Origin of the sequence: Streptomyces sp. 7-21 (genome assembly GCF_016741785.1) — a bacterium.
In the GTDB taxonomy this organism is placed as follows: domain Bacteria; phylum Actinomycetota; class Actinomycetes; order Streptomycetales; family Streptomycetaceae; genus Streptomyces.
The window spans coordinates 1-55,896 of record NZ_JAERRL010000022.1 but is presented as its reverse complement, the minus strand read 5'-3'; the positions used below and the strand labels follow the sequence as shown (position 1 = coordinate 55,896).

At 73.3% G+C, this 55,896-nt stretch carries 55 protein-coding genes and 1 pseudogene (1 of these 56 only partly in view); 35 read left to right on the top strand and 21 right to left on the bottom strand.

Annotated features, from left to right (window positions below):
• The 3 genes from JK356_RS21255 to JK356_RS21245 all read left to right on the top strand — a co-directional run.
• Positions 1–1,332 carry the 3' portion of a sugar ABC transporter substrate-binding protein gene (locus tag JK356_RS21255; protein ID WP_201870309.1) on the top strand. Its footprint begins 12 nt before the window's first position, so only the last 1,332 of its 1,344 coding nucleotides appear in the window; its start codon lies beyond the left edge, outside the window; the stop codon is at positions 1,330–1,332.
• A gap of 127 nt (positions 1,333–1,459) precedes the next feature.
• Positions 1,460–2,797 carry a polysaccharide lyase family 1 protein gene (locus tag JK356_RS21250; protein ID WP_201870308.1) on the top strand — a complete coding sequence of 446 codons (1,338 nt, stop codon included), beginning with the start codon at positions 1,460–1,462 and terminating at the stop codon, positions 2,795–2,797.
• Positions 2,798–2,911: 114 nt separating this feature from the next.
• Entirely contained in the window at positions 2,912–4,051 is a 1,140-nt protein-coding gene (locus tag JK356_RS21245) for a serine hydrolase domain-containing protein (protein WP_201870307.1), read from the top strand.
• Between the two features lie 4 nt (positions 4,052–4,055).
• Here JK356_RS21245 and JK356_RS21240 read toward each other — a convergent pair whose 3' ends face one another.
• Positions 4,056–4,868, bottom strand: coding sequence for an NAD(P)-dependent oxidoreductase (locus JK356_RS21240; protein WP_201870306.1), 813 nt, complete (start codon positions 4,866–4,868; stop codon positions 4,056–4,058).
• 181 nt (positions 4,869–5,049) lie between these two features.
• Between JK356_RS21240 and JK356_RS21235 the strand changes: the two genes are divergently transcribed.
• The 3 genes from JK356_RS21235 to JK356_RS21225 all read left to right on the top strand — a co-directional run bounded on the left by JK356_RS21235 (position 5,050) and on the right by JK356_RS21225 (position 8,778).
• Positions 5,050–6,024, top strand: a complete 975-nt coding sequence (locus JK356_RS21235) for a 5-dehydro-4-deoxyglucarate dehydratase (RefSeq protein ID WP_201870305.1) — start codon at positions 5,050–5,052, stop codon at positions 6,022–6,024.
• A complete protein-coding gene (locus JK356_RS21230; RefSeq protein WP_201870304.1) occupies positions 6,024–7,250 on the top strand; it encodes a hypothetical protein in 1,227 nt (408 codons plus the stop codon). The genes JK356_RS21235 and JK356_RS21230 overlap by 1 nt, the downstream gene beginning before the upstream one ends.
• A gap of 130 nt (positions 7,251–7,380) precedes the next feature.
• On the top strand, positions 7,381–8,778 hold the full coding sequence (locus tag JK356_RS21225) for an NCS2 family permease (RefSeq protein ID WP_201870303.1): 1,398 nt from the start codon (positions 7,381–7,383) through the stop codon (positions 8,776–8,778).
• A gap of 25 nt (positions 8,779–8,803) precedes the next feature.
• Here the strand turns inward: JK356_RS21225 and JK356_RS21220 are convergent, their stop codons facing one another.
• Positions 8,804–9,589, bottom strand: a complete 786-nt coding sequence (locus tag JK356_RS21220; protein WP_201870302.1) for an IclR family transcriptional regulator — start codon at positions 9,587–9,589, stop codon at positions 8,804–8,806.
• Between the two features lie 137 nt (positions 9,590–9,726).
• Between JK356_RS21220 and JK356_RS21215 the strand changes: the two genes are divergently transcribed.
• Entirely contained in the window at positions 9,727–11,244 is a 1,518-nt protein-coding gene (locus JK356_RS21215) for an aldehyde dehydrogenase (NADP(+)) (protein WP_201870319.1), read from the top strand.
• 280 nt (positions 11,245–11,524) lie between these two features.
• Positions 11,525–12,643, top strand: a complete 1,119-nt coding sequence (locus JK356_RS21210) for a glycosyl hydrolase 53 family protein (protein ID WP_201870301.1) — start codon at positions 11,525–11,527, stop codon at positions 12,641–12,643.
• A 106-nt stretch (positions 12,644–12,749) separates the two neighbouring features.
• On the opposite strand, the gene thpD is transcribed toward JK356_RS21210, so the two are convergent.
• The 5 genes and pseudogenes from thpD to JK356_RS21185 all read right to left on the bottom strand — a co-directional run bounded on the left by thpD (position 12,750) and on the right by JK356_RS21185 (position 17,501).
• Positions 12,750–13,655 (bottom strand): ectoine hydroxylase, encoded by a 906-nt coding sequence (gene thpD, locus JK356_RS21205; protein WP_201870300.1) that lies wholly within the window; start codon positions 13,653–13,655, stop codon positions 12,750–12,752.
• Between the two features lie 114 nt (positions 13,656–13,769).
• On the bottom strand, positions 13,770–14,174 hold the full coding sequence (locus tag JK356_RS21200; RefSeq protein ID WP_201870299.1) for an ectoine synthase: 405 nt from the start codon (positions 14,172–14,174) through the stop codon (positions 13,770–13,772).
• Between the two features lie 108 nt (positions 14,175–14,282).
• Positions 14,283–15,551, bottom strand: coding sequence for a diaminobutyrate--2-oxoglutarate transaminase (gene ectB, locus JK356_RS21195; protein ID WP_201870298.1), 1,269 nt, complete (start codon positions 15,549–15,551; stop codon positions 14,283–14,285).
• 57 nt (positions 15,552–15,608) lie between these two features.
• Entirely contained in the window at positions 15,609–16,202 is a 594-nt protein-coding gene (gene ectA / locus JK356_RS21190; protein ID WP_201870297.1) for a diaminobutyrate acetyltransferase, read from the bottom strand.
• Positions 16,203–16,894: 692 nt separating this feature from the next.
• Positions 16,895–17,501: pseudogene (locus JK356_RS21185) on the bottom strand (sigma factor-like helix-turn-helix DNA-binding protein).
• 67 nt (positions 17,502–17,568) lie between these two features.
• On the opposite strand from JK356_RS21185, the gene JK356_RS21180 reads away from it, so the two are divergent.
• On the top strand, positions 17,569–18,669 hold the full coding sequence (locus tag JK356_RS21180) for an amidohydrolase family protein (protein ID WP_201870296.1): 1,101 nt from the start codon (positions 17,569–17,571) through the stop codon (positions 18,667–18,669).
• 21 nt (positions 18,670–18,690) lie between these two features.
• Here JK356_RS21180 and JK356_RS21175 read toward each other — a convergent pair whose 3' ends face one another.
• Entirely contained in the window at positions 18,691–20,226 is a 1,536-nt protein-coding gene (locus tag JK356_RS21175) for a cobyric acid synthase (RefSeq protein WP_201870295.1), read from the bottom strand.
• Between the two features lie 158 nt (positions 20,227–20,384).
• Between JK356_RS21175 and JK356_RS21170 the strand changes: the two genes are divergently transcribed.
• The 5 genes from JK356_RS21170 (at position 20,385) to JK356_RS21150 (ending at position 26,351) form a co-directional block, all read left to right on the top strand.
• Positions 20,385–21,542 carry an alpha/beta hydrolase gene (locus JK356_RS21170; RefSeq protein ID WP_201870294.1) on the top strand — a complete coding sequence of 386 codons (1,158 nt, stop codon included), beginning with the start codon at positions 20,385–20,387 and terminating at the stop codon, positions 21,540–21,542.
• 101 nt (positions 21,543–21,643) lie between these two features.
• Complete coding sequence (locus JK356_RS21165) at positions 21,644–23,083, top strand: hypothetical protein (protein WP_201870293.1); 1,440 nt, start codon at positions 21,644–21,646, stop codon at positions 23,081–23,083.
• 227 nt (positions 23,084–23,310) lie between these two features.
• Complete coding sequence (locus JK356_RS21160) at positions 23,311–24,909, top strand: ABC-F family ATP-binding cassette domain-containing protein (protein WP_201870292.1); 1,599 nt, start codon at positions 23,311–23,313, stop codon at positions 24,907–24,909.
• Positions 24,910–25,227: 318 nt separating this feature from the next.
• Positions 25,228–25,476: a helix-turn-helix domain-containing protein gene (locus JK356_RS21155; RefSeq protein WP_201870291.1), complete on the top strand. Its 249-nt coding sequence runs from the start codon at positions 25,228–25,230 to the stop codon at positions 25,474–25,476.
• Positions 25,477–25,571: 95 nt separating this feature from the next.
• The gene (locus tag JK356_RS21150; RefSeq protein ID WP_201870290.1) at positions 25,572–26,351 is read left to right on the top strand and encodes an enoyl-CoA hydratase/isomerase family protein; all 780 of its coding nucleotides are present in this window, start codon (positions 25,572–25,574) and stop codon (positions 26,349–26,351) included.
• A gap of 12 nt (positions 26,352–26,363) precedes the next feature.
• Here JK356_RS21150 and JK356_RS21145 read toward each other — a convergent pair whose 3' ends face one another.
• The gene (locus JK356_RS21145) at positions 26,364–27,113 is read right to left on the bottom strand and encodes a hypothetical protein (RefSeq protein ID WP_201870289.1); all 750 of its coding nucleotides are present in this window, start codon (positions 27,111–27,113) and stop codon (positions 26,364–26,366) included.
• Between the two features lie 179 nt (positions 27,114–27,292).
• On the opposite strand from JK356_RS21145, the gene JK356_RS21140 reads away from it, so the two are divergent.
• From JK356_RS21140 to amaP, 5 genes are all read left to right on the top strand, one after another.
• Positions 27,293–27,757 (top strand): Asp23/Gls24 family envelope stress response protein, encoded by a 465-nt coding sequence (locus JK356_RS21140; RefSeq protein ID WP_201870288.1) that lies wholly within the window; start codon positions 27,293–27,295, stop codon positions 27,755–27,757.
• 49 nt (positions 27,758–27,806) lie between these two features.
• Positions 27,807–27,998 carry a hypothetical protein gene (locus tag JK356_RS21135; protein WP_201870287.1) on the top strand — a complete coding sequence of 64 codons (192 nt, stop codon included), beginning with the start codon at positions 27,807–27,809 and terminating at the stop codon, positions 27,996–27,998.
• Positions 27,999–28,001: 3 nt separating this feature from the next.
• The gene (locus tag JK356_RS21130; protein WP_201870286.1) at positions 28,002–28,406 is read left to right on the top strand and encodes a hypothetical protein; all 405 of its coding nucleotides are present in this window, start codon (positions 28,002–28,004) and stop codon (positions 28,404–28,406) included.
• A 7-nt stretch (positions 28,407–28,413) separates the two neighbouring features.
• Positions 28,414–29,070: a DUF6286 domain-containing protein gene (locus JK356_RS21125; protein ID WP_201870285.1), complete on the top strand. Its 657-nt coding sequence runs from the start codon at positions 28,414–28,416 to the stop codon at positions 29,068–29,070.
• A gap of 83 nt (positions 29,071–29,153) precedes the next feature.
• Positions 29,154–29,744 carry an alkaline shock response membrane anchor protein AmaP gene (amaP, locus tag JK356_RS21120; RefSeq protein WP_201870284.1) on the top strand — a complete coding sequence of 197 codons (591 nt, stop codon included), beginning with the start codon at positions 29,154–29,156 and terminating at the stop codon, positions 29,742–29,744.
• On the opposite strand, the gene JK356_RS21115 is transcribed toward amaP, so the two are convergent.
• Positions 29,737–30,624 carry an SURF1 family protein gene (locus JK356_RS21115; protein WP_201870283.1) on the bottom strand — a complete coding sequence of 296 codons (888 nt, stop codon included), beginning with the start codon at positions 30,622–30,624 and terminating at the stop codon, positions 29,737–29,739. The genes amaP and JK356_RS21115 overlap by 8 nt on opposite strands.
• Positions 30,625–30,648: 24 nt before the next feature.
• A complete protein-coding gene (locus JK356_RS21110; protein WP_201870282.1) occupies positions 30,649–31,644 on the bottom strand; it encodes a DEDDh family exonuclease in 996 nt (331 codons plus the stop codon).
• 173 nt (positions 31,645–31,817) lie between these two features.
• Between JK356_RS21110 and moaA the strand changes: the two genes are divergently transcribed.
• Positions 31,818–32,807 carry a GTP 3',8-cyclase MoaA gene (gene moaA / locus JK356_RS21105; RefSeq protein WP_201870281.1) on the top strand — a complete coding sequence of 330 codons (990 nt, stop codon included), beginning with the start codon at positions 31,818–31,820 and terminating at the stop codon, positions 32,805–32,807.
• On the opposite strand, the gene JK356_RS21100 is transcribed toward moaA, so the two are convergent.
• The 5 genes from JK356_RS21100 to JK356_RS21080 form a co-directional block, all read right to left on the bottom strand.
• A complete protein-coding gene (locus JK356_RS21100) occupies positions 32,790–33,065 on the bottom strand; it encodes a hypothetical protein (protein WP_236671700.1) in 276 nt (91 codons plus the stop codon). The two genes, moaA and JK356_RS21100, sit on opposite strands and share 18 nt — an antisense overlap.
• 238 nt (positions 33,066–33,303) lie before the next feature.
• Positions 33,304–33,681, bottom strand: a complete 378-nt coding sequence (locus tag JK356_RS21095; RefSeq protein WP_201870318.1) for a DUF3099 domain-containing protein — start codon at positions 33,679–33,681, stop codon at positions 33,304–33,306.
• A 61-nt stretch (positions 33,682–33,742) separates the two neighbouring features.
• Positions 33,743–35,176: a tyrosine--tRNA ligase gene (tyrS, locus tag JK356_RS21090; RefSeq protein ID WP_201870279.1), complete on the bottom strand. Its 1,434-nt coding sequence runs from the start codon at positions 35,174–35,176 to the stop codon at positions 33,743–33,745.
• 128 nt (positions 35,177–35,304) lie between these two features.
• The gene (locus JK356_RS21085) at positions 35,305–36,711 is read right to left on the bottom strand and encodes a TldD/PmbA family protein (RefSeq protein ID WP_201870278.1); all 1,407 of its coding nucleotides are present in this window, start codon (positions 36,709–36,711) and stop codon (positions 35,305–35,307) included.
• The gene (locus JK356_RS21080; RefSeq protein WP_201870277.1) at positions 36,708–38,231 is read right to left on the bottom strand and encodes a TldD/PmbA family protein; all 1,524 of its coding nucleotides are present in this window, start codon (positions 38,229–38,231) and stop codon (positions 36,708–36,710) included. Before JK356_RS21080 ends, JK356_RS21085 begins: the two co-directional genes overlap by 4 nt.
• 252 nt (positions 38,232–38,483) lie before the next feature.
• On the opposite strand from JK356_RS21080, the gene fabG reads away from it, so the two are divergent.
• Both fabG and fabI read left to right on the top strand, forming a co-directional pair.
• On the top strand, positions 38,484–39,203 hold the full coding sequence (fabG, locus tag JK356_RS21075) for a 3-oxoacyl-[acyl-carrier-protein] reductase (RefSeq protein ID WP_201870276.1): 720 nt from the start codon (positions 38,484–38,486) through the stop codon (positions 39,201–39,203).
• Between the two features lie 2 nt (positions 39,204–39,205).
• Positions 39,206–39,985, top strand: coding sequence for an enoyl-ACP reductase FabI (fabI, locus tag JK356_RS21070; RefSeq protein ID WP_201870275.1), 780 nt, complete (start codon positions 39,206–39,208; stop codon positions 39,983–39,985).
• Between the two features lie 53 nt (positions 39,986–40,038).
• On the opposite strand, the gene JK356_RS21065 is transcribed toward fabI, so the two are convergent.
• Positions 40,039–40,704, bottom strand: coding sequence for a FadR/GntR family transcriptional regulator (locus JK356_RS21065; protein WP_201870317.1), 666 nt, complete (start codon positions 40,702–40,704; stop codon positions 40,039–40,041).
• Between the two features lie 59 nt (positions 40,705–40,763).
• Between JK356_RS21065 and JK356_RS21060 the strand changes: the two genes are divergently transcribed.
• The 4 genes from JK356_RS21060 (at position 40,764) to JK356_RS21050 (ending at position 43,204) form a co-directional block, all read left to right on the top strand.
• On the top strand, positions 40,764–42,074 hold the full coding sequence (locus JK356_RS21060) for a CynX/NimT family MFS transporter (RefSeq protein WP_374100693.1): 1,311 nt from the start codon (positions 40,764–40,766) through the stop codon (positions 42,072–42,074).
• Positions 42,075–42,089: 15 nt separating this feature from the next.
• Complete coding sequence (locus tag JK356_RS22265; RefSeq protein ID WP_269137178.1) at positions 42,090–42,206, top strand: SGM_5486 family transporter-associated protein; 117 nt, start codon at positions 42,090–42,092, stop codon at positions 42,204–42,206.
• 173 nt (positions 42,207–42,379) lie between these two features.
• A complete protein-coding gene (locus tag JK356_RS21055) occupies positions 42,380–42,565 on the top strand; it encodes a hypothetical protein (protein ID WP_236671697.1) in 186 nt (61 codons plus the stop codon).
• A 117-nt stretch (positions 42,566–42,682) separates the two neighbouring features.
• Complete coding sequence (locus tag JK356_RS21050; protein ID WP_201870272.1) at positions 42,683–43,204, top strand: histidine phosphatase family protein; 522 nt, start codon at positions 42,683–42,685, stop codon at positions 43,202–43,204.
• A 10-nt stretch (positions 43,205–43,214) separates the two neighbouring features.
• On the opposite strand, the gene serB is transcribed toward JK356_RS21050, so the two are convergent.
• Positions 43,215–44,465, bottom strand: a complete 1,251-nt coding sequence (gene serB / locus JK356_RS21045) for a phosphoserine phosphatase SerB (protein WP_201870316.1) — start codon at positions 44,463–44,465, stop codon at positions 43,215–43,217.
• Between the two features lie 233 nt (positions 44,466–44,698).
• On the opposite strand from serB, the gene JK356_RS21040 reads away from it, so the two are divergent.
• Complete coding sequence (locus JK356_RS21040) at positions 44,699–47,146, top strand: FHA domain-containing protein (RefSeq protein WP_201870271.1); 2,448 nt, start codon at positions 44,699–44,701, stop codon at positions 47,144–47,146.
• A 130-nt stretch (positions 47,147–47,276) separates the two neighbouring features.
• Here JK356_RS21040 and JK356_RS21035 read toward each other — a convergent pair whose 3' ends face one another.
• Positions 47,277–47,696, bottom strand: a complete 420-nt coding sequence (locus JK356_RS21035) for a transglycosylase SLT domain-containing protein (RefSeq protein WP_201870270.1) — start codon at positions 47,694–47,696, stop codon at positions 47,277–47,279.
• 412 nt (positions 47,697–48,108) lie between these two features.
• On the opposite strand from JK356_RS21035, the gene JK356_RS21030 reads away from it, so the two are divergent.
• The 4 genes from JK356_RS21030 to JK356_RS21015 all read left to right on the top strand — a co-directional run bounded on the left by JK356_RS21030 (position 48,109) and on the right by JK356_RS21015 (position 50,677).
• Complete coding sequence (locus JK356_RS21030; protein WP_201870315.1) at positions 48,109–49,209, top strand: GAF domain-containing sensor histidine kinase; 1,101 nt, start codon at positions 48,109–48,111, stop codon at positions 49,207–49,209.
• On the top strand, positions 49,202–49,843 hold the full coding sequence (locus tag JK356_RS21025; RefSeq protein ID WP_201870269.1) for a response regulator transcription factor: 642 nt from the start codon (positions 49,202–49,204) through the stop codon (positions 49,841–49,843). Before JK356_RS21030 ends, JK356_RS21025 begins: the two co-directional genes overlap by 8 nt.
• A 175-nt stretch (positions 49,844–50,018) precedes the next feature.
• Positions 50,019–50,258 (top strand): chaplin, encoded by a 240-nt coding sequence (locus tag JK356_RS21020; protein WP_201870314.1) that lies wholly within the window; start codon positions 50,019–50,021, stop codon positions 50,256–50,258.
• A gap of 173 nt (positions 50,259–50,431) precedes the next feature.
• Positions 50,432–50,677, top strand: a complete 246-nt coding sequence (locus tag JK356_RS21015) for a chaplin (protein ID WP_201870268.1) — start codon at positions 50,432–50,434, stop codon at positions 50,675–50,677.
• 79 nt (positions 50,678–50,756) lie between these two features.
• Here JK356_RS21015 and JK356_RS21010 read toward each other — a convergent pair whose 3' ends face one another.
• Positions 50,757–51,563, bottom strand: a complete 807-nt coding sequence (locus JK356_RS21010; protein WP_201870267.1) for a hypothetical protein — start codon at positions 51,561–51,563, stop codon at positions 50,757–50,759.
• 116 nt (positions 51,564–51,679) lie between these two features.
• Here JK356_RS21010 and JK356_RS21005 point away from each other — a divergent pair, with 116 nt between their 5' ends.
• From JK356_RS21005 to JK356_RS20995, 3 genes are all read left to right on the top strand, one after another.
• Positions 51,680–52,471 carry an ABC transporter ATP-binding protein gene (locus JK356_RS21005; RefSeq protein WP_201870266.1) on the top strand — a complete coding sequence of 264 codons (792 nt, stop codon included), beginning with the start codon at positions 51,680–51,682 and terminating at the stop codon, positions 52,469–52,471.
• Positions 52,472–52,557: 86 nt separating this feature from the next.
• On the top strand, positions 52,558–52,977 hold the full coding sequence (locus tag JK356_RS21000; protein ID WP_307815822.1) for an NfeD family protein: 420 nt from the start codon (positions 52,558–52,560) through the stop codon (positions 52,975–52,977).
• A gap of 54 nt (positions 52,978–53,031) precedes the next feature.
• Positions 53,032–53,997, top strand: a complete 966-nt coding sequence (locus tag JK356_RS20995; RefSeq protein WP_201870265.1) for an SPFH domain-containing protein — start codon at positions 53,032–53,034, stop codon at positions 53,995–53,997.
• A 49-nt stretch (positions 53,998–54,046) separates the two neighbouring features.
• Here JK356_RS20995 and JK356_RS20990 read toward each other — a convergent pair whose 3' ends face one another.
• Positions 54,047–54,583 carry a YbhB/YbcL family Raf kinase inhibitor-like protein gene (locus tag JK356_RS20990; RefSeq protein ID WP_201870264.1) on the bottom strand — a complete coding sequence of 179 codons (537 nt, stop codon included), beginning with the start codon at positions 54,581–54,583 and terminating at the stop codon, positions 54,047–54,049.
• Positions 54,584–54,730: 147 nt separating this feature from the next.
• Between JK356_RS20990 and JK356_RS20985 the strand changes: the two genes are divergently transcribed.
• The gene (locus tag JK356_RS20985; protein WP_201870263.1) at positions 54,731–55,378 is read left to right on the top strand and encodes a DNA-3-methyladenine glycosylase; all 648 of its coding nucleotides are present in this window, start codon (positions 54,731–54,733) and stop codon (positions 55,376–55,378) included.
• Positions 55,379–55,896 lie beyond the last annotated feature (518 nt).

Here is a 55,896-nt window from a genome sequence, read left to right as displayed (position 1 = left end):
AGAAAGCTGATACGCGGCACGGCCGTGGCCGCGGCGGCGCTGACACTCGCCGCTACGGCCACGGCCTGCGGCGACAACGGCACCTCGGGTGGCGCCGAGGGAGACGGCACCGGCACCATCGAGTTCTGGGACAACAACGGCGGTGTCCGCACCGAGGTCTGGGAGCAGATCATCGCGGACTTCGAGGCCGAACATCCCGACATCACCGTCGAGTACACGGGCGTGCCGATCGACCAGGTGCAGTCCAAGTACGACGCCGCCATCCAGGCGGGCGGGGACAGCCTGCCGGACGTCGGCATGGTGAGCACCTCCTACCTGGCCAACCTCGTTGCCCAGGGCGCCCTGGACCCGGTCAACGACCGGCTCGCCGACAGCCCGCTCCAGGAGCAGCTGCTGCCGGCGTTCACCGAGAGCGTCCGGGCCACGACGGGAGGCGGCGAGGAGCTGTTCTCCGTGCCGACCTCCGCCAACCAGGGCATCCTGTGGTACCGGACCGACCTGTTCCGCCAGGCCGGCCTGGAGCCCCCGACGACCTGGGACAACTTCTTCACCGCGGCCGAGGAGCTGACCGATCGCCGCAACAACGCGTTCGGCTTCACCATCCGGGGCGGTGAGGGCTCGGTGGCCCAGGCCCTGGACGCGATGTACGCGCAGTCCGGCATCAGCAGCTTCTGGAACGAGGAGGGCACCGAGACCACGGTCAACGACCCGGCCAATGCGGAGGCGCTGGAGCGGTACGTCGAGCTGTACGGCACGGTCACGCCCGAAGCCGACCTGAACGCCGACTTCACCACCATGGTCGCGACGTTCACCGGCGGCAACGTCGGCATGATGCAGCACAACCTCGGCTCCTACCCGGACCACGTCGAGGCGTTCGGCGCGGAGAACGTCGACGGCCTGCCGATGCCCGCCTCCGACGAGAGCGGCAGCCACACGTTCGTCTCCAACCCGGTCGACGGCCTGGGGCTGTTCTCCGCCAGCGACAACAAGCAGGCGGCCTGGGAGTTCATCGAGTTCGCCGCCTCGCACGAGGCGAACAGCGCCTGGAACGAGTCCGCCGGGCAGATTCCGGCCAACCGGCAGGCCCTGGAGGACGCGTGGCTGGAGGACTTCCCCGCCACGCAGGCCGCCGTGGAGGCCCTGAACGATGAGAACACCACGATCGTCCAGCTGCCCTACTACCTGCCGGACTGGAACAAGATCAGCAAGGCGGACACCGAGCCCAACTTCCAGCGGGTGCTGCTCGGTGAGATGTCGGCGCAGGAGTTCCTGGACGACCTGGCGCAGCGGCTGAACGAAGCCCAGGCCGAGTGGCAGGAGCAGATGGGCTGACAGCCCGGTCCTGTCCCTGCGAGCGGCGGGCCGGCCGCCCGACCCCCACCTTCCGCGGCCGGCCCGCCATGTCCATTTCGTTCTCTCACCGCACCCGCACCGACCACCTCGCGAAGGAGCCGCACGCATGCACCAGCACAGACGAAGCCGTACCGGCCGGAGCCTGGCCGTCCTGGCCGGAGGCGCCGCACTGGCCGTGGGCCTGCTGCCGCAGCAGGGCCTCGCCGCTCCCGCCGGCCCCGGGCACCCGAACAGCGACCCGGCCCGTGCCGTCCTGCCCGCCGGCGACGGCTGGGCCTCGGCCGACGGAGGTGTCACCGGCGGTTCGGCGGCCGACGACGACCACGTCTACACCGTCAGCACCCGGGCGGAACTCGCCGCGGCCCTTGCGGCGAGCGGCGACACCCCTTCGATCATCCGGATCGAGGGAACCATCGACGGCAACACCGACGACCAGGGGAACCCGCTCACCTGCGAGGACTACGCCACCGACGGCTACACGCTCGAGGGCTACCTGGCGGCCTACGACCCGGCCACGTGGGAGCACGACGAGGTCTTCGGACCGATGGAGGACGCCCGGCTGGCCTCGGTGGCCAACCAGCGCGAGCGCGTCCAGCTGGAGGTGGGCTCTCACACCACCCTCATCGGCGCCGGCGACGACGCCCGCCTGCTGGGCGTCTCGCTGCGGGTCACCGGTGACAACGTGATCGTGCGCAACCTCACCTTCGAGGACGCCTACGACTGCTTTCCGCAGTGGGACCCCAGCGGGGAGTGGAACTCCGAGTACGACAACCTCGAACTCAACGGCGCGACGCACGTGTGGGTGGACCACAACACCTTCACCGACGGCGACCGCCCGGACAGCGAGCAGCCCCACTACTTCGGCTACCTGTATCAGCAGCACGACGGGCTGCTGGACATCGTCAGGGGCGCCGACCTGGTGACCGTGACCTGGAACGTCTTCGCCGACCACAGCAAGAGCCTGCTCATCGGCAACAGCGACGGCGCCGGGGACACCGACGCCGGCAGGCTGCGGACGACCCTCCACCACAACCTGTTCCACAACCTCGAGGAGCGCGCTCCCCGGGTGCGGTTCGGGCAGGTGGACGCGTACAACAACCACTACCGGCAGGACCCGGGCGTCTCCTACGGCTACAGCTTCGGGATCGGCTACGACTCCGCGCTGGTCGCCGAGTACAACGCCTTCTCCCTGCCGCCGGGGACGGACCCGGCCGAGACGATCCACCGCTGGACGCCGGGCACGGGCATGACCGAGAACGGCAACTACGTCAACGGCCGCCCGGCCGACCTGCTCGGCGCGTACAACGCGGCCAACCCCGACGCGCCCCTGGGCGATGACGCCGGCTGGACCCCCGAGCTGCGCCCCCGTGTCGACAACCCGCGCGCCGTGCCTAGGCTCGTGGCCGCACACGCGGGCGCGGGCCAGCTGCCGCGCGTTCGCTGACGCGCGCCGTGCGCCCGGGGGCGGCACGGGGCACTGCCCCGGCCGCGCCCCCGGGCGCACGGCGGCGCGGAGCCGGGACCAGCCAGGCCGGAGCCGACCAGAGGCGAGGAGAAGATGACGACCGGGGCGAAGGATCTCGTACACGGGGCGGTGGCGCCCGGATTCGAGCCGCTGCGCGAGGAGTTCGAGGCGGTGCTGCGCGAGGAGCCGGACCACGCGGCGCAGCTGGCCGTCTACAGCCGCGGCGGGCCGGTCGCCGACCTGTGGGGCGGTCCCGGGATGGAAGAGGACTCCCTGATCGGCGTCTTCTCCGCGACCAAGGGCGCCGCGTACCTGACGGTGGCGCTGCTGGTGCAGCGCGGCGTGCTCGTGCTCGACCGCGAAGTGGCCGCGTACTGGCCGGAGTTCGCCGCCGAGGGGAAGGGCGCTGTGACGCTGCGGGAGCTGCTGACCCACCGGGCGGGCGTGATCGGCACCCCCCGGGGCTTCAGCCCCGCCGAGGTGGCCGACGACGCCGAACTGGCCCGCCAGCTGGCACCGCAGCGCCCCTTCTGGCGGCCCGGCGCCGCCTTCGGCTACCACTCGCTGACGATCGGTGCCCTCGCCGGCGAGGTGGTGCGGCGGGCGACCGGGGTGCCGCTGCAGCAGCTGTACGAGCGCGAGCTGCGGGAGCCCACCGGGGCGGAGTTCTACCTCGGGCTGCCCGAGGAGCTCGAGCCCCGCGTCGTCAGCGTGCTGCCGCCGCGTCCCCAGCCCGGCGCCGGGCAGGAGGCCGGGGACGCGCCCGACAGCCTCGCGGGCATCGCGGCGAACCTGCACGCCGCCGAGCCGACCTCGCTGGTGGGGCTGCCCAACTCCCGGGCGGTACGCGCCGGCGGGCAGGCGTCGGTGGGCGGCGTGGCCAGTGCCCGGGGCCTGGCCCGGCTGTACGCGGGCGCGGTGTTCGGCGTGGCCGGGCAGCCGCCGCTGCTGCGTCCGGCCGTGGTCGCGGAGTTCGCCCAGCCGCACGCCGTGGGCACGGACCTGGTGCTCGGGACGGAACGGGCCTACGGCATCGGCTTCATGACGGGCTACCGGTTCCTGGGCGCCGGGGCGTTCGGGCACGACGGCGCGGGGGGCGCGATGGCTTTCGCCGACCCGCGCGCCGGCCTTGCGTTCGGCTACGTGCGCCGGCGTGTCCCCACGCCCAACGGCGCGGGACCCGACGCCGAGCGCCTGGCCCGCGCCGCCCGGGCCTGCGCGCTGGGCCGCTGACCGCTCAGCGGTTCTCCCAGCGGGGAGGGGAGGTGACGAAGGCGCCGCCGAGGTGAGCCTGGTCGGGCTTGGACGGGTCGAGCTCGCCGTGCTCGGCGATCAGCTTGGCGGCGAACACCTCGGAGTCGTCCTGGGGTTCGTACCCCAGGGCGCGCGCTGAGGTCAGGTCCCACACCTGGCGCGTGTTGGCGGAGGAGCCGTAGACGATGCTGTGGCCGACGTCCGGGGCGGTGAGCGCGGCGTGGAAGAGGCGCGCACCGTCCGCAGGGCTCATCCAGATCGACAGCATCCGCACCGAGGTCGGCTCGGGGAAGCAGGAGCCGATGCGGACCGAGACCGTCTCGATGCCGTGCTTGTCCCAGTACAGCTGGGCCAGGTCCTCGCCGAAGCACTTGGACAGGCCGTAGAAGGTGTCGGGCCGGTGCGGCACGTCCACGGGGACTGGCGGGTCGCCCGGGGCCGGCCAGCGGGTGTAGCCGACGGCGTGGTTGCTGGAGGCGAACACCACGCGCCCGACGCCTTCTTCGCGGACGGCCTCGTACAGGTGGTAGGTGCCCTGGATGTTGGCGCTGAGGATCGCTTCGAAGGAGGCCTCGAGCGAGATGCCGGCGAGGTGGATGACGGCGTCGACGCCCCGGACCGCCTCGCGCAGGGCTTCCCGGTCCGCCAGGTCGGCGACGATCGCCTCCGGCTCGTCCTCGATCGGCACGGCGTCCAGCAGGCGCAACTCGTAGCCGTAGGAGGGAAGCAGACCCCGCATCAGGGTTCCGACGATCCCGGCGGCTCCGGTCAGCAGAATGGTGCGGGGCGCGGGCATTCGCTCTCCGTTCGTCCGTACTGATCAAGATCAGCATTCATATACACAGACACGCTAGGCAGCGGTCTGTATGCCGTCAATGGCCGCTTGACCGTTGATGCCGCCTCATCTAGCGTGATCCTGCGCGTTCAGAAATATAGACGCGAGTCAGTATCCTGTACGGGGAGCCTAGGGAGTCGGAATGCCCCACGCCTCGCCAGCCTCACTCGCCGAGCGCCTCGACGGCCTGCTCTTCTTCCCCGTCACCGCCTTCGGGCCCGACGGTTCGCCGAACCTCGACGCCTACCGGGCGCACGTCGGGGCCGGGATCGACGCGGGGGCGGGCGCCGTCTTCGCCTGCTGCGGCACCGGGGAGTTCCATGCCCTGGCCACCGACGAGTACCGGCGCCTGGTCGCGGCCGCCGCCGAGACCGCCGCGGGCCGCGTTCCCGTGATCGCGGGCACCGGCTACGGCACCGCCCGCGCCGCCGAACTGGCCCGCGTCGCCGAGGAAGCGGGCGCCGACGGCCTGCTGGCCATGCCGCCCTACCTCGTCACCGCGCCGCAGCGCGGCCTGATCGAGCACTACACCCGGCTCGCCGCCGCCACCCGCCTGGAGGTCATCGTCTACCAGCGCGACAACGCCGTCTTCACGCCCGGCACCGTCGCCGAACTCGCCCGCGTGCCCGGCATCACCGGCCTGAAGGACGGCTACGGCGACCTCGACCTGATGCAGCGGATCGTCTCCGCCGTCCGCACCGATGCCCCCGGCCAGCCGTTCCGCTACTTCAACGGGCTCCCCACCGCCGAGCTGACCCAGGCCGCCTACCGCGGCCTGGGCGTGGACCTGTACTCCTCGGCGGCGTTCTGCTTCGCCCCCGAGGTCGCCCTCGCCTTCCACACCGCGCTGGCCAAGGACGACACCAGCGCCGTGCACCAGCTGCTCGACGGCTTCTACCGCCCGCTGGTGGAGCTGCGCAACCAGGGCAAGGGATACGCCGTCTCCCTCGTCAAGGCCGGTGTGCGGCTGCGCGGCCTGGACGTCGGGCCGGTACGGCCGCCGCTGGCCGAGCCCGAGCCCGCCCACGTCGACGCGCTCGCCGCGCTCATCGACACCGGCCTCGCGCTCGCCGAGCGCCTCGCCGCCCGCCCCGCCGGCCCGACCGCGGAGGCGTGATGCGCGCCGCCGCCTTCGTCTATCCCTGGGACATCACCGGCGACCCCGCCGCCGCCGACCGCCTCGCGGCGACGGGCGTGGCCCAGGCGACGCTCGCCTCCTCCTACCACTCCACCCGCGCCCTCACCCCGCGCCACCCGCACCACCGCGTCGTCACCGCCCGCCACGCCGCCGTCTACTACCCGCCCGGCGAGGACCGCTGGGCCGGGCGGCCGCTGCGCCCCTACCCGCACGGCCGCGACTGGGCGCCCGGCGAGGATCCCTGGGGCGAGGCGGCCGCGAGCCTGGCCGCCGCCGGGCTCGACGTGCACACCTGGGTGATCTGCGCCCACAACACCCGGCTCGGCGAGGAGCACCCGGAGATCACGGTCACCAACGCCTTCGGCGACCGCTACCCCTGGGCCCCGTGCATCGCCCGCCCCGAGGTCCGCGCCTACGTCACCACGCTCGCCGCCGAGGCCGCCGTGCGGCCCGGCGCCCGCGGCACCGAGCTGGAGTCCTGCGGCTGGTACGGCCTGGAGCACCTCCACGCCCACGACAAGACCGGCGGCGGACATCTCAGCGGCACCGCCGCGTTCCTGATGTCGCTGTGCTTCTGCGGCTCCTGCCAGGAGGGGTATGCCGCCCACGGCGCCGACCCGGACCTGCTGCGCCGCCGCGTGACCGGCGCCCTCGCGCCGCACTGGGCGGGCGCGCCCGCCCCGCGCGCCGCCAGCCGTGCCGAGGAACGCGACGGCATCCGCCGCGCGCTGGGCGAGGAGCTGGCGGACGCCGTCGCCGCCTGGCGCACCGCCGCCGCCGGCCGGCTCCAGCGGGAGGCCGTCGCCGCCGTGCGCGAGGAGGCGCGCCGGGCGGGCGCGGACGGGTTCCGGGTCATGCTCCACGCCGACCCGGCCCCGCACCGCTGCGGCGCCAACGTGGGCGTGGACCCGGCCGGCGTCCTCAGCCACGCCGACGGCGTCGTCCTGCCATGCCCTCCGGGACCGGACGGCGAGGCGGGCCGCGCCGCCGTCATCGAGCCGTTCGTCCCCTACCGCCGGTCACACAGCGTGCTCGCGGCGAACCTGACGATCGTCTCCGGCATGGGAGGCAGCCCGGGCACGCTGGCGGCCGACGCCGCGCACGCGGCCGGATTGGGCGCCGATGAACTGCGGCTCTACCATGCGGGACTGGCCAACGACGACGACCTGCGGCAGGTGACCGCGGCCCTGGCGACGCTCGGCTGAGCGGGAGAGCGGGCCGCCGGGACGCAATTCCGTAACGGTGCGGCGTCGTGTGACACAGATAAAACCCGCGACGGGCACGGGGCAGGCACAATCCCCTCCGTCCCCCGCAGCACCACCGTGAAGGATCCCCATGCCGTCCCGGCTCGACTCGTTCTTCCAGATCTCGCAGCGCGGCTCCACGCCAGGACGGGAGGTGCGCGGCGGACTGGCGACGTTCTTCGCGATGGCCTACATCCTGGTGCTCAACCCGGTCATCCTCAGCGGCGCCCAGGACGTCAACGGCCATCAGCTCTCCTTCGAGCAGGTCGTCACCGTCACCGCCCTCGTGGCCGCCGTGATGACCGTGCTGATGGGGCTGACCGCCAACCTGCCGCTGGCGTTGGCCGCCGGGCTGGGCCTGAACGCCATGGCCGCGTACCAGCTGGCGCCGCGGATGTCGTGGCCCGACGCCATGGGCCTGATCGTCATCGAGGGCCTCGTGCTGTGCGTGCTGTCCGCCACCGGGCTGCGCGAGGCCGTCATGAACGCGATCCCGATGCCGCTCAAGCAGGCCATCAGCGTCGGCATCGGCCTGTTCATCGCGTTCGTCGGCTTCGTCAACGCGGGCTTCAGCGTCGGGGCCGAGGGCTCGCCGCCCGTCACCCTCGGCCCCGACGGTGAGCTGACCGGCTGGCCCGTCCTGGTGTTCTGCCTCGGCGTCCTGCTCACGTTCGTGCTCCTCGCCCGCCAGGCCAAGGGCGCCATCCTCCTGAGCATCGTGGCGATGACGGTGCTGGCCCTCATCATCAACGCGGTCGCCGACATCCCCGACGAGGCGTGGGGCCTGACCGTCCCCGCGCTGCCCGACGACATCGTCGCCGCCCCCGACTTCTCCCTCATCGGCGAGTTCTCGCTGTTCGGCGCCTTCGGCGAGGTCAGCGTCGTCACGGTCGTGCTGCTGGTCTTCACGCTGTTCCTCACCGACTTCTTCGACACCATGGGCACCGCCGTCGGCGTCACCAGCGAGGCCGGGCTGCTCGACGAGCGCGGCCGGGTGCCGCGCCTGGGCCGCCTGCTGTTCGTCGACGGCCTGGCCGCCGCGGTGGGCGGTGCCGCCTCGGCCTCCTCCAACACCTCCTACATCGAGTCGGCCGCGGGCGTCGGTGAGGGCGCCAGGACCGGCCTGGCCAACCTGACGACCGGCGCGCTCTTCGCGCTCGCGCTGTTCTTCGCGCCGCTGGCCGCCATCGTGCCCGCGCAGGCCGCCGCGCCCGCGCTGGTCGCCGTCGGCTTCCTGATGATGACCCAGGTCTCCCGGATCCAGTGGTCGGACTACGGCGTCGGCATCCCGGCGTTCGTCACGATCGCCGTGATGCCGTTCACCTTCTCCATCACCAACGGCATCGGCGCCGGCTTCCTGGCTTACGTCGTCCTCGCCGTCGTGCTCGGGCGCCGCCGCCAGATCAGCTGGCTGCTGTGGGCCACGGCCGCGCTGTTCGTCGTCTACTTCGCCATCGACCCCATCGAGCAGCTGCTCGGCGTCAGCTGACGCCCGGGCCCCCGGAACCGGGGAGTCAGGAGCGTGCGGGCGTCAGGTGGCGCGTGGCCAGCGCCAGGCGGTCGCGGGCGTCCAGCAGCGCCTCCCGGATGAGCTGCTCGTGCGCCGGGGTGAGCCGGGCCACGGGCACGGAGCAGCTGATGGCGTCGCGCGCCGGAGTACGGTAGGGGATCGCCACGCCGAAGCAGCTCAGGCCGAGGGTGTTCTCCTCGCGGTCGATGGCGTAGCCGCGCTGCCGCACCAGGTTCAGCTCGGCGATGAGCTGCTCGCGGTCGGTGAGGGTGTGCTCGGTGAGCTGTTCCAGTCGCTCCGGCAGCATCGCCCGGACCTGGTCGTCGGTGTAGGTGGCCAGCAGCGCCTTGCCCAGGGACGTCGAGTGCGCGGGCAGGCGGCGGCCGACGCGCGTGAAGGGCCGCAGGTAGTGCTCGGACTGCCGGGTGGCGAGGTAGACGACATTGGTACCGTCGAGACGAGCCAGGTGAATGGTCTCGGTGGTGTCGTCCGACAGCCGGTCGAGCGTGGGCCGCGCGGCGGCCACGACCTCGTCGCCGTCGATATAGGAGGTGCCGACCAGCAGGGCGCGGACCCCGATGCCGTACCGGGTGCCGGTGGCGTCCGTCTCCACCCATCCGAGGTCGACGAGCGTACGGAGCAGCATGTACAGGCTGGACTTGGGGTATCCGACGGCGGCTTGGACGTCAGCCAGCGAGTGCATGCCAGGCTTGCCGGCGAAGAACTCCAGCAGCTCCACCGTGCGCACCGCCGACTTGACCTGCGCGCCGCCCGTCTCGCTTGCCGCCATGACCACCTTGACCCCCTTGTCGGGACCGCTATAGAGTCCCCACAGATGTTCACATACAAGGACGATGTTCTATATCCCGAACATTCAGTATATCGAACGTCGTCTAGCAGGAGGAGCGATTCCCGGTGGCAGAACCAGTGTGGAGTGTGGACCCGCGGACCGGAAAGCAGCGGGAGCAGGTCGCGACCGAGGCTACGGCCGCGGAGGTCGACGCCGCCGTGACAGCCGCCCATGCCACGCTGTCCGCCCTGGCCGGCCGTGACGTGCGCATCGCCCTGCTGCGCGCGGCGGCGGACGAGCTGGAGGCCGACGGCGAGGAGATCCTGCGCCTGGCCGACGCCGAGACGGCGCTCGGCGAGACCCGGCTGACCGGCGAGCTCGCGCGCACCACCGGGCAGCTGCGGGCCTTCGCCGACGAGGTCGCCGACGGCGCCTACCTCGGCGTCATCATCGACCACGCGGACCCCTCCGCCACGCCTCCCCGCCCCGACCTGCGCCGCTACAAGATCCCGCTGGGCGTGGTGGCCGTCTACTCGGCCTCCAACTTCCCGCTGGCCTTCTCCGTGCCCGGCGGTGATACCGCCAGCGCCCTGGCCGCGGGCTGCCCCGTCGTCGTCAAGGCCCACCCCGACCACCCCGCCACCTCCGAGCGCTGCGGCGCCGCCCTGCGCCGCGCCGCCGCCAAGGTGGGGCTGCCCGAGGACGTCGTCACCGTGGTGCACGGCTTCCAGGCGGGCGTGGAGCTGATCAAGCACCCGCTGGTCGCCGCCGCCGGCTTCACCGGCTCGGTCCGCGGCGGGCGCGCGCTGTTCGACGCCGCCGCCGCCCGCCCCGCCCCCATCCCGTTCTACGGCGAGCTGGGCAGCCTCAACCCGGTGGTCGTCACCGAGGACGCTGCCCGGGAGCGCGCGGCGGAGATCGGTGCCGGGCTGGCCGGCTCGATGACCATGGGCACCGGCCAGTTCTGCACCAAGCCGGGCCTGGTGCTGGTGCCCAGGAGCGAGGCCGGTGACGCGCTGGTCGAGGAGCTGGCCGCCAAGGTCCGCGAGACCGCACCGGGCGTCATGCTCGACGCCCGCATGCGCGCCGCCTTCCTGGAGGGCGCCGCGGCGCGCGCCGCGCTCGAGGGCGTTGAGGCCCCCGTGGCCGCGGGCGAGGCCGAGGACAACACGGTGTCCGCCGGGTTCCTGACCGTGGACGCCGCCCGGCTGGCCGAGGACGGTCCGCACGACCTGCTGCTGGAGGAGTGCTTCGGCCCGCTGACCGTCATCGTGCGCTACGACGGCGCCGAGCAGGTCAGCGCCGTGCTCTCCCGCCTGCCGGGCAACCTGACGGCGACCGTGCACCTCAGCGAGGCCGAGGGCAACGGCGAGGGCGGCCCGGGCGCCGAGCTGCTCGCCGCGCTCACCCCGCTGGCCGGCCGGATCCTGGTCAACGGCTGGCCCACCGGCGTCGCCGTCACGCCCGCGCAGCAGCACGGCGGGCCGTACCCGGCGACGACCTCGACCTCGACGTCGGTCGGCGCCACCGCCATCGAGCGCTGGCTGCGCCCGGTCACCTACCAGAACACCCCGGCCGCGCTGCTCCCGGCCGAGCTGCGGGAGGAGAACCCGCTCGGCCTGCCGCGCCGCGTGGACGGGCGGCGCGAGGGCTGACCGGCCGCGCGAGCCGGCGGCACACCGGAAGACCAGCACAGCGGCGGGGCGCAGGCGCGCCCCGCCGCTTTCGTGTGCGCGCCCTCACTGCCAGCCGCCCGGCAGGAGTCTCCCGCCGATCTGTCGTGTACTTGTCATTGATCGGCTCGCTGCGGTTTGCTGGGCACGTACCGCCTCACCGGCACGCCCAGGAGCACAGAAACGATCCCTCGCCGCGCCAGGAGGGCCCGGCCACGCCGCTTCGCCCCCAGCTCCTGACCCCCACCGAAAGGACGACTCCATGCGACGACGCACCGTTCTCCGGCTGGGCACCGCCACCCTGGCCGCCCCCCTCGTCCTCGGCACGCCCGGCACCGGCACCGCGCAGGCGGCGCCGCTGGCCATCCGGGGGGTAGACCTGTCCTCCGTGCCCAAGGCCGAGGACCTCGGCGCCGTCTTCGCGTACGCCGACGGCACGCCGGGCGACCCCGTCCTCATCCTGCGCGACGGCGGCGCCAACTGGGTCCGGCTCAGGGTCTGGGTCGACTCCGCCGACGGCTACCACGGCCGGGACCAGATCCTCGCCATGGGGGAGCGTGCCGCGGCCGCGGGCATGAGCCTGCTGGTGGACTTCCACTACTCCGACACCTGGGCCGACCCCGGCAAGCAGTACAAGCCGGCGGCCTGGAACGGGCTGAGCGGCGCGGCGCTGGCGGACGCGCTCGCCGCCCACACCGCCGACATCCTCGGCGGGCTCGCCGTGCAGGGCACGCCCGCCGCCATGGCGCAGATCGGCAACGAGATCAACGGCGGCATGGTCTGGCCCGACGGCTCCACCGACGACTGGGACGCCCTGGCCGGGCTGCTCACCGCCGGCGCCGAGGCGGCGCGGGCCGCCTCGCCCGGCATCCGTATCGCGCTGCACCTGGCCGAGGGCGGCGACAACGGGGGCACCCGCTGGTGGTTCGACAACGCGGTCGCGCGCAACGTGCCGTTCGACGTCATCGCGCTGTCCTTCTACGGCTACTGGCACGGCACGCTCGCCGACCTGTCCGCCAACCTCAGCGACGTCTCCGCCCGTTACGGCCGGGACGTGCTGGTCGCCGAGACCGCCTACCCGTTCCGCCTCGGCAGCGACGACGACTTCCCCGACATCATTGGCTCCGAGTCCGACCTGGTCGACGGCTACCCGGCGACCCCCGAGGGCCAGGCGGCCTGGATGCGCGACATCTGCGGCGTCGTCGCGGCGGTGCCGGACGGCCGGGGCCTGGGCGTCTTCGCCTGGGAGCCCGCCTGGATCGCCACCCCCGGCAACGGCTGGGACGAGACCGACCCGGCCTCCGGCAACGGCTGGGAGAACCAGGCGTGGTTCGACTACGACGGGCGCGCCCTGCCCGCGGCCACCTGGCCGCAGACCTGAGCGGCCCGACGCACGCGCCGGGGCCCGGCAGCCGCCACGCGGTGCCGGGCCCCGGCGCCCCGTTGCCGGGGCCGTGCGTGCCGCCGCGGTCAGCGGCGCGCCGCCGTTACGACCGGGGAACCGGGGTGAAGTCCCGCGCCCCGATGAACTCCGGCCGCCGCACGGGCGCGGCGAACGGCTCGACCGCCGTGTTCTCCACGCTGTTGAAGACGATGAAGACGTTGCTGCGCGGGTACGGGGTGATGTTGTCACCCGAGCCGTGCATGCAGTTGCAGTCGAACCAGGTCGCCGAGCCCGGCTTGCCGGTGAACAGGCGGATGCCGTACTCCGAGGCCATGTCGGTCAGCGCCCGGTCGGACGGCGTGCCGGCGTCCTGCATCTGGAGCGACTTCTTGTAGTTGTCCTTCGGCGTCTCGCCGGCGCAGCCCAGGAACGTCTTGTGCGACCCGGGCATGATCATCAGGCCGCCGTTGGTGTCGTAGTTCTCCGTCAGCGCGATCGACACCGAGACCGTCCGCATGCGCGGCAGGCCGTCCTCGGCGTGCCAGGTCTCGAAGTCCGAGTGCCAGTAGAAGCCACTGGCACCGAACCCCGGCTTGACGTTGATCCGGCTCTGGTGCACGTACACGTCCGAGCCCAGGATCTGCCGGGCGCGGTCGGCGACGCGCGGGTCACGCACCAGCCCGGCGAAGACCTCGCTGATCTTGTGGACCTCGAACACCGAGCGGATCTCCTGGGACTTCGGCTCCACGATCGAGCGCTCGTCGGCCCGCACCTGAGGGTCGGAGATGAGCCGGTCCAGCTCCGCGCGGTAGACCGACACCTCCTCGGGGGAGATGAGCTGCTCCATCGCGAGGAAACCGTCGCGGTCGAAGTCCGCCAGCTCGTCCGCGCTCAGCGGCCCGGGGGCGCCCGGCTCGGACCACACCACGGGGTCCTGACGGGGAGTGAGGACCTCCGTCTTCCCCCGGGTGGGGTAGAGATCGGCGGTGCGCTCGGGTGCGGTGGTCATGCGTGCTCCCTTCCTCGTCCTCACGATTTCCTTGCGGTGATGCGGTGATCAGGGTCTGCCGTCTGGCGGCCCCTTTCGTGCCGGTACGCCTGCTCGTTCTCTGCCGGGAACGGCTCAGGCCTCCGCCGCCTCGGTGAGCAGCGGGTAGACGCCGTTCTCGTCGTGGTCCTCCCTGCCGGTGACGGGCGGGTTGAAGACGCACAGCACCCGCAGATCCGTCCTGGGACGCACGGTGTGCTTCTCGTGACCGTCCAGCAGGTACATGGTTCCCGGCTTGATCCAGTGCTTCTCGCCGGTCTCCTCGTTGGTCAGCTCGCCCTCGCCTTCCACGCAGAAGACGGCCTCCACGTGGTGCGCGTACCACATCGAGGTCTCGGTGCCGGCGTACAGCACCGTCTCGTGGAAGGAGAAGCCGACGCCCTCCTTGGCCAGGATGAGGCGCTTGCTGCGCCACGTGCCGGACTTGGACCGGACATCCCGGTCCGTGCCCTCGATGTCGCTGAGTGATCGGACGATCACGGTGATTGTCTCCCTTTCCCTGTCCCGGGGGTCTCCCCGGAACTCCGGTGGTGGGTGTGTCTGCGCCGTTGCAGCTCTCGGGTGGTCGCGGGGCGTCCGGCGGCCGTTTCAGGCCGTCTCGCGCACCGCGCGGGCCAGCACTCGCAGGCCCTCGTCGAGCTCCTCAGGCGTGATCGTCAGCGCGGGCAGCAGCTTGACGACCTCGCTCTGCGGGCCCGAGGTCTCCAGCAGCAGGCCGAGTTCGAACGCCCTGGCGCAGACCGCGCTGGCGCGCGCGGGGTCGTCGAACGTCAGGCCCCACACCAGGCCGCGGCCCCGGTAGGACGCGCCGGCGTCCTCGTGCTCGGCGGCGATGGCGCGCAGCGCGGCTTCGGCCTGCTCGCCGCGGCTGATGGTCTGCTTCTCCATCTGGCCGTCGGTCCAGTAGGTGTCCAGGGCGGCGGCGGCCGTCACGAACGCGGGGTTGTTGCCGCGGAAGGTGCCGTTGTGCTCGCCGGGCTCCCAGATGTCCAGCTCGGGGCGGAAAAGCGTCAGCGCCATCGGCAGGCCGTAGCCGCTGATGGACTTCGAGACCGTGATGATGTCGGGGACGATGCCCGCTTCCTCGAAGGAGAAGAACGGGCCGGTCCGGCCGCAGCCCATCTGGATGTCGTCGACGATCAGCAGCATGTCGTGGCGGTGGCACAGGTCGGCCAGGCCGCGCAGCCACTCGGGCCGGGCGACGTTGATGCCGCCCTCGCCCTGCACGGTCTCGACGATCACGGCGGCCGGCTGGTTCAGGCCGGAGCCGGCGTCCTCCAGCAGCCGCTCGAACCAGATGAAGTCCGGGGTCTGGCCGTCGAGGTAGTCGTCGAAGGGCATCGGGGTGCCGTGCACCAGCGGGATACCGGCGCCCGCGCGCTTGAAGGCGTTGCCGGTGACGGCGAGGGCGCCGAGCGACATGCCGTGGAAGGCGTTGGTGAACGACACGATCGCCTCGCGTCCCTTCACCTTCCGGGCGAGCTTCAGCGCCGCCTCCACGGCGTTGGTGCCGGTCGGGCCCGGGAACATGACCTTGTGGTCGAGGTCGCGCGGGCGCAGCACCACGTCGCGGAAGGTCTCCAGGAAGGCACGTTTGGCCGTGGTGGACATGTCCAGGCCGTGCGTGACGCCGTCGCGCTCCAGGTAGTCGAGCAGGGCGCGTTTGAGCACCGGGTTGTTGTGCCCGTAGTTGAGTGAGCCGGCCCCGGCGAAGAAGTCCAGGTAGGTGTGGCCGTCCTCGTCGTACATGTAGCTGCCCTGAGCGCGGTCGAAGAGGGTGGGCCAGCCACGGCAGTAGCTGCGCACCTCCGACTCCACCGCCTCGAAGACGCTCAGGTCGGGCTGGGTGATGGTCACAGCGTTCTCCTGGGTGATGAGATCCACGGATACGTCTGGGGTCGGTGGCTGGAGTCGTCAGCGTGCGGCCGCGGCGGCGAGCACACGCACCGGTCCGATCCGGTACAGCACCTCGGGCGCGTGGCCGCCCTCGGGGAAGGCCCCCGCGTCGAAGAGCACCTCACGCGTCAGGCCGGCGCCGTGGCGCCGGGCGAAGGAGGTGAACAGCCGCTGCGAGGCGGCGTTGTCGGGCGTAATGGTCGTCTCGATGGTCTCCACACCGCGCTCTTGGACCGTCCGGGCGACGAGCGCGTCGAGCATGGCGGCGGCCAGGCCGCGCCCGCGCTGGGCGTGGTCCACCGCGACCTGCCACACCAGCAGGGTGCGCGGGGCCTCGGGCCGTGTGTAGCCGGTGATGAAGCCCACCGGGTCGCCCGCGTCGTCGCGGGCGACGATGGAGGTGCCGGCGTAGTCACGGCACCACAGCAGGTAGCTGTACGAAGAGTTCAGGTCGAGCGCGCCGGAGTCCCGGGCGAGGCGCCACAGGGCGGCGCCGTCGTCAAGCCGAGGGCTGTCGAGGGCGATTCCCCCGAGCCCCTCGGGTCCCTCGGGCAAATTAAGGAAATCACTATCGGTTTCGGCACCAGCATGGTCTGCGTGTGCGGGGGTCATGCAGATCGAATTTACCCAGGGCGGGCGGATATTGCATCGCGAGCAGGGGTTACCAAAACCAGGGATCTGTGTTATCGGGCGCGCGATGATCCCATGCGGCGTCGACCGGGAGATTGGGCCGTTATGTCCGTTAGTTACCGGACAAAACGGGTGATCGAATCGCGCATGTCACAGTTAGGTAACGAGGGCGTGACGAGATCGGCACACGGGCGACTTCTCGAAGTCACACCAATAGCCGCGTTTAAAGGTCCAGGAAGCGGGCAGAAGAGGGGCGGTAGCTGCACCCAGAATTGCTTGTGAAACCTCTGGTGAAATGTTCACGGCGCGTTGGGCAGGGCGCCGGGAAATGATCTTTCTGCGGGTTCCCGCTAATCCGGTGAATCTCACGGCAGATTTTCAGCCGAATCTGCCGTGCGCCGGTACCCGGCCGTTCGGTCCCGCGTCTGCCATGCGCCCCACTATGCGCAAGGATCCGCCGCGGCGCTCGGCGCGCCGACGTCGTGCCCCCGTGAAGACGTGCTCCCCGGGGGGCCGCTCCTAGCGCGTCGCCGCTTCGCGGTCACCGCAGCGCGACAGTCCTCCTCCGGCAGGGTCCGCCAGGCGCCGGTGGCGTGCACACCGCGCCCGGGCCTGGCCGGTACGCGGCGGTCGGACATCAGCCGCTCCGTTCCGCGGCCCGGTGCGCAGTGCCGTCAGGGAGCGCGCCGCGGCCACCGCGCCCGCGGGGAGCGGCGGACTTCGGTCAGCAGCCGCTCCAGCTCGGCGATGCCGCGCGACGTCTGGCTCTTCACCGTGCCGGCCGAGATGCCCAGCACGCGGGCCGTCTCCCGCTCCGAGAGGCCGAAGGCGTGCCGGAGCACCACGCAGGCCCGTTTCCGGTACGGCAGCCGGTCCGGCGCGGCCCGTACCTCGGGCACCGCCGGCACGTCCGCCCCTCGGTGCTCTCCGCCGTGCCGGGACCAGAACAGCGCGATGCGCCGGCGTTAGCGTGTGCGACTGCGAATATGCGAACGTGTCATGCTGACGGCCACCTCCGCGCACCCCGCGTGCGGAGGCCAGCGGGTGCTCGGCGGCGCGCATCCGGTCCCAGCGGTGCCAGAGCGCCACCAGCGCGACGGCCGCTGGGTCGTCCGCGCTCTCCGCGCTGTCCCAGCCGCCCAGCAGCAGGCGGGCGAGCCGGGACAGCTCAGCATGGTGCCGTTCGAAGAAGGCGTGGCACCGTCGTCGGGGGTGCCCACGCCGGGCCTGATTGGTCCGCGGCTCCCGGCCGTACCGGTTGTCCGGCAGGCCGTACAGCATTCGTCCGTGCGTCCAGGCGACCCCCAACGGCTGTGGAGCGCAGCAGGGGATGCGTAGGCTGCCGAGCATGAGCGACAGCCCGGTACTGCATGTCCGTGGGCGCGTGCTCGCGGGCCCGCGTCACGAAGAGGACATCAGGGACGAGTTGTGGGTGATCGGCGGCCGCATCACCTACCAACGGCCCGTCACCGCAACGGAAACCGTCACCCTCACCGGCTGGGCGCTGCCCGGGCTGGTCGACGCCCACTGCCACGTCGGGCTCGACCGCCACGGCGCCGTGGACGAAGCGGCGACTGAGAAGCAGGCGCTCGCCGAACGCGACGCCGGCGCCCTGCTGCTGCGCGACGCCGGCTCCGCCGCCGACACCCGCTGGACCGACGCGCGCGAGGACCTGCCGCGCCTGATCAGGGCCGGACGCCACATCGCCCGCCCGCGTCGTTACATTCGCAACTACGCGCACGAGATCGAGCCGGACCAGCTCACCGCCTGTGTCCGCCAGGAGGCGCGGCGCGGCGACGGCTGGGTCAAGCTCGTCGGCGACTGGATCGACCGTGAGCGCGGCGACCTGGCCCCGTGCTGGCCCCGCGAGGCGGCCGCCGAGGCCATCGCCGCGGCCCACGCCGAGGGCGCCCGTGTCACCGCGCACTGCTTCGCCGAGGACTCACTGCGCGACCTGGCCGAGGCCGGCATCGACTGCGTCGAACACGCCACGGGACTGACCAGCGAGACCATCCCGCTCTTCGCCGAGCACGGCATCGCCATCGTGCCCACGCTCATCAACATCGCCACGTTCCCCGCCCTGGCCGACAGCGGCGAGCGCAAGTTCCCCCGCTGGGCCGACCACATGCGGCGCCTGCACGCCCGCCGCTACGACACGGTGCGCGACGCCTACGACGCCGGGATCGCCATCTACGCCGGCACCGACGCCGGCGGCTCCCTCGCCCATGGCCTGATCGCCGCCGAGGTCGCCGAACTCGCCGCCGCCGGTATCCCGCCCGCCGACGCGCTCGGCGCGGCCACCTGGCGGGCACGCGAGTGGCTCGGCCGCCCCGGGCTGGAGGAAGGCGCGCCCGCCGACCTCGTCCTCTACCCCGAGAACCCGCTCGCGGACCTCGGGGTGCTGGCCGCCCCCAGCCGCGTCATCCTGCGCGGCCGGGTCGTCGGCTGAGCCGCGCCGCCGCCGGGGCCGTCACGGCGCCCCTGGCGGCAGGAACGGCAGCCCGTCCGGCACGCCCTCCTCCAGCAGCCGCAGCAGCGCCGCCGTGTCCGCGTGCTCCTCGATCAGGTCACCCAGCCGCTCCAGCTGCTCCTCCCGCAGCGCCGCGAAGCTGACATCCGGCGCCGGCACGAAGTCCCGCCCCGCGGCCGCGGCCACGTGCCGCAGGAACGCCCGCCGGAAGGCGTCGTTCTCCAGCAGCCCGTGCCAGTGCGTGCCCCAGACCTCACCGGAGCGGCAGCCGTCCAGCGGCTCACCCCCCTCACCGGTGACGAACGGCTCGCCGCCGCGCACGTCCGCCACCCCGTGGTGGATCTCATACCCCGTCACCGGCTCGCCCAGCGCCCGCCCGGCCGGGCGGGCCAGCGTCTTCGCCGCGGCGAACCACACCCGCACCGGCAGCAGCCCCAGGCCCGCCACCGTGCCCGCGCGCGACTCCACCTCGTCCACGATGCGCTCGCCCAGCACCTGGTAACCGCCGCACACCCCCAGCACGGGCCGGCCCGCCGCCGCCCGCCGCGCCAGCGCCGCCGCCAGCCCTCGCTCACGCAGCCACGCCAGCGCCGCCACCGTGCCGCGCGTCCCGGGCACCACGACCAGGTCGGCGCCGGCCAGCTCCTCGGGCCGGTCCGTGAACCGCACCGCCACTCCGGGCTCGGCGGCCAGCGCGTCCACGTCCGTCGCGTTCGACATCAGCGGCACCGGCAGCACGGCCACGCGCAGCACATCCGCCCCGTGCGGCGGCGACGGCGGCGCCCCGCGCACCGCGCCGCGCAGCGACAGCCGCAGCCCGTCCTCCTCGTCGATGCCCAGGCCGCCCTCCCGGTACGGCAGCACGCCGAGCACCGGACGGCCCGTCAGGCCACGCAGCATCTCCAGGCCCGGCCGCAGCAGCGACGGGTCGCCGCGGAACTTGTTGACCAGATAGCCGGCCACCAGCCGCTGGTCCGCCGCGGACAGCAGTGCCGTGGTGCCGAAGAACGACGCGAACACCCCGCCCCGGTCGATGTCGCCGACCACCACCACCGGCATGCCAGCCGCCCGCGCCAGACCCATGTTGGCCAGGTCCGTCCGCCGCAGGTTGATCTCCGCCGGGCTGCCCGCGCCCTCGCAGATCACCGCGTCGTAGCGGGACCGCAGCTGCGCCAGGCAGCCGGCCACCGTCTCGCGCAGCTCCGCCTGCCGCCCGCCGTGGCAGCCGCGCGCCGACAGCTCGCCGGCCGGACGGCCCAGCAGCACCACCTGGCTGCTCCGCTCGCCGCCGGGTTTGAGCAGCACCGGGTTCATCAGCGCGCTCGGCTCGGTGCGCGCCGCCGCGGCCTGCATAGCCTGCGCCCGGGCGATCTCCGCGCCCTGGCGCGTCACGAAGGAGTTCAGCGACATGTTCTGCGCCTTGAACGGCGCCACCCGTACGCCCCGCCGCGCCAGCCACCGGCAGATCCCGGCCGTCACCACGCTCTTGCCTGCGTCCGAGGACGTCCCCGCCACCAGCAGCGCCCCGCCGGTCACCGCGGCTCCCGCGCTCGTTCTCCCGCCCGCACGCCGGGAGTCCACCACGCACCCGCGACCAGCGTCAACGCGGCCCGCACCCGGCGGCGGCCGCCGCACACCGCCCGTCCGCCGCGGCCCGCTGGCCGCCAGCGCCGCGGCACCCCATGCTGGAGAACATGCGTCGGCGCACCACGGCGGCACTGGCCGCCAGCACGCTGCTCGCCGCCGGAGCGGCCACGGCCGCCGCGGGCCGCCTGGCCCGCGGCCGGCGGGCGGAGCCGGGCGGCACGTTCCCCGCGGGCTTCGCCGGGGCGCGGCTGACCGTCCACGCCACCGCGGCCGGGCAGGTCACCCTCACCCGTTCCCTGGACTCCCTGCGTCCCGGCAGGTACGGCCTCACCTCACCCGGCTGTCACGCCGTCGTCGGCGACCTGCTCGACGTGCCCACCGGCGCGGACACCGTCGTGCGCCGCCTGGAGCACGTCAGCCGGGGCGCGCTGACGCCCGGCGCGGCCGTGACGCTCACCCCGCAGCTGCACGAGGGCGGGCCGCACCAGGCCCTGGGCCTGGACGCCGCCGACGTCGAGATCTCCAGCGAGCGCGGCCCGCTGCCCGGCTGGTTCGTGCCCGGCCCCAGGGACACGTGGATCATCGCGCTCCACGGCCTGGGCGCCACCCGGGAGCACCCGCTGAACGTGCTGCCGCTCTATCACCGGCTGCGCTTTTCCGCCCTCATCCCCGCATACCGCGCGGACCCGTCGGTGACCGCAGGCCTGGGCCCCGACGACTGGCTGGACGCCGACGCCGCGCTCCGGTACGCCGTCCGCCACGGCGCCCGGCGGGTCGTGCTCCACGGCTGGTCCTCCGGCGCCGCCCTGGCGCTCCACACCGCTTCCCGCTCCCCGCTGCGCGGCCGCATCGCCGGGCTCGTGCTCGACTCGCCCGTCCTCGACCCGCCGGCCACGCTCCGCGCCCTGGGCGTGCGGCGCGGCGCCGTCCGCCCGCTGGCGCGGCTGCTGCCGCCGCTGCGCCGCGACCGCGGCGGGGCGTACCCGGCCGGGCCGGCACCCGACCCGGCGCAGCCCGTCGCCAGGCCCGCGGCGGACCCGCCCGCCCGGCCCGGCGGGCCGAAGGACGCCCCGTTCCCGGTCCTGCTGCTGCACGGCCCCGGCGACTGTGTGGCCTCGTTTGACGCCTCCCGCGAGTTCGCCGCCCGGCGGCCCGACGCCGTCGTGCTGCACACCGTGCCCGACGCGGAGCACGCCGCCATGTGGAACGCCGCGCCCCAGGAGTACGAGGAGACCCTGCGGCGCTTCCTCACCCCGCTGATGTGACCGCCCGCTGACGCGACCGGCCGGCCCGGCGGCCACCCCGTCATCCGGCGTTCTGCGCGGGCGGTTTGGGCTTTCGCGCCCCTAGGCGTGAGACTGCTCACGTGACGTCCCGAACTCCGCGTGAGACCCGGCTGCGACTCGTCCCGCCGGCGCCGTCCGAGCGCGTCGCCGGCCCCCGTCCCTCCGCTCCCGCCAGGAGAGCGCCCAAGCCCCCCGGAGACGTCCCCGGCCAGCAGCGGCTCGCCGCCCAGGCGCGGGCGCAGCTGGCCGACGCCGTGCGGCTGGCACGGTGGGCGGCACGCACCGGCGTCTCGCCCGAGTCCGCCGCCCGCGAGGCCGCCGGGGCCCTGGGCATGACCGTCAGCCAGGTCCGCGACCACTGGGGCCGGGCGCGTCTCGCCGGCCTCGTCGAGCACGGCGGCGCCGGGGCGCGCGGCGAGGGCGCCCACGGCGGGGCCACCGGCGGCGGGCACACGCAGGGCCGCGTGCGCGCCGGCTGGCGGCTGCGGGCCTGGGAACGGGACGACTCCGCGGTGCTGCGCGGCTGGGTCGCCCTGTTCGACGCCTGGTCGCTGGCGCGCCCCGCGCCGCCGGGCGCTGACCCGGGCGCGGTCGCCGACGTGGTCGCCGCCGTGCCGCAGCTGCTGTCCGTGATGCGGCTGACGGGCGGGCCGGTCACCGCTGCCGGGCTGGTGGAGCTGCTCCGGCAGCGCATCAGCGAACTGCGCGCCGAGCGGCCCGGCCCGGCGGAGACCGGCGGCAGCGGCGAGCCGGTCAAACCGGCCGACGAGCAGGAGCTCGAGCTGCTGCTCGGCTGGGCCCTGGACGCCCTGGCGAGCCTGGGCGCGCTCACCCTGCACGCCCGCGGCGCCCGTCCGGTGCGGGCCCGGCTCACCGAGCTGGGCGGCTGGGCAGTGTGGACCAAGCTGGAGCACATCTGCATCGCCGCCCAGAGCCCGGCGGGCAACATCGAGCAGTCGGCCGTGGCGATGCTGCGCGGCTGCGCCTCCCTGACCCCGGGGCCGGCCCGCGACGAGTACCGGGCGTGGCTGGCGGCCCGGCCCACCGGCCCCGCCGTCCAGGAGCTGCTCGACGCCGCCAGGGGAGAGGACGCCCTGGTCCGGGGCCTGGCCTTCGAGGCGCTGCGCGTCGTCGGCGCCCCGGCGCTGGAGGCGGTGCGGGCCGTCGTCACCGAGCCGCTGCTGCGGCCCTACGCGCTGCTGTGGCTGGCCGACCACGAGGAGGACGGCGATGCGCGCGGCCAGGCCGCCGCCGACGAGGTGCTCACCCGGGCGGAGGCCACCTGGCTGTGGGTGGACACGGCGTCGGCCGCCCAGGAGCACGGCTCGGAGGGCATGCTCCTGGACCACCTGGAATCCGCTCCCCAGCCGACCATCACCGAACTGGTGGACGAGGTCCGCACGTGCGGTCATCCGCGCACGGTGCAGGTGCTGCTGGCGCTCGCCGCGGCCTACCCGGACCCGGCGCTCGCCAAGCGGGTGCGCCGGGCCGCGTTCCAGCTCCACACCGGGGGCGCCTGACCGGCGGGGCGCGGGTGCGGGGCGGACCGGGAAAAAACCGTTTGCCCCCGCGGCTAGAATGCTTCGCATGGACACTCTGACCCTCGTGGCTTAGCGGACGTACCCCGCGCGCGGCACCCCGGCCCGTGCGCCTGCCAGGGTGTGCTCCGGTCCCGCATCGGCCCCGTTGCCCTGCCGCGCTGTCGCTTGCCCCTGCCCGTACGTCCGCTCGTTCCCGGAGTCAGTCCATGATCACCGCCACCGGCATCGAACTGCGCGCCGGAGCCCGGATCCTCATCGAGTCCGCCACCTTCCGCATCGCCCCGGGCGACCGCATCGGCCTCGTCGGCCGCAACGGGGCGGGCAAGACCACCCTCACCAAGTGCCTCGCGGGGGAGGGCATCCCCGCCGCGGGCACCATCACCCGCTCCGGCGAGGTCGGCTATCTGCCGCAGGACCCCCGCACGGGTGACCTGGACGTGCTGGCCCGCGACCGGATCCTGTCCGCCCGCGGCCTGGACACGGTGCTGCGCGACATGCGGCGCAGCGAGGAGCGCATGGCCGCCGGAAAGGGCGCGGAGCGGGAGCGCGCGATGCGGGCGTACGCGCGTCTGGAGACCGAGTTCCTCGCCAAGGGCGGCTACGCGGCCGAGGCCGAGGCGGCCACCATCGCGGCCAGCCTGGGCCTGCCCGACCGGGTGCTGGAGCAGCCGCTGCGCACCCTCTCCGGCGGCCAGCGGCGGCGCGTCGAGCTGGCCCGGATCCTCTTCTCCGACGCCGACATCCTGCTGCTCGACGAGCCCACCAACCACCTGGACGCCGACTCGATCGTGTGGCTGCGGGACTTCCTGCGCACCTACCGGGGCGGCCTGGTGGTGATCTCCCACGACATCGGCCTGGTCGAGACCGTCGTCAACAAGGTGTTCTACCTCGACGCCAACCGCGCGGCGATCGACCAGTACAACATGGGCTGGAAGCAGTACCAGATCCAGCGCGAGGCGGACGAGCGGCGCCGCAGGCGCGAGCGCGCCAACGCGGAGAAGAAGGCCGCCGCGCTCATGGCGCAGGCCGACAAGATGCGGGCGAAGGCCACCAAGGCCGTCGCCGCACAGAACATGGCCCGCCGCGCCGAGCGCCTGCTCGCCGGCCTGGAGGAGGAGCGGCAGCGCGACAAGGTCGCCAAGCTGCGCTTCCCCGACCCGGCGCCCTGCGGCAAGACGCCGCTGATGGCGGAGGGCCTGTCGAAGTCCTACGGCTCGCTGGAGATCTTCACCGACGTCTCGCTGGCGATCGACCGGGGCTCCCGGGTCGTCATCCTCGGCCTCAACGGCGCGGGCAAGACGACCCTGCTGCGGCTCCTGGCCGGCCTGGAGAAACCCGACACCGGCCGCGTCACCCCGGGGCACGGGCTGAAGCTCGGCTACTACGCCCAGGAGCACGAGACCCTCGACCCGGACCGCACGGTCCTGGAGAACATGCGCTCCGCGGCGCCCGACATGGACCTGGTGGCCGTCCGCAAGGTGCTCGGCTCGTTCCTGTTCTCGGGCGACGACGTGGACAAGCCGGCGGGCGTGCTCTCCGGCGGCGAGAAGACCCGGCTCGCGCTGGCCACGCTGGTCGTCTCCTCGGCCAACGTGCTGCTGCTCGACGAGCCGACCAACAACCTCGACCCGGCCAGCCGGGAAGAGATCCTCGGCGCGCTGCGCACGTTCGCCGGGGCCGTAGTGCTCGTCACGCATGACGAGGGCGCCGTGGAGGCGCTCCAGCCCGAGCGGATCATCCTGCTGCCCGACGGCGTCGAGGACCTGTGGAGCGAGGACTACGCGGATCTCGTCGCCCTCGCCTGAGCGCCTCGGCTCACCCGGCCTGGCGCATTCGGCCTAGCGGTGATCGTTCGTCTGAGTGAGGGCGCCTGGTACCCGCGGCGTGTCGGAAGCTCCCCCCTGCCGCCGCCCTCGCCCGGCCGTCTCCCGCCCCGGCACCGCCCTGACCTGGCGCTTCCTCGGCTCCGCCGGGCGGGCGGTCTTCCGTGCCCCGCCGGCCGCCCCGCCGGCCGCGCCGCGCGGCGGTCCGCTTGTCGTACGGAGCCGGGCGAATGGGTGGCCAGGAAACCGGATAGGGGTGATCATGAGAGTCCGAAGCGCACTTCCTATGAGGAGGCACGGGTGGCCGAGACTCTGAAGAAGGGCAGCCGGGTAACCGGCGCCGCGCGCGAGCAGCTCGCGGCAGACCTGAGGAAGAAGTACGAAGCGGGACAGAGCATCCGCGCGCTGGCCGAGGAGACGGGCCGGTCGTACGGGTTCGTCCACCGGATGCTCACCGAGGAAGGCGTACCACTGCGCGGCCGCGGCGGCGCCACGCGGGGCAAGAAGACCCCCCCGCCGTCCGCACCGTCGTCCTCGTCTCCCTCCTGACCAGGCCCGTCCGCCCGGCGGCGGCCGGGCGCCGGGTACCCTGCCTGGACGGCGTTACCGACCGGTAGCGCAGGCGCGGGTATCCGGAGGGCCCCATGAACCTGCTTGACCGCGACGGCGTGCGTGTGACCGTGCAGGACGCCACGGCGACGGTCACCCTGACCAGGGCAAGCGTGCGCAACGCGCAGACCCCGGCCATGTGGCGGGCGCTGGCGCATACCGGACGCACACTGCCGGGCGACGTCCGGATCGTGGTGCTCCGCGGCGAGGGCCCTTCCTTCTCCGCGGGCCTGGACCGGCGGGCCTTCACCCCCGAGGGCATCGACGGCGAGCCCGGCCTCGCCGGCCTGGCACGCCTGTCCGACGAGGACATCGACGCCGCCATCGCCGGCTACCAGGAGGCGTTCACCTGGTGGCGCCGGGCCGACCTGGTGACGATCGCGGCGGTCCAGGGCCACGCCATCGGCGCCGGCTTCCAGCTCGCCCTCGCCTGTGACCTGCGTGTCTGCGCCGACGACGCGCGCTTCGAGATGCGGGAACCCACCCTCGGCCTGGTGCCCGATCTCGCCGGTACGCAGCCGCTCGTCAGCCTCGTGGGCTACGCCCGTGCCCTGGAGATCTGCGGCACCGGCCGCGCCGTGTCCGCCGCCGAGGCCGAACGGATCGGGCTGGCCAACCTCGTGGTCCCCCGGGACGAACTCGACGAGGCCGCCGCCGACCTCGCCGCCGCGCTGCTCGCCACGCCGCGCGACGCGCTCATCGAGACCAAGGCGCTGCTGCGGGGCGCCGCCACCCGCTCTTACGACGCGCAGCGCGCGGCCGAGCGCGCCGCCCAGGCCCGGCGCCTGCGTGACCTGGCCGGGCTGGGGGAGTAGCGCGCGCTGGCGCTAGCGCAGGCCGCCGATCAGCAGGCTCACGGTGACCGGGCCCGGCGCCCCCGGCGCCGCCGCCCGGGCGGCGGCCTCGCGCGCCTCGCGCGCCACGTCGAGCGTGCGGCGCGAGAGGTCCGCCACCAGCCGCAGCCGGACCAGCCGCCCGGGCGGCTCGCCGCCGTCCTCGACCGCGGCGGCCGGGAAGAAGGCGCCGTGCCCGGGGGCCAGTGCCCGCACCCCGGGCACGGCGAGGACGGCCGCTGCCACCGCCTCGGCCTCCGGCGGCACCGCCGCCCGCGCGCCGGACCCGGTTTCCTCGGCGGTTCCCGCGCTGCTGCCGCCGCCGTCCCCGCCCGCGGCGCCGGGCTCGGCCAGCTCGGCCACGTGCACGTCCGCCGCCGCCACGTCAAGGCCGAGCAGCTCCTCGGCGGCGGCCAGCAGCCGCACGCGCAGCTCGCGCACCGGGCCGGGCAGCGGCACCCCCAGCTCAGCGGCGCACGTGGCCTCGATGCGCAGCGGCACCGGCGGCAGGCCACTGGGCGGCGGCGGTACCGCCGGCTCCGCGCCGGCGGCGGCTTCCGGATCCGCCAGCGCCAGCCGCAGCTCGCGCACCTGAATGCCCGGCACGTCGCCGGACGCGGCGCGCAGGACCCGCACGGCCGCGCTTTCCTCGATCCACGCGCCGTCAGCCGGCTCCCCGAGCGCGACCAGCCGACCGATGCTCAACTGCCGCCTCACCGCGCTCATCAGTCCATCGGCGGCCATGTACTCTCACTTCCTCGTGGTCCTTCCACCCCCGGCTGCCCGGGGCGTCAGCCCTGTTGGGCTGGATACAGCATCCCGTATGCCCGCGGGTGGCTGCTCGCCTACTGTGGCAGTGAGCCGCGGGAACTGACTGCCGCTTACACGGTCGCTAGGAAGTCGCTAGGAAAGGGTGACGCGACTTGACGGACACCAGCACGGACACCGGCGCCGAGGCCGCTCCCAGGACCCCCGGCACCCGCAGGGGCACCGGCGACCCCGCCACCCGGGGCCGGACGACGATCGCCGACGGCGTCGTCGCAAAGATCGCCGGAATGGCCGCCCGGGACGTCGTCGGTGTGTACGCCATGGGAAGTGGCGTGGCCCGCACCTTCGGCGCGGTGCGCGACCGGGTTCCGGGCGGCAGCAGGTCTGTCACCCGCGGCGTCAAGGCAGAGGTCGGCGAGGTGCAGACGGCCCTCGATCTTGACATCGTCGTGGAGTACGGGGTCTCCATCGCCGCCGTATCCCGTACCGTGAGGGAGAACGTGATCTCCGCGGTGGAGCGCATGTCCGGCCTCGAGGTCGTCGAGGTGAACATCAACGTCGTCGACGTCAAGCTGCCCGAGGGCGAAGAGGACGACGAGGAACGGCCACCGCTCCAGTGAGGATCCCCGCGACGCCGTTCGCTGAGCAACCACAGCCAAGGAGCGCATGATGAGCATGGCGGTGACCGGCATGATCGCCGGCATGGCACTGGGCTTCGCCGGGTATTTCGGCGGCTTCAGCGCCTTCCTGCTGGTCGCGGCGCTGGGCGCCATCGGGTTCGTCGCGGGGCGCTTCGTCGACGGCGACCTGGAGCCCGGCGACTTCTTCCGCCCCCGCGACCGCGACGACCGGCGGCGGTGAACCGTGGAGCCGTTCGTCCCTCCGTCGCAGCGCGGTGCGACGCGGATCAGCGAGCGGGTCGTCGCCAAGCTCGCGGCCCAGGCCGCCCGTGAGGCGCTCAGCGCCGCCGCCCCGGCGCCGCTGCGCCCGCCGTCCCCGCCGCCCCCGCCCGTGCGGGTGATGCCGCATGCCACGGCGGCCGTGCGCCGCCCGCCCGCTGCGGACGGCACCGGGGGCGTGGCGGCCATCCGGGTCGCCGTCGAACTCGGCTACCCCTCCGACATCGCCGCCCAGTGCCGCCGCGTGCGCCGGCACGTCGCCCGGACCGTCAGCGAGCTGGCGGGCATGGACACCGCCGAGGTGGCCGTCGACGTCGAACGGCTGCACTCCGTGCACAGCGGCGGCCGGACCAGGAGCAGGGTCAGGTGAGCGCGGCATGACCCAGGGCACCGGCGACGTACCGGCCACGGCGCCCGGCCCCGCCGCTCCGGAACCCCCCGCTCCGGAACCCGCCGCCCCGGGCCGCGGGCCTGAGGGCACCGAAGACCACGGCCCCGCCCGCCGCTTCTGGTCGGCGCGCCGCGTCCCCGCCGCGCTGACCGCCGCCGCGGTGCTCGCGGCCGTCGTGCCGCTGCTGTACGACGTGGCGTCCGTGCGCGCCGACCGGCCCGCGGCCCAGTGGCGCCGCAAACTCGCCGGGGAACTGGCCACCCGCCCGCTCGACGACGGACTCGTCGTGACCGTCGCGGTCGCGGCCGTGCTGGCCGGGCTGTGGCTGATCGTCATGGCCGTCACCCCGGGCCTGCGTGGCCTGCTGCCCATGCGGCGGCGCCATGCGGACGTGCGCGGCGGCATCGAGCGGCGCGCCGCCGCCGACGTGCTCAGCTACCGGGCCCTGGAGGTCTCGGGCGTCCGCGCCGTGCGGATCAGCGTGGGCAGGCGGCGCGTACGGGCCTGGGCGCAGGCCAGCTTCCGCGACCTCGACGACGTCAGAGCCGACCTGGAAGCCGTGCTGGCACACGGCCTGCGCGACCTCGGGCTCGCACGCGGCCTGGCCCTTTCCGTGCAGGTGCGGCGCCCGGACAAGCGGTAGCGCGGCGAGGCGTACGAGGCGGACGTGACGCGGAATACCGGTGAGTCGGACGTGAGGACAACGGAAGGAGGGGCGTCGGGACCATGCCCCGCATCGCGAACCGGCTGCTGATCGGCCTCATCGGCCTGGCACTGGTGGGCTTCGGGCTGGCGGCCCTCGCCGCCGCGCTGGACCTGCCCCAGCGGTGGGGGATCGGCCTGCCTTCCTGGTGGTCCTGGCGGGAGCCCGGCGACGTGCCGCTGACCCGCGCTGACCGCACCCAGTGGCGCGACGAGAGCTGGTGGTGGCCGGCCGTCCTCGGCACGCTGTCGCTGCTGGTGGTGCTGCCGCTGTGGTGGCTGCTGGCGCAGACCCGCCGGAAGCGGCTGAGCGAGCTGCCGGTCGGCGGCGACGCCGCTGTCCAGGTGCGGGGCAGCGCGCTGGAGGAGGTGCTGGCAGCCGAGGCGGAGGCGCTGCCCGGCGTTGACCGGGCCCGCGTCACCCTGGTCGGCCGCCGCCATCAGCCGCGGCTGCGCATCGGGCTGCTCCTGACGCCGCAGGCCGACCCGGCGCGGACGCTGGTGCGGCTGCGGGAGGAGACGATCGAGCACGCCCGCCGCTCCGCGGGCCTGGCCGCGCTGCCGGCCGAGGTGCGGTTCGCCTCGGCGGGCCACGCCACCGAGCGTCTCAGCTGACGGCCGCAGCCGGCTCCCCGGCCCGCGCGGTGCCGTCGCCGTCGCCAGTGCCGGGGCCGTCGTCGCCGGGGCCGCCGTTCCCGCCGCCGTCGCGGCCGCCGCCCGGGCCGCCGGCGGCGCGGCGGTCGTGGATCTCGCGGCGCAGCAGGAGCACCCAGCCCACCGGCACCCCGGCGGCGAACAGCCACCACTGGATGGCATAAGCGAAGTGGGCGCCGATGCCGGTGTGGTCCGGTTCCGGCAGCGGCTCGGGCACCAGGCCGCCGCCGTTCCCGCCCCGGCCGGCCGGCTCCGCCCGTGTCAGCTCCACGTAGCCGCCGTACATCGGCACGCCCAGCTCGGCGCCGCGCTGTGCGGAGCTGATCAGCATGGTCATGCCCTCGGGCAGCCCCGAGCGCTCGCGGATCCCGGTCGTGCCGCTCGTCTCGTCAGGCATCAGCCGGCCCGTGACCGTGACCTCGCCGCGCGGCGGGGCTGCGACCTCGGGCGCCGTCGCCGGATCGTCGCCGGCCTCCACCCAGCCCCGGTTGACCAGCACGCCGGTGCCGTCGTCCAGAAACAGCGGGGTGAGGACGTAGTACCCCACGGCACCGTCCTCGTTGGTCCGCTGCCGGACCAGCACCTCGCCGTCCTGGTCGAAGACGCCGGTCGCCTCCACCCGCCGGTACCGGTCGGCGTCCGCGGGCTGGCCGCCCACCGACGTCAGCTCGCTGATGGGCACCACCGGAGCGTTCAGGCTGTTCTCGATCAGCTGGTTCCGCTCGACACGCTGGTGGTGCCGGTCAAGCTGCCAGAAGCCCAGCCACACCATGGCCGGGATGAGGGCGAGCGCGACAAGGGTGAGGATCACCCACTGCCGGGACAGCAGGAAGCGGTACACGCTGTCGACGGTACTCCGCTTCTCTCACGCCTCGGGCGGCGGGGCCGCGTCCGCCAGCAGCCGGGTGAACTCCGCCTCGTCCACCACCGGCGTGCCGTACGTCTTGGCCTTGAGCACCTTGGAGGTCACGGCGTCCGGATCGTTGGTGACCAGCAGGCTCGTGGTGCGGGTCACGCCGTTCGTCACGCCGAGCCCCGCCGCGCAGGCCCGCTCCTCCAGCAGGTCCCGCTCCACCGCGGTGTCGCCGGAGAACGCCACCCGCATGCCCGGCATCAGCCGCCCGCCCGGCTCGTACCGCCCGGGGTTGGGGTACGGGCACGGCCGGCGCCGCCCGCCCGAGCGCCAGCCCTGGCGGCCGCCGCGCGGTCCGCCGGGCGCGGGCACCGCCGCCCACTCGCTCAGCGGCACGCACGACAGCAGCGGCAGCGCGAGCCGCCGCGCCGCCGCCCGGTGCAGGCTCGGCCGGAACGCCTCGGCGAGCACCCGGGCGTCGTCCAGCGCGTGGTGCGCGCGGCGCTGCGCGACGCCGAAGTACGCCGCCAGCGTCTCCAGCTTGTGGTTCTTCAGCGGCAGGCCCAGCACCTTGGAGAGCCTGATCGTGCACAGCCGCTGCTCGACCGGCGGCGCGCCGCCGGCCCGCGCGTACTCGCGGGCGAGCATCGTCCAGTCGAACACCGCGTTGTGCGCCACCAGCACGCGGCCCGTCAGCCGCTGGCCCAGCTCCCCGGCGATATCCGCGAACAGCGGCGCGTCCGCCAGCATCTCCGCCGTCAGCCCGTGAATCCACGTCGGCCCTGGGTCACGCTGCGGGTTGACCACCGAGTACCAGTGGTCCTCGACGTCGCCCCGGGCGCCGAGCTGGTACACCGCGACCGACACGATGCGGTCATCGCGCCCCAGGCCCGTCGTCTCCACGTCGACCACGGCATAGCCCTCCGGGTAACCGGAGGGCCATGCGTCGGCGGTGGACTGCGCAGCGGGCGGGGCAGCAGCCGCGGCTGCCTGGTGGTCTTCGAGCATGGTCACTGAGGATACGCGGCGGCACCGACAGCGCCCCCCGGCCGGCGTTGAGTTGAAAGGCCGCCAGACCGCCGTCCGCGCGGGCCGTCCGCGCGCCCTCCCGGGCCCGGGCCGGTTGTCGGCGGCGTGACGTACGCTGCCTGACGTCAGGACCCCTCCGCGGAAGGCCCCGCATGCTGCTCGACACCTACGGCCGCGTCGCCACCGACCTGCGGGTCTCGCTCACCGACAGGTGCAACCTGCGCTGCACCTACTGCATGCCGGAAGAAGGGCTGTCCTGGCTTGCCAAGCCGGACCTGCTCACCGACGACGAGATCGTCCGGCTGGTGCGCGTCGCCGTGACCCGCCTGGGCGTGACGGAGGTCAGGTTCACCGGCGGCGAGCCGCTGCTGCGCCCCGGCCTGGTCTCGCTCGTCGAGCGCTGTGCCGCGCTGGTCCCCCGCCCCCGGCTGTCCCTGACGACCAACGGCATCGGCCTGGAGCGCTCGGCCGCCGCGCTGCGCGCCGCCGGCCTGGACCGGGTCAACGTCTCGCTCGACACCATCGACCCGGAGGTTTTCGCGCGCCTCACCCGCCGCAAGCGCCACTCCGACGTGCTGCGCGGCCTCGCCGCTGCCCGGGAGGCCGGGCTGGCGCCCGTGAAGGTCAACGCCGTGCTGATGCCGGGGATCAACGACGCGGAGGCCCCTGACCTGCTGGCCTGGGCGATGGCGCACGGTTACGAGCTGCGGTTCATCGAGCAGATGCCGCTGGACGCCCAGCACGGCTGGCAGCGCACCCAGATGATCACCGCGGGCGACATCCTGGCCTCGCTGCGGACGCGGTTCACCCTGGAGCCGGAGGAGGCCGGCGAGCGCGGCTCGGCGCCCGCCGAGCGCTGGATCGTAGACGGCGGACCGTACCGCGTCGGCGTCATCGCCTCGGTCACCCGCCCGTTCTGCCGCGCCTGCGACCGCACCCGCCTGACCGCCGACGGGCAGGTGCGCTCGTGCCTGTTCGCCCGCGAGGAGACCGACCTGCGCGGCCCGCTGCGCGAGGGGGCGTCCGACGAGGAGATAGCACGGCGGTGGCGGGCCGCCATGTGGGGCAAGAAGGCCGGATCGGGGCTGGACGACCCCGGGTTCCGGCAGCCGTCGCGGCCCATGTCAGCCATCGGAGGCTGAGCGCCGCTCCCACTCCGCCAGCGTCACCACGTCCTTCAGAAAGCCGCGGACCCCCAGGAAACGCGACAGGTGCTCGCGGTGCTCCTCGCAGGCGAGCCAGGTCTTGCGGCGCTCCGGGGTGTGCAGGCGGGGGTTGTTCCAGGCGAGGACCCACACGGCGTCGGCGCGGCAGCCCTTAGCGGAGCAGACGGGAACACCCGGCTCGTCCGTCACGGCCGTCCCTCGCGGATCTCCACGCTCTTCATCGCCTCCACCCATGGCCTCCACCGCTCACCACCCTCGTTCGCTCACAACCGCCCGGTTCGCGGTGCGCGCCGCCGGCCGGACATGGCGACGCCGGGCGGCCACGGGGGGAGCCGCCCGGCGTCGGTTCGTCGCTCCGACGGGGGATACGGAGCGCCCTTGAAGTATGACATGCCATGTGCGAGGCGCGGCACCGGAATGGCGCAAATGAGCTGAGGATTTCTGCCACACCGCCCGGCCCGCGCCGGAGCGTTCAGCTCCGGTTGTGAAGGCCGCCCCCGGGCCGCTCCGTGCCAGGGTGCGCGTCCGGCGGCGCGGAAGGAGGCAGGGCCTGCCGCGAGACGTCGGTGACGAACGACGACGGCAGGCCCGGGGCGTTCTCCCGGCCGGCGTTGGCCACGACCACGGCGATGTACGGCAGCGTCACTCCCAGGGCCAGCGTCACAGCGGCGAGCGTGAGGCTGACGTGCCACAGCAGCACGGTCAGCAGCACCGCGACCGTGCGGACGAGCATCGAGACGACGTAGCGGCGCTGCCGCCCCCGTACGTCGTCCGCCAGGCTGCGCCGGGCAGCCGTGATCCGCACGACGGGCGGCTGCTTGTGCGGCCGCCCCGGCAGCTGCCAGCGCACGGCGTTCACCACGCTCTCCCGTCCGTCCCCGGCCGCGTGCCCCGGGGGCTCGCCTTCCACGCTACGCCTCTCCCCCGGGCAGGCCGCCACCGCGCAGCCGCGCCAGCTTCCGGCCGGCCTTGAGGTACACGCCGGCCGCGCCGGCCGCCTCGCCCACGCGCTCGGCGACGATCTCGCCCAGCGGCCGCAGCGCCTCCGCCTCCGACAGCACCTCCGCGCGCTGAGCGCCCGCGCCGTCCTCGACGACGAGCCGCACCGCGCTCTGCTTGGCCAGGCGCCGCGCCGCCGAGGCGCTCGGCGCGAACGACAGCACGCGCGTCAGCACCGCGGTCACGCCCTCGCCGCCGTGCTCCCCGAGGTCCACCTCGGGCAGCGAGCCGACCTCCGAGAAGCTGCGCCGCGAGAACTGTGCGGCGAACGCCTCACGCGCCGCCATCGCCGCGTCCACGCCGTACAGCGCGGTCACCACCTCGCCGGCCAGCACGCGCTTGAGGTCCATCGGGTGCAGCGAGCCGTCCTTCAGCCGCTCCGCCACGAGGTCCAGCTCGGTGTCCGTCCACTCGGTCCAGGCCCGCAGGTACGGCTCGGTCAGCCGGTCCGGCACGGACATGATCTTGCCGAAGGCGTCCTCGGCCGGGGTGGTCAGCCCGATGTAGTTGCCCTTGGACTTCGACATCTTGGCGCCGGAGCCGTCCGTGCCCTCGATCAGCGGCAGCGTGACGATCAGCTGCGGGTCCTTGCCGCAGATCTCCATCACCCGGCGGCCCATCTGCATGTTCAGCAGCTGGTCGACGCCCCCGAGCTCCACCTCGGCATCGATCTCAGCCGAGTCGATCGCCATCGCCACCGGGTAGATCAGCTCGGACATCGTCAGCCCGTGCCCGGCCTCCAGGCGGTTACGGAAGTCCTCGCGCTGGAGCAGCGCCGAGGCCGGCACCTGGGAGAGCACACCGATCAGCGAGGGCAGGGTGATGCCCGCCAGCCACTCGCTGTTGTGGCGGAACCGCACGCGCTCGAAGTCGAAGAACGGCCGCACCTGGTCCCGGTAGGTGGCCAGGTTCCGCGCGATGTCCTCGTCGGTCAGCGGCGGCCGCTCCGTCGACCGCCCGGACGGGTCGCCGATCTTCGCCGTCACATCGCCGATGATCAGCGTGACCTCGTGGCCCATCCGCTGGAAGCGGCTGAGCGCGATCATCGGCACCGCGTGGCCCAGGTGCACGTCCGCGGCCGTCGGGTCGATGCCGAGCTTCACGCGCAGCCCGCGGCCGGCCGCGCGTGCCTTCTCGATCCGTTCCGCCAGCGCCCCGGCCGACGGCAGCACGTCGACCGCCCGCGCCGCGATCAGCTCCGCCTGCTCCTTCGCCGACAGGTCCGTCAGGTCCAGATAGCGCCGCGACCCGGTCTCCTCAAGCAGCTCCCGCACGGTGGCGTCGGAGGAAAGGTCCTGGGAGAGCAGCGCACGAGCGCGCCGTACGGAGTCGCCGAGGCGTGTCACGTTTCGCGTCCTGACATGGGTCGGGGGTGGTCGGATGCGCCGTCCATCCTACGGCGCCGCCCCGGCCCGCCGCCCCGGGCGGAACGGGCAGGGGCGGCGGGCCCGGGCGGGCAGGGGCCGCCCGCCTCTCAGACGCCGGGAGAGACCGAACTCATGTGGAAGTCGGGGATCCGCAGCGGGGGCATGGCGGTCCTGGGGAAGTACTCGCCCCACTCCCGCGAGCGGCAGATCTCCGTGCGCCCCGCCTCCGTGGCGCGGCCCAGCAGGTCGACCGGCGACTCGTTGAACCGGAAGTTGTTGACCACGCCCGTCACCTCGCCCTTCTCCACGAGGTACACGCCGTCCCGGGTCAGCCCCGTGAGCAGCAGCGTCGCGGGATCGACCTCCCGGATGTACCACAGCGAGGTGATCAGCAGGCCCCGCTCGGTGTCCCGCGTCATCTCCTCCAGCGAGCGGGTGCCGCCCGCCTCCAGCAGCAGGTTCCCGCCCAGCGGCGCCACCGGCAGCCCGGTCACCTCAGCGGTGTGGCGGCTGGTGGGCAGCCCCGTGAGCACCCCGTCGCGCAGCCAGTCGGTGCGCGACAGCGGCAGGCCGTTGTCGAAGACCGAGGAGGCGGGGGAGAGGCTGTCGGTCGAGGCGTGCACGACCTGGAACGGCGCGCACGACAGGCCCGGCGCCGCCGGATCCGTGTACAGCGACAGCGGCAGGTCGGCCAGCCGCTCGCCGACGCGGGTGCCGCCGCCCGGCTTGCTGAAGACCGTGCGGCCCTCATGCGCGTTGCGCGCGTCGGCCGACCACTGCTGGTAGATCAGCAGGTCGGCCACGGACGTCGGCGGCAGCAGCGTCTCGTACCGGCCCGGGGGCAGCTCCACGCGCCGCTCCGCCCAGCGCAGCCGCGTGGCCAGCCCGGCGTCGAGCGCCGCGATGTCCACGTCCTGGAAGTCCGCGGTCCGCGCCGTGACATACGCCGAGCGGCTGCGGTCGGGCGACTTGGCGTTGAGCTCGATGCTGCCCTCGGGCTGGTCGTGGCGCAGCCGCAGCCCGGAGGAGGTGCCCAGGTAGGTGGAGACCACCTCGTGGCTGGCGAAGCCGAACAGCTCCCGGCCCTCGGCACGGGCGCGGGCGAACGTCTCGCCGAGCGCGGGCGCGAGGCGCGCGAAGACGGCCGGGGAGGTCTCGGCCGGGGGAGCGGCGAAGTCGCCGGCGGCGGGGGAGTCCGTCACCAGCGGCCGGGCGTCCTCGGCGGGCGGCGACTGGCGGGCGGCCTCCTCGGCGGCGCGGACGAGCGGCTCGATCTCCTCGGCCGTCACCGCGGTGCGCGAGACCACGCCCGCCGCCGTGCCCTGGCCGCCGTCCACGGCCGCGATGACGGTCAGGCTCCGGGTCCGGGTGACGCCGTTGGTGGTCAGGCCGCCCAGCGCCCACCGCAGGTTGACGGAGGAGTGCTCCTCGGCGATCACCACGGTGGCGTCCGCGCGGGACAGCTCGAGCGCCCGCTCCACGGTCTCCTGGGGCGAGGTCACGGTGAGGGTCATCGTCCGGACTCCTGCTGGGTGTTGAGGATGGTGATGCCGCGGAAGAGCGCGGAGGGGCAGCCGTGGGAGACCGCGGCCGTCTGGCCCGGCTGGGCCTTGCCGCACATGAACGAGCCGCCCAGCACGTACGTCTGGGGCCCGCCGACCGCCTCCATGGCGCCCCAGAAGTCGGTCGTGGTGGCCTGGTAGGCGACGTCCCGCAGCTGCCCCGCCAGCCGGCCGTTCTCGATCCGGAAGAACCGCTGCCCGGTGAACTGGAAGTTGTAGCGCTGCATGTCGATGGACCACGAGCCGTCGCCCACGATGTAGATGCCGCGTTCCACCCGGGAGATCAGCTCCTCGGTGCTGGGGCCGCCGGGTGCGGGCTGGAGCGAGACGTTCGCCATCCGCTGGAGCGGCACGTGCGAGGGCGAGTCGGCGAAGGCGCAGCCGTTGGAGCGCTCGAAGCCCTTCAGCGCGGCCGAGCGCCGGTCCATCTGGTAGCCGGTGAGCACGCCGTTCGTGACCAGGTCCCACGACTGGGTCTCCACGCCCTCGTCGTCGAAGCCGATCGTCGCCAGACCGTGCTCGGTGGTGCGGTCGCCGGTGACGTTCATCACCTCGGAGCCGTAGCGCAGCGTGCCGAGCTGGTCGAACGTCGCGAACGACGTTCCGGCGTACGCCGCCTCGTAGCCGAGCGCCCGGTCCAGCTCCGTGGCGTGGCCGATCGACTCATGGATGGTCAGGAACAGGTTGGTCGGGTCGATCACCAGGTCGTACGCGCCCGGCTCGACCGAGGGCGCCGCCATCTTCTCCGCGAGCAGCCCCGGGAGTTCGGCCAGCTCGGTGTCCCAGTCCCAGCCGGTGCCCGTCAGGTACTCCCAGCCGCGCCCCGCGGGCGGCGCCAGGGTCCGCATGGTGTCGAACCGGCCGCTGGCGGAATCCACGGCGGTGGCCGTGAGCTCCGGCAGTATCCGGATCCGCTGCTGCGTGGTGATGGTGCCCGCGGTATCCGCGTAGAACTTGTTCTCCTGCACGGCCCACAGCCGGGCGTCGACGTGGCTGACGGCCTCGTGGTCCAGCAGCCGCCGGCTGAAGTCGGCCAGCAGCGCGGTCTTCTCGGCGTCCGGCACGTCGAACGGGTTCACCTCGTAGGCCGACACCCAGGTCCGCTCGCCGTGGGACGGCTCGGGCGCCAGCTCGACGCGGTCGCCGGAGCCGGCCGCCGCCGACACCGTGGCCGACAGCTTCGCCATCTCCACGGCCTGCTCGGCGACGCGCGCCGCCGCCTCGGGCGTCATGTCGGCGCCGGAGGCGAAGCCCCAGCTGCCGCCGTGGACGACGCGCACGCCGTATCCGGCGTCCGTGCTGTCCTGGCTCCCCGCGGGCCTGGCGTCGCGCAGCACCTGGAACGCGCTGCGGTTGCGTTCCAGCCGGAAGTCCGCGTGCTCGGCGCCCAGGGCCGTCGCCCTGGCGAGCGCTGCCTCGGCGAGCCGGCGCAGCGGCAGCGCGAGGAACGATTCGTCGATGGATGGGGGCACGGTCTCTCCTGTCCGTAGCCATCTGCGTGGGCCGGGGCGGGGCCGGTGGCGCGCCCCGGGTTACCGATCATGCCCGCAGCGCCCCGTCAAGCCCAGGGGTTAACTCCGGCGCCACGCCGGGTGGCGCCGCCTGGCGTTAGTGCGGATCCCACAGCGTGGAGCCGGTGCGCCTGTCGCACCCCGCCCCCGGGACGGGGCAGCGAGGGGGCTAGCGTTTGTGCGGAGCGCACGACAGACGGATGAGGTGATCCCTTGAGCCGCTCGGTACTGGTCACGGGAGGAAACCGCGGCATCGGCCTGGCGATCGCACACGCCTTCGCCGACGCCGGGGACAAGGTCTCCTTCACCTACCGCTCGGGCGAGCCGCCCGCGGAGCTCACCGAGCGCGGCTGCCTGCCGGTGAAGTGCGACATCACGGAGCCGGAACAGGTGGAGCAGGCCTTCAAAGAGGTCGAGGACACCGCTGGCCCCGTCGAGGTGCTGGTGGCCAACGCCGGTATCACGCGTGACCAGTTGCTGCTGCGGATGAGCGAGGACGACTTCGCGGCCGTGCTGGACACCAACCTCACGGGGACCTTCCGCGTGGTCAAGCGCGCCACCAGGCGCATGCTGCGTGCCCGCGCCGGGCGCATCGTCCTGATCTCCTCCGTGGTCGGCCTGATGGGCTCGCCGGGGCAGACGAACTACGCCGCCTCCAAGGCCGCGCTGGTGGGCTTCGCCCGCTCCCTGGCGCGCGAACTGGGCGCGCGGAACATCACGTGCAACGTCGTGGCGCCCGGCTTCGTCGACACCGACATGGCACGGGCCGTGGACGAGGAGCGGCGGGCCGAGATCCTCGGCCAGGTGCCGCTGGGCCGTTACGCCGACCCGGGGGAAGTGGCCGCCGCCGTCCGCTTCCTGGCCTCCGACGAGGCCGCGTACATCACCGGAGCCGTCATCCCCGTTGACGGCGGATTGGGCATGGGGCACTGAACATGAGCGGACTTCTCGCAGGCAAGCGCATCCTCGTCACGGGGGTGCTCACGGACGCGTCGATCGCCTTCCACACCGCGCGGCTGGCCCAGGACGAAGGCGCCGAGGTCGTGCTGACCGGCTACGGGCGGCTCACCCTCGTCGAGCGGATCGCCAAGCGGCTGCCGAAGCCGGCGCCCGTGATCGAACTGGACGTGCAGAACGCCGAGCACCTCGACACGCTCGCCGCCCGGGTCACCGAGCACCTCGGCGAGGGCGTCGGCCTGGACGGCGTCGTGCACTCCATCGGCTTCGCGCCGCAGGACGCGCTCGGCGGCAACTTCCTCAACACCGGCTGGGAGTCCGTCGCCACGGCGCTGGAGGTGTCCGCCTACTCGCTGAAGTCGCTGACCATGGCGCTGCTGCCGCTGCTGGAGCAGCGCGGTGCCTCCGTGGTGGGCATGGACTTCGACGCCCAGGTGGCCTGGCCGAAGTACGACTGGATGGGCGTGGCGAAGGCGGCCCTGGAGTCCACCTCCCGCTACCTCGCCCGCGACCTGGGCGAGAAGAACATCCGCTGCAACCTCGTCTCGGCCGGGCCGGTCAAGTCGATGGCCGCCAAGTCCATTCCGGGCTTCTCCGAGCTGGCGGACGTGTGGGACTCCCGCTCTCCGCTGGGCTGGGACCTGAGCGACCCGGAGCCGGCGGCGCGCGGCGTCGTGGCCCTGCTCTCGGACTGGTTCCCGAAGACGACCGGCGAGATCGTCCACGTCGACGGCGGCGTCCACATGATGGGCGCCTGACCGCTCGCCGCGGCGCCCGGAGCCACGGGCCTCCGGGCGCCGGCCGGGCCGTGTCAGCGGCGGCAGGCCGGGGCGTAGGAGCTGGCCTCCCGCTCGGCCGTGGCCGCGTCGCCCTCGGCGATGGCCGTCACGAGACGGCCGTGGTCCAGGTGGTCCTCCTCCCGCAGCGCGTTGCCGAGGTCGCGGCGCAGCAGGTCGCGCACCACCGAGCCCAGGTCGGAGTAGACCGCCGCCAGCACCTCGTTGTGCGAGGCGGCGACGACCGCCAGGTGGAACGTGGCGTCCGCCTCGACGAACCGCCCCACCTCGCCGCTGTCCCATGCCTCTTCGCGCCGCCGCAGCAGCGCCCTGAGCTTCTCCAGGTCCGCCTCCGTGCGGCGCTCGGCCGCCAGCCGCGCCGCCGCCGTCTCCAGTGCCCGCCGCACTTCCGCGATGTCCCCCGGCTGCGCCTGCGCGAAGCGGCGCTGCATCACGCCGGCAAGCTCGCTGGTCGCCGCCACGTAGGTGCCGGAGCCCTGCCGGATGTCCAGCAGACCGTTGTGCGCCAGCGCCCTGATCGCCTCCCGCACGGTGTTGCGCGCGACGCCGAGCCGTTCCACCAGCTCCGGCTCCGTCGGGATGCGTGAGCCGACCGGCCACTCTCCCGACGTGATCTGCTGACGGAGCTGGACGATCACCTGGTCGGCGAGCGCCGAGCGCCGCGGCGCGGTCAGTGACACCTTCGTCGTCCCCTTCCTCCCGCGCACCCGGTGCACGGTATTCATCCCATGATTCTATGATGGCCCCCATGGCCGTCGCGAAGCATGACCGTACTCGGTCCGGCAGCAGCACCCCCCTGCCCCCGCGGGCCCGCGCCGTCTGGGGTCCGTGGCTGATCCTGGCGGGGCTCGTCCTCGCCGCACTCAACCTGCGCCCGGCTATCGCGAGCCTGGGCCCGATGCTCGAAGAGGTCAGAGCCGACCTGGGTATGTCGGGGACCACCGCGGGGCTGCTCACCTCCGTGCCGCCGCTGTGCTTCGGCGTGTTCGGCCTGACCGCTCCCCGGCTCACCCGCCGCCTGGGGCCGGTCGCGGTCATGCTCGGCGCCATGGCGGCCATCTGCGGCGGGCTCGTGCTGCGCTCCGTGGCGGGCGGCGTCCCGGTCTTCCTGGCCGCCACAGCCGTGGCCCTGGCAGGCATCGCCATCGGCAACGTGCTGATGCCCGTGCTCGTCAAGCGGTACTTCCCCGACCGCATGGGCCCGGTCACCAGCGTGTACTCCACGGGCTTCGCCGTCGGCACCTCGGCCGCCGCCGCGCTGACCATCCCGCTGGCCGGCCTCTTCGGCGGCGGCTGGCGCGCGGGGCTGGGGCTGTGGGCGGGCGTGGCGGCGCTGGGGGTGCTGCCCTGGCTGGCGGCCTTGCTCCAGGGCCGCCGGGAGCCGGCTGCGCCGGCTGCGCCGGACGGGCCGGCGGCCGCAGCGGCCGCCGCGGCGGCCGGCCCGGCACCGCGGCCCTCGCGCAGCCCCACCGCGTGGTGGCTGGCGCTCTTCTTCGGCCTCCAGTCCACCTCCGCCTACGTGATCATGGGCTGGCTGCCGCAGATCTTCCGCGATGCCGGGGTGCCCGCCACCAGCGCAGGCGTGATGCTGGCCGTCGCGATGGGCGTGAGCGTGCCGCTGTCCCTCGTGCTGCCGCAGGCAGCCGCCCGGATGCGGCGGCAGGGACCGCTCGTCGCGCTCCTCGGCGTGTTCGCCCTGGCCGGTTACGCGGGGCTGTGGGTGGCGCCCGAGGGCGGCGCCTGGGTGTGGTCGGTCTTCCTCGGCATCGCCAACTGCGCCTTCCCCGTCGCCCTGACGATGATCGGCCTGCGGGCCCGCACCAGCGCGGGCGTCGCCCGGCTCTCCGCCTTCGCCCAGAGCACCGGCTACCTGCTCTGCGTGCCCGGCCCGGTCCTGGTGGGCATGCTGAACGAGGCGACCGGCGGCTGGCACGCTCCCCTCGCCCTGATGACGGCGCTGACGGTGGCGCAGATCGCCGCGGGCGTCCTCGCCGGGCGCGACCGCTACCTGGAGGACGAGGCGGCCGCCGTGCCCGCGCCCGGCCGGTGATGCGAGACTGGCCGCATGCCCGCGCTCGACCCGACACCCCCAGGCGGCCAGCGGAAGCTCCTCGCCATCCTCGGAGCCATGCTCGGCATCAGCATCGTCATCGCCGTCATCGCCAGCATCGCCGCGCCCTGACCCCGCCCGTCCCACCGCCCCGCCGGGCCGTGGGTGGGGACAGCCCCACCGTCCCCTAGGGGGCCAGGTTCAGGGGGCACTGGGTGGGTCTCCGGATGGGCGCTGCCTCCCTGTTTCCGTACGGTCTAAGACGACGGTGAGCAAGCCGCCGGCACGGAACGGAGGGGATGGTCATGGCAGCCCGGGGGAAGGGACACGGCGCGGGGATCCGGCTCCGCTGGTGGACCCTGGCCGCTCCGGCTGCCGCCTTCACCGTCCTGCTCACGCTGATGATGAGCGGCACCAGCGCGGAGGCCGCGGACCAGCAGCAGCCCGTCGCCGAGCTCGTCGGCTACTTGGGCGCGCTCCTGGTGCCCTGAGGCGTCCCGCGGCGCCGCTCCGCCCGTGCGTGCCCGGCCGCGCGGCTGGTCAGCGGGCCCCGGGATGATTCCCAACACCCCGCGACCTACGGCACGTTTCATGCGAAGCTGGGGCACATGAGCGTCGATGTTCCCCGCAGGATCGTTCTCCTCCGACACGCCAAGGCTGACTGGCCGCAGGTGTCCGATCACGACCGGCCCCTCGCGGAACGGGGCCGCAGGGACGCCCCGGCGGCCGGACGCTGGCTCGCCGGCGCCGGCGTCACTCCCGCACTGACTCTCTGCTCGACCGCCACCCGCGCGCGCGAGACCTGGAAGCTCGTCGCGCACGAGCTTCCCAAGCGCCCCAAGACCGTCTACGAGGAGCGGCTGTACGAGGCGTCGCTGGGCGAGCTGATCGCCCTGATCAACGGCGTCGATGACGAGGTACGCGATCTGATGCTCGTCGGCCACAACCCCGGCATCCACGCCCTGGCGGACGCGCTCGCGGGCTCGGCCGACGGCGACACGGCGGAGCGCATGCGGCGCAACTCCTTCCCCACGTGCGCGACGGCCGTGCTGAGCCTGACGTCAGGCGGCTGGAAGTCCGTGGAGCACGGCGTGGCCCGCCTCGTCGCCTACTGGACGCCGCAGGACTGACCGCGCGCCGTCACCGCTGTTCCTGGGCATCGGCTGCCTCGACTTCCTCCCGGGTGATCCCCAGCAGGTACAGCACGGTGTCCAGGAACGGCACGTTCACGGCGGTGTGCGCGGCCTGGCGCACCAGGGGCTTGGCGTTGAAGGCCACCCCGAGGCCGGCCGCGTTGAGCATGTCCAGGTCGTTGGCGCCGTCGCCGATCGCCACGGTCCGCGACAGCGGCACCCCGGCCTCGGCCGCGAACCGGCGCAGCAGCGCCGCCTTCCCCGCCCGGTCCACGACCGGGCCGGTCACCCGGCCCGTCAGGCGGCCGTCCACGACCTCCAGCGTGTTCGCCGCGGCGAAGTCCAGGCCCAGGTGGTCCCGGAGCGCGTCGGTGACCTGGGTGAAGCCGCCGGAGACGACCCCGACCTGGCAGCCCAGGCGCTTGAGGGTGCGGATCAGGGTCCGCGCCCCCGGCGTCAGCCTGACCTCCGAGCGGACCTTGTCGATCACCGACTCGTCCAGCCCTTCCAGCAGCCGCACCCGGGCGTGCAGCGACTCCTCGAAGTCCAGCTCGCCGCGCATGGCGCGGGCGGTGATCTCGGCGACCTCCGGCTCCCGGCCCGCGTGGGCCGCGAACAGCTCGATCACCTCGTCCTGGATGAGCGTGGAGTCCACGTCCATCACCACCAGGCGCGGCGCCCGCCGCTGGAGACCGGAGGCCACGACCGCGATGTCCACCGAGCGCGAGGCCGCCTCGCGGGCCAGCTCGCTGCGCAGCCGGTCCGTCTCCACTCCGGAGACGTCCAGCTCGACGGCGGTGACGGGGTACTTGGCCAGCCGGTAGATGCGGTCGATGTTCGCGCCGGCGGCCGTGATGGTCGCGGTGATCGCCGCGGTGGTCTCGGCGGTCAGCGGGGAGCCGAGCACGGTGACGTGGGAACGGCCCGCGCCGCGGGCGGGGTTGTCGCCCGTGCCGGAGATGATCTCGGCCTCGACGCCGGCCGAGCCGGCCCAGGCGTGCACGGTGGCGCGCAGCTCGCCCTCGGTGCCCGCGCCCGAGCCCGGCTGTGTCACCAGGGCGCACAGCGTCAGACGGCCGCGGGTGACGACCTGCTCGATGTCGATGACGTCGACGCTGAACCCCGCCAGGGTGCGGAACAGGCCCGCGGTCAGGCCCGGGTGGTCCTTACCGAAGACCTTCACCAGCAGCGTGGGCGTGAGATCGGTGGCGGCCGGGTCTGTGGGAGAGCCGGCGGGCAGCGAGCTGTGCGCGGGCATCATGATGAGGCCACGCTATCGGGCCCCGGCGGCGGCGCGAGGTACCCCCCGGGTGATACGGGGCGGCAAAGAGATGAACGTCACGAAGTCGCCCACGCTCTGCATCAGCTTGGTGACTTCCGGGGGGCGGCTTCCCTCACGCGGCGGCGGCCTGGAATAGTTCCCCAAGATGTACGACCATCCCCGGACCCTTTCGCCGGGTCCACTCGGGGGACAACTTTGTGGGGCATGGAGTGCCGGAACTCGTACTGGAACTTAACGGACAGACCTGGACCTTGGACCCGACTCGGTCCTACACCCTGGGCAGAGACCCGCAAGGTGACTTCGTGCTCACCGACTCGCGGGTCTCCTGGCGGCACGCCATCCTGCGCTGGGGCGGACAGAGCTGGTTCATCGAGGACCAGGGCAGCACGAACGGGACGTACGCGCAGGGACAGCGCGTCCAGCAGTTGCCGCTCGCGCCTGGCTCCGTCGTCCACCTGGGGAACGCCACCGACGGGCCGAGGCTGAGCTTCACCTCGTCGGCTTCCCTCCCGCGGCAGCAGGCCCCAGCCGCCGCGATGGCCGGTCAGCCGCCTGCGATGCCGCCGCAGCAGCCGCCGCAGGCCCAGCAGCAGCCGTACGCGCAGCAGCCGCAGCAGCAGCCGCCGTACGGCGGCCCGGACCGCGGCGCCACGACCTTCTACAACCTGACGGCCGGCCAGGTCACGCGCATCGGCCGCGCGCTGGAGAACGACCTGGTCGTCTCCGACCTTCAGGTCTCGCGCTTCCACGCGGAGTTCGTGGCGCACTCCGACGGCCGCTTCGAGATCCACGATCTCGGCAGCCACAACGGCACGTACGTCAACGGCCAGCAGCTGCCCAAGCACGGCCGCCGCTACCTGGGCCAGAACGACACCGTCGGTATCGGCCACTCGACGTTCCGCCTGGTGGGCAACCAGCTCCAGGAGTTCGTCGACACCGGTGAGGTCACCTTCTCGGCCCGCCACCTGACGGTGCAGGTCAACGACGGCAAGACCACCATCCTCAACGACGTCTCCTTCGGCGTCCCGGAGAAGTCGCTGATCGGCGTCATCGGTCCGTCCGGCTCCGGCAAGTCGACGCTGCTGCGCGCGCTCACCGGATACCGCCCGGCCACCTACGGTGAGGTGCTGTACGACAACCGCAACCTCTACACGCACTTCGCCGAGCTGCGGCACCGCATCGGCCTGGTCCCGCAGGACGACATCCTGCACACCGCCCTGCCCATCCGGCAGGCGCTGCGCCTGGCCGCCCAGCTCCGCTTCCCCGGCGACGTGGGCGAGGCCGAGCGCAACGCCCGCGTCGAGGAGGTGCTGGCCGAGCTGAAGCTCGACGTCCACGCCGAGAAGCGCATCTCCTCGCTCTCCGGCGGGCAGCGCAAGCGGGTCTCGGTGGCCCTGGAGCTGCTGACCAAGCCGTCGCTGATCTTCCTGGACGAGCCGACCTCCGGGCTCGACCCGGGCATGGACCGCGACGTCATGCAGCTGCTGCGCGGCCTCGCCGACGACGGCCGCACCGTGCTGGTGGTCACCCACTCCGTGGCGGAGCTGGGCCTGTGCGACCGGGTCCTCGTCATGGCGCCGGGCGGCGGCGTGGCCTACTTCGGCCCGCCGGACGAGGCGCTGAACTTCTTCGGCTACGAGAGCTGGGCGGATGTCTTCTCCGCCTTCGAGAACTACCGCGACTACGACTGGATGGGCCGCTGGCGCGGTTCACAGCACTACCAGATGTACGCGGCGGACCTCGACGCGCAGCCGCAGCAGCAGGCGATGCAGGTCAACCCGGTGGCCGCGATCCAGCACAAGGCGCAGACCTGGGGCTCGCAGGTCAGGACGCTGATGCGGCGCTACCTCGCCGTCATCGCCGCCGACAAGGGCTTCCTCGGCCTGACCCTGGCCCTGCCGATCATCCTCGGCGCGGTCAGCCTCGCGATACCCGCGGACTACGGCCTTGGCTACGGCCCCATCGACCGCGGGCTGCGCAACGGCGACGCCAGCATCGTGCTCCTCGTCCTCGTGGTCGGCATGTGCTTCTCCGGGGCGGCCAACGCCGTCCGGGAGCTGATCAAGGAGCGCGTGATCTACGAGCGAGAACGGGCCGTCGGCTTGTCGCGCTCGGCGTATCTGATGTCGAAGGTCTTCGTCCTCGGCATGGTTACCGTGCTGCAGGGCGCGATCCTGTGCCTCATCGGCTTCATCCCGCGGGACATGCCCGAGGAGGGCGTGATCGTCTCCGGCTCGCCCATGATCGAGATGATGGTCGTGATCATGGCGCTGGGCTGCACGTCGATGATGCTGGGCCTGGTCATCTCCTCGCTGGTGCGCACCTCCGAGATGACGATGCCGCTGCTGGTGATGATCTCGGTGGTCCAGCTGGTCTTCACCGGCGCGCTGTTCAAGGTCCACGGCACCCTCGGCATCGAGCAGATCGCCTGGCTGATGCCCTCGCGCTGGGCCCTGGCGGGCGTCGGCACCACGGCCGACCTGAACACGCTGACGGCCTCGCCCGCCGAGGCAGAGCCCGACCCCGACCCGCTGTGGAAGCACGAGGCCGGGTACTGGCTGCTCGATGTGGCGATGCTCGGCGTGCTGGCGGTGGTCTGCGGCTTCCTGGTGATGAAGTTCCTGCGCCGCCACGAGCCGGAGGTCATGCGCGCCTGACACCGGCCGCCCGGCCGCGCTGCCGCACACGACGGGGCGGGCACCCGCGCGGGGTGCCCGCCCCGTCTTCTTCACCTGCCGTCACGCGCGGTATGCGGCCGTCAGGCGGCGCGGTGCCGTCAGGGAGGCGTCAGTACCAGTTGTTGGCCTGCCAGAACTCCCAGGCGTCGCACGGCGAGCCGTAGCGCTCGTTCATGTAGCCCAGACCCCACTCGATCTGCGTGGCGGGGTTCGTCTTCCAGTCCGAGCCGGCCGAGGCCATCTTGTCCGCCGGCAGGGCCTGGACCAGGCCGTAGGCGCCGCTCTCCGCGTTCGTGGCCGTGGGGTCCCAGCCGCTCTCGCGCTCGACGATGTTCGAGAAGCACTCGAACTGCGCCGGGTCGCCGATCATCTCCTGGGCTATCGCCTGAGGATCGCCGGAGCCGGCCGCGCTGGCCGAGCCGCTCAGGCCCGTCACCCCCAGGGTCGCGGCGGTCGCGGTGACGAGACCGGCAGCCGCGAGACGGCGGGCGCGGGTGGAACGCTGACGCAGTGCGGTACGAAGGGACATCACGTCTCTACCTCTGCTTCCGGCCGCATCCGTGCACGGCCTCGATCGGGAACGCGACCAGTCTTAACGAGCCCGGAAAACCGGGTCAAAGACCCCCATTACTACCCGAAACCGTACGTACTGTGCCCGGTCGGGACCGTCCCACGACCCCCTCACGCCCCCGTCGCGCGGGCCCCCCGCTCCGACCGGGCCTCGTAGCGGGACCTCGGTCCCATGACCGGGCTCACATCCACGCCCCCTCCCGCTCGCCCTGGGGCAGTGACTGACCACGCCGCACCACCACCGGAACCCGGGCCCGCGCCGGCCCCTCACCCCGGCGCGTTACGGTTCCGGTGTGAGCGCCCCCTCCCGCGATGACACGCCCGTGAGCCCGACGGCCACGCTGGCGGCCGTCAGTGCCGCCCTGCTCGCGATGAACGGCACCCTCCAGGTCCGCGACGTCCTCCAGACGATCGTCAGCTCGGCCCGCGAGCTGCTCCACGCCCGCTACGCCGCCCTCGGCGTCCCCGACGGCCACGGCGGCTTCGCGCAGTTCCTCGTCGACGGCGTCAGCGACCGGCAGTGGAAGGCGATCGGCCCGCTGCCCCGCCAGCACGGCATCCTCGCGGCCATGCTCCACGACGGCGCTCCCGTGCGGCTCGCCGACGTCCGCCGCGACCCGCGCTTCGAGGGCTGGCCCGCCGCCCACCCCGAGATGACCGACTTCCTGGGCATGCCCATCACCAGGGGTGAGGAGATCCTCGGCGCCCTCTTCCTCGCCAACAAGCGCTGCCCGCCCGGCCGCCGTCCGCCCGGCGGCTGCGGCTTCACCGCCGAGGACGAGGAGCTGCTGCGGCTGCTCGCCGAGCACGCCGCCCTGGCGCTGACCAACGCCCGGCTGTACGAGCGCAGCCGTGAGCTGACCATCGCCGACGAGCGCGCCCGGCTCGCCCACGAGCTGCACGACGCGGTCTCCCAGAAGCTGTTCTCCCTGCGCCTGACCGCCCAGGCCGCCACGGCGCTGCTGGACCGCGACCCCGCCCGCGCCCGCCGGGAGCTGGGCGAGGTCACCCGCCTCGCTGCCGAGGCCGCCGACGAGCTGCGCGCCGCCGTCATCGAGCTGCGCCCCGCGGCCCTCGACGAGGACGGCCTGGCCGCCACCCTCCGCGCACAGACCCAGGTCCTCGACCGGGCGCATCCCGCCCGCGTCACCTTCGACTGCCAGGAGCCCCGCGCGCTGCCCGCTCCGCAGGAGGAGGCGCTGCTGCGCGTCGCCCAGGAGGCCCTGCACAACGCCCTGCGCCACGCCGCGCCCCGCCACGTCGGCGTGAGCCTGCGCCGCCGGGGCGTGGCCACGGTCCTGCGGGTCGAGGACGACGGCTCCGGCTTCGATCCGGCCGCCGTCCGCGCCGCCGGGCGCCACCTGGGGCTGGTGTCCATGCGCGACCGTGCCGCCGCCGTCGGCGGCACCCTCACCGTCACGTCGGCGCCCGGCGAGGGCACCGTCATCGAAATGGAGGTCCCCGGTGGCTGACGTCATCCGCGTGCTGGTCGTCGACGATCACCAGGTGGTGCGCCGCGGCCTGCGGACGTTCCTGGAGATCCAGGACGACATCGAGGTGGTCGGCGAGGCGGCCGACGGCGCCGAGGGCGTGGCCCTGGCCGGGGAGCTGAGCCCTGACGTCATCCTCATGGACGTGAAGATGCCCGGCACCGACGGCGTGGAGGCGCTGCGCGGCCTCAGCGAGCGGGGCAGCCCCGCCCGCGTGCTGGTCGTCACGAGCTTCACCGAGCAGCGCACCGTCATCCCGGCCCTCCGCGCCGGCGCCGCCGGGTACGTCCACAAGGACATCGACCCGGACGCCCTGGCCGCCGCGGTCAGGGCCGTGCACGCCGGCCATGTGCTGCTCCAGCCGGAGGTCGCCAGCGCGCTGCTCGCCCAGGAGACGCCCGGCGGACCCGGCGGGCGGGCCGGAACCCTGACGGAGCGGGAGCGCGAGGTCCTCGCCCTCATCGCGCGCGGCCGCTCCAACCGCGAGATCGCCCGGGCCCTGGTGCTGTCCGAGAAGACGGTCAAGACGCACGTGTCGAACATCCTGATGAAGCTCGACCTCGCCGACCGCACCCAGGCGGCGCTGTGGGCCGTGCGGCACGGGCTTACGGACTGAGCCCGGCCGGACCCGTCCCCGCCAGTCAGTCAAGCTGACCGTCATATCCGCACCTCACCGGTCATTCGGACGTGTGATCATCACCCGGATGACGCATCTTCCGCGCCGGACCGCCGTTGGGCATGACGTGCCGCGACAGCACTGCCGCGGCTTCGTGCAAGGAAGGTCAGAAGAAGTGAAGATGCTCAAGAAGGCTGCCGCTGTGACCCTGATGGCGAGCGGTATCGCCGCCGCCGGTGCCGGTGTTGCCACCGCCCAGTCCGGCGCCGTCGGCGGCGCCGTCGGTTCCCCGGGCGTGGTCTCCGGCAACGACGTCCAGGTGCCGGTCCACGTCCCGGTCAACGCGACGGGGAACTCCGTCAACGTGATCGGGCTGCTGAACCCGGTCTTCGGGAACGCCTCGGCCAACGGCTGAGCCGGCGCGGGTCCGGGGCGGCTCCGGGCGGCACCGCCGTCCCGGGCCCCGCTCGCCCGAACGTGGGTTACGCGGGCACTCCCCGTGCCATCACCGCACGGCGGGGCGTTGTGCCTCATGTGACCTGGTTCATCCGGGTCCGGCACAGTTCCATCCAGGAGGAAGCGCTACCCATGAACACTGCCAGGAAGGCAGCTCTCCTGCTCGCTATCACGGGAGCCGCCATCGGTACCACGGCGGGCACCGCCTGCGCCCACGACGGAGCGTTCGCCCAGGCCAAGACGGCGAAGTCCCCGGGCGTCGTGTCCGGGAACGGCATCCAGGTCCCGGTCAGCATCCCCGTCAACGCGGTGGGGAACAGCGTCAACGTGATCGGGATCCTGAACCCGGCCTTCGGCAACACCGGCGCCAACGTCTGAGTCCGGCGCCCGGCACGCCACCACTCCACACCCGTGAGGCCCCCGGCGGCTGACGGCCACCGGGGGCCTCACGGTGCGCTCAGCCCTGCTGCCGCTGAAGCTCCTCGGCGTAGGCGTTGTACGCCGCTACCCGCGCCCGGCGGGCGGCGCGCTCCACCGGCCGCAGCAGGCGGTCGCGCTCGGCGAGCTGCGCCGCGCTGACCGCGCCGCTCTCGTCCTCGCTCGCCACGTCGCTGGCGATGTCCACGAGCGTCCCCACCCGCTGCGCCAGCTCCAGCACCCGTGCGGCGCGCGCCGGGTACCCCGGTGCCAGCAGCGCCCGCGGCCGCGACCGGGCGCGGTATGCCTCCAGCCGCGCCATGGCCACCGGGCCTGCGCCCGCCACGTCGAGCGCCGTCAGCGCCTCCGTGGCCTCCCGCAGCACCTCCGCCAGCTCCCGTTCGGCCTCGGCCAGCGTCGGCACGTCCGCCGGGGGTGCCTGCCGCACCGGCAGGCACCGCCACAGCACCTCGGTCAGCACGTCGCCCTCGGGCCCGGCCTCGCTCACCTCCGGCACGAGCCCGATGCTGGCCGCCGCGCCCCGCCCCGACGCCAGCACGGCCTCGCCGGCCTCCAGCGCCGCCACGTTGAACTCCGGCGGTCCGCTCAGACCGAGCGGGTGGCCAGGCGCGGGCAGCGCGATGCGCAGTCCCGCCACCCCCAGCGACCGCAGCCTGCCGAACGCGAGGGTGAGCCCCACCGCGTCCGGCTCGCCGGGCAGGCCCGTCACCCGGTGGACTGTGTCGGACGCCACTGTGCGCTGCGCCGCGTCATCGGGTGACACCAGCCCGGCCAGCAGGGCGTTGCCCCAGGCGGCGAACCGCCCCGCTCGTGGTTCCTCCAGCATGGCCTCTACCTTAGGGAAGGAGCCCCAACGGGCCTCCTGACGGCAGGGCGTCCGCATCCGTGGCGTAAGTTGTGCCTGGGTGAGTGACGGCGACAGCAAGGGGAGAGACCGCGCGCATGAGCGATGTACTGGAGCTGGTGGACGTATCCGTGGTCCGTGACGGCCGGGCTCTGCTGGACCATGTGTCGTGGTCGGTCAACGAGGGCGAGCGCTGGGTGATCCTGGGACCCAACGGCGCGGGCAAGACCACGCTCCTCAACGTGGCCTCCAGCTATCTCTTCCCGACCACGGGCACCGCGCAGATCCTCGGCGAGAAGCTCGGCAGCGTGGACGTCTTCGAACTCCGCCCGCGCATCGGCATGGCGAGCAGCGCGCTTGCGGACAAGCTCCCGCGCCGCCAGACCGTCCTCCAGACGGTCCTCACCGCCGCCTACGGCATGACCGCCGGCTGGCGTGAGTCCTACGACGAGGTCGACGAGCGGCGCGCCCGCGCCTTCCTCGACAGACTGGGCATGAGCGAGCTGCTCGACCGCAAGTTCGGCACCCTCTCCGAGGGCGAGCGCAAGCGCACGCAGATCGCCCGTTCCCTGATGTCCGACCCCGAGCTGCTGCTCCTGGACGAGCCCGCTGCCGGGCTCGACCTCGGCGGCCGCGAGGACCTGGTCCGGCGCCTTGGCAGGCTGGCGCGCGACCCGTACGCACCCTCGATGATCATGGTCACGCACCATGTCGAGGAGATTGCCCCGGGGTTCACGCACGTGCTGCTGCTCCGCCAGGGCAAGGTGCTCGCCGCGGGGCCGATCGAGACGACGCTCACCTCCGCCAGCCTGTCCCACTGCTTCGGGCTGCCGCTCGTCGTCGAGCGCAACGGCGACCGCTGGACCGCCCAGGGGCTGCCGCTGGGCTGACGGGCCGTCCGCGCGCGCCACGACGGCCTGACAACCCGACGCACGTGCCCTGTTGGGCGCAACACCCTGGGTCCTAGGATGGTCACGTGGACTTCTGGGTGTGGTGGCTGGTCGCTGCCGGAGGATTCGCGATCGTTCTCGTGCTGACCGCGATGCCGGAGCTGGGCATGCTGTCGGCCGGTGCCGCCGCGGCGGCGGTCGCCGCGGGCCTGACGGACAACGTGGTCGTCCAGGTGCTCGTCTTCGCGGTCGTCTCCGTCCTCCTCATCGCCCTGGTGCGCCCGCTCGCCCGGCGCGCCAGGAACGCCGCGCCCGAGCTGACAGGCGCGGACGCACTGCGTGGCAGGTCCGCTACAGTGCTGGAGCGTGTCGACCACACCGACGGGCGCATCAAGCTGGCGGGCGAGGTCTGGTCCGCCCGCTCGCTGAGCGCGGACGACATCTTCGAGCCGGGCAGCGAGGTGAGCGTCGTCGAGATCGACGGGGCCACCGCAGTCGTGATGTGATGGGGCGGTTGCCCGACAACACTTTCCACTCATCTAGCCGTTGGGGGAGTAGCGATGGAGCCCGCCATCGTCATCGTGCTGGTCGTCCTGGTGGTGCTGGTGATCCTCGCGCTGGTGCAGACGATCCAGGTGATCCAGCAGGCGAGCGCGGCCATCGTTGAGAGATTCGGCCGCTACACCCGCACTCTCAATGCCGGCCTGAACATCGTCGTTCCGTTCATCGACCGGATCCGCAACCGTATCGACCTGCGCGAGCAGGTCGTCCCGTTCCCGCCCCAGCCGGTGATCACCCAGGACAACCTGGTCGTGAACATCGATACGGTGATCTACTACCAGGTCATGGATGCCCGGGCGGCCACGTACGAGGTCTCCAACTACATCCAGGCCATCGAGCAGCTCACGGTCACCACGCTGCGGAACATCATCGGCGGCATGGACCTGGAGCGGACGCTGACCTCCCGCGAGGAGATCAACGCGGCGCTCCGGGGCGTCCTCGACGAGGCCACCGGCAAGTGGGGCATCCGCGTCAACCGCGTCGAGCTGAAGGCGATCGAGCCGCCGACCTCCATCCAGGACTCGATGGAGAAGCAGATGCGCGCCGACCGTGACAAGCGCGCCGCGATTCTCCAGGCCGAGGGCATCCGGCAGTCCGAGATCCTCCAGGCGGAGGGTGCGAAGCAGGCCGAGATCCTGCGGGCCGAGGGTGACGCCCGTGCCGCGGCCCTGCGGGCCGAGGGTGAGGCGCAGGCCATCCGCACGGTCTTCGAGGCGATCCACGCCGGCGACCCGGACCAGAAGCTGCTCTCCTACCAGTACGTGCAGATGCTGCCGAAGATCGCCGAGGGCGACTCGAACAAGCTGTGGATCGTGCCGAGCGAGATCGGGGAGGCGCTCAAGGGCCTGGGCGGCAATCTCAGCCGCATGACCGCCGCCAGCGGCGGGGGCGGAGGCGGGGACGACGACTCGTCCGCCTCCGCCCTGGAGAAGCGGCCGCCCCGGCAGCAGCCCCGGATCGAGTAGCGCCCCGGGGAGTTCCGGACCACCGCCCCGCCGCCGCCTGGCCCCGCGCTCAGGCGGCGGCGGGGTTCTCGTATTCGCCGATGAGGTGGCCGCGGCCGAGCGCGTGGAAGCGGAGCATGAAACCGACCTGCGCCGGCGTCGCGTTCTCGTCCGGGCCGAGCTTCTCGGAGTCGACGGCGTAGACGGTGAAGACGTAGCGGTGCGGCCCGTCGCCGGGGGGCGGCGCCGCGCCGCCGAAGTCCCTGGTCCCGTAGTCGTTGCGGATGTGGATCGCTCCCGGCGGCAGGCCCTTCATGTCCCCGGTGCCGGCACCGGCCGGCAGCTCGGTGACGTTGGCGGGGATGTCGATGAGCACCCAGTGCCAGAAGCCGCTGCCGGTGGGAGCGTCCGGGTCGAAGCAGGTGACGGCGTAGCTCTTGGTGCCCTCGGGAGCGTCCGACCAGCTCAGCTGGGGCGAGGTGTTCCCCCGGTCGAAGACCTGGGCGTCGCCCAGCCGCCCGCCGTCCACGATGTCCGTGCTGCTGACCGTCACGGGGGCGACGGGCGGGTGGAAGTCGTGGGGAAGCGGGCGTCGCCGTTCTGACATGCGCAACCTCCTTGTTGGGTGGATCACTGGCCAGCCAGCCTAGTCAGGACGGCGGCTCCGGTTCGCGGGCGCGGGCCGTATCGTCGGGGGCGTCCGTGCCGGGAACGCGGCGGACGGGAGCGCGACGCGAGACGGGAGACGAGACGCATGACAGCTGAGGGCGACAGCCTGGCCGGGCAGCCGTTCCGCGCTGAGGATCTCGCTCGCCCTGCTGAGGACGTCGCCCCCAGACTGCTCGGTGCCGTCCTCACCCACGTGACACCCGAGGGAACCGTGAGCATCTCCATCACGGAGACCGAGGCGTACTCCGGTATGGACGACCCGGCCTCCCACGCCTACCGGGGCTGGACGCCAAGCAACGCCGTGATGTTCGGGCCCGCAGGACACCTGTACGTGTACCGGTCTCACGGCCTCCACTGGTGCGCCAACATCGTCACTGGTACAGACGGCGTCGCCTCCGGCGTCCTCATCCGGGCGGGCAGGATCACCGAAGGAGAGGACCTGGCACGCAAGCGGCGCGGGGCGAAGGTCGAGACCCCACGCCTGGCGCGGGGACCGGGGAACGTGTGCCAGGCGCTCGGCATCACGGCAGAGCACAAGGGCACAGACCTGCTGACGGGCGCCTCGGTCACGCTGTCTGAGGGCGAGCCGCCACCCGCCGCGCTCATCCGGGTTGGTCCCCGGGTAGGCGTGAGCAGAGCCCACGACTGGCAGCACCGCTTCTACCTCGCCGGGGATCCCACGGTCTCGGCGTACCGGCTGAGCCCGAGAGCCAAGCCGTCCGGCGGCATCTGACCGGCGGCTGACAGGGAGGCGGAGGGCCGTCCCGCCCGGGAGTGACGTAAGGGACGTCCCCGCGGCTGTGCCGGCCGCGCCGGCACACGACCGCTGTCCACAGCCACCGGCACGAGCGGACCGGCACGGCTCGCGAGGGCCCCGGCGGGTCCTGCGCCGGTTCCCGCCGCGCGCTGGTGGACACCACGCACGGATACGAGGTGGACGACGTGCGCGGTGCGCACGAACCTGCACCGACCACACCTGCCAGCCGTCACCGCGAGCCGCTGCCTGCCACCCTCAGCGAGGCTGCCCGCGCCGCCCGCAGACTCGGCTTGACTCACCGGCGGCCAGGTCGTAATGTTGGTCGAGTCGCTTCAGAGAGCAGACATAAGACCCACTGCCGGAAGGCGGCGGGCAGTGTGCTGAAGCAGCCCTACCATTTAGCTTTGACCTCCATCCGTGGAGGCTCTTTCGGTGCGCCCGGAAAAGCAGCCACGGGGCCGGATTAGGAGCTGGCCGGGAGATCGGCTAATATG

Coding starts and splice junctions, on each gene's coding strand:
- JK356_RS21250 (WP_201870308.1), top strand. CDS start 1,460: ATGCACCAGCACAGACGAAGCCGTACCGGCCGGAGCCTGGCCGTCCTG.
- JK356_RS21245 (WP_201870307.1), top strand. CDS start 2,912: ATGACGACCGGGGCGAAGGATCTCGTACACGGGGCGGTGGCGCCCGGA.
- JK356_RS21240 (WP_201870306.1), bottom strand. CDS start 4,868: ATGCCCGCGCCCCGCACCATTCTGCTGACCGGAGCCGCCGGGATCGTC.
- JK356_RS21235 (WP_201870305.1), top strand. CDS start 5,050: ATGCCCCACGCCTCGCCAGCCTCACTCGCCGAGCGCCTCGACGGCCTG.
- JK356_RS21230 (WP_201870304.1), top strand. CDS start 6,024: ATGCGCGCCGCCGCCTTCGTCTATCCCTGGGACATCACCGGCGACCCC.
- JK356_RS21225 (WP_201870303.1), top strand. CDS start 7,381: ATGCCGTCCCGGCTCGACTCGTTCTTCCAGATCTCGCAGCGCGGCTCC.
- JK356_RS21220 (WP_201870302.1), bottom strand. CDS start 9,589: ATGGCGGCAAGCGAGACGGGCGGCGCGCAGGTCAAGTCGGCGGTGCGC.
- JK356_RS21210 (WP_201870301.1), top strand. CDS start 11,525: ATGCGACGACGCACCGTTCTCCGGCTGGGCACCGCCACCCTGGCCGCC.
- thpD (WP_201870300.1), bottom strand. CDS start 13,655: ATGACCACCGCACCCGAGCGCACCGCCGATCTCTACCCCACCCGGGGG.
- ectA (WP_201870297.1), bottom strand. CDS start 16,202: ATGACCCCCGCACACGCAGACCATGCTGGTGCCGAAACCGATAGTGAT.
- JK356_RS21180 (WP_201870296.1), top strand. CDS start 17,569: ATGAGCGACAGCCCGGTACTGCATGTCCGTGGGCGCGTGCTCGCGGGC.
- JK356_RS21170 (WP_201870294.1), top strand. CDS start 20,385: ATGCGTCGGCGCACCACGGCGGCACTGGCCGCCAGCACGCTGCTCGCC.
- JK356_RS21160 (WP_201870292.1), top strand. CDS start 23,311: ATGATCACCGCCACCGGCATCGAACTGCGCGCCGGAGCCCGGATCCTC.
- JK356_RS21150 (WP_201870290.1), top strand. CDS start 25,572: ATGAACCTGCTTGACCGCGACGGCGTGCGTGTGACCGTGCAGGACGCC.
- JK356_RS21145 (WP_201870289.1), bottom strand. CDS start 27,113: ATGGCCGCCGATGGACTGATGAGCGCGGTGAGGCGGCAGTTGAGCATC.
- JK356_RS21135 (WP_201870287.1), top strand. CDS start 27,807: ATGAGCATGGCGGTGACCGGCATGATCGCCGGCATGGCACTGGGCTTC.
- JK356_RS21125 (WP_201870285.1), top strand. CDS start 28,414: ATGACCCAGGGCACCGGCGACGTACCGGCCACGGCGCCCGGCCCCGCC.
- amaP (WP_201870284.1), top strand. CDS start 29,154: ATGCCCCGCATCGCGAACCGGCTGCTGATCGGCCTCATCGGCCTGGCA.
- JK356_RS21110 (WP_201870282.1), bottom strand. CDS start 31,644: ATGCTCGAAGACCACCAGGCAGCCGCGGCTGCTGCCCCGCCCGCTGCG.
- moaA (WP_201870281.1), top strand. CDS start 31,818: ATGCTGCTCGACACCTACGGCCGCGTCGCCACCGACCTGCGGGTCTCG.
- JK356_RS21100 (WP_236671700.1), bottom strand. CDS start 33,065: ATGGGTGGAGGCGATGAAGAGCGTGGAGATCCGCGAGGGACGGCCGTG.
- JK356_RS21085 (WP_201870278.1), bottom strand. CDS start 36,711: ATGACCCTCACCGTGACCTCGCCCCAGGAGACCGTGGAGCGGGCGCTC.
- fabI (WP_201870275.1), top strand. CDS start 39,206: ATGAGCGGACTTCTCGCAGGCAAGCGCATCCTCGTCACGGGGGTGCTC.
- JK356_RS21060 (WP_374100693.1), top strand. CDS start 40,764: ATGGCCCCCATGGCCGTCGCGAAGCATGACCGTACTCGGTCCGGCAGC.
- JK356_RS22265 (WP_269137178.1), top strand. CDS start 42,090: ATGCCCGCGCTCGACCCGACACCCCCAGGCGGCCAGCGGAAGCTCCTC.
- JK356_RS21055 (WP_236671697.1), top strand. CDS start 42,380: ATGGCAGCCCGGGGGAAGGGACACGGCGCGGGGATCCGGCTCCGCTGG.
- JK356_RS21050 (WP_201870272.1), top strand. CDS start 42,683: ATGAGCGTCGATGTTCCCCGCAGGATCGTTCTCCTCCGACACGCCAAG.
- serB (WP_201870316.1), bottom strand. CDS start 44,465: ATGCCCGCGCACAGCTCGCTGCCCGCCGGCTCTCCCACAGACCCGGCC.
- JK356_RS21035 (WP_201870270.1), bottom strand. CDS start 47,696: ATGTCCCTTCGTACCGCACTGCGTCAGCGTTCCACCCGCGCCCGCCGT.
- JK356_RS21030 (WP_201870315.1), top strand. CDS start 48,109: ATGAACGGCACCCTCCAGGTCCGCGACGTCCTCCAGACGATCGTCAGC.
- JK356_RS21015 (WP_201870268.1), top strand. CDS start 50,432: ATGAACACTGCCAGGAAGGCAGCTCTCCTGCTCGCTATCACGGGAGCC.
- JK356_RS21010 (WP_201870267.1), bottom strand. CDS start 51,563: ATGCTGGAGGAACCACGAGCGGGGCGGTTCGCCGCCTGGGGCAACGCC.
- JK356_RS21005 (WP_201870266.1), top strand. CDS start 51,680: ATGAGCGATGTACTGGAGCTGGTGGACGTATCCGTGGTCCGTGACGGC.
- JK356_RS20995 (WP_201870265.1), top strand. CDS start 53,032: ATGGAGCCCGCCATCGTCATCGTGCTGGTCGTCCTGGTGGTGCTGGTG.
- JK356_RS20990 (WP_201870264.1), bottom strand. CDS start 54,583: ATGTCAGAACGGCGACGCCCGCTTCCCCACGACTTCCACCCGCCCGTC.
- JK356_RS20985 (WP_201870263.1), top strand. CDS start 54,731: ATGACAGCTGAGGGCGACAGCCTGGCCGGGCAGCCGTTCCGCGCTGAG.